The sequence below is a fragment of the Pseudomonas kielensis genome (genome assembly GCF_014236655.1).
GTDB classification, from domain to species: domain Bacteria; phylum Pseudomonadota; class Gammaproteobacteria; order Pseudomonadales; family Pseudomonadaceae; genus Aquipseudomonas; species Aquipseudomonas kielensis.
The window spans coordinates 1-56,452 of sequence record NZ_JACMYG010000032.1 but is presented as its reverse complement, the minus strand read 5'-3'; the positions used below and the strand labels follow the sequence as shown (position 1 = coordinate 56,452).

Sequence of the window (56,452 nt, the reverse complement as noted above, 5' to 3'; positions counted from 1 at the left end):
GGGTCCCGTAGCGGGCCTCGGTCTGGGAGAAACGCACCTTGCCGGTCAGGCCCAGTCGGCTCCAATCGTCCACGGCGCTGCCATCGCTCTCATCCGGAATCATCGAGCTGCCACGGTGATTGCCTTTGCCGCCGTCCAGGCGTACCCCCTGCAGACCCAGAGCGTCGACGCCAAAGCCGACAGTGCCATCGGTGAAGCCGGACTTGTAATCGAGAAAGAAGCCCTGCGCCCATTCGGCGGTCTTGCTTTGCCCGGCGGGACCGGCGCGATCGCGGTAGTCGTTGTTGAAGTAGTAGTTGCGAAAACCCAGGGTGGCCTTGCCGTCCTTGATGAAGTCAGCGTGGGCCAGGGGTGTCAGGAGCACCCCGCTGGTGGCGAGCAAAGACAGGCGAACGAAAGGATTTATTGTCATTGTTGTTTCTCCTAATGGGTGCGGTCGACAATCCGGGGGCGCGGGGCATCAAAGGGCCCGTTGCACCTGGCTTCGACGTTGTTGTTATGGCGATGGCGGGTGAACGTGTCAGTCGGGCAGCCACTCTTGCAGCGTCAGCTCAACCGTGATGAAGGTGAGGTTTTTGCCGCGCTCCAGGCGGCCGGCGAACAGCTTGCCGTCGGCATCGGCCACCACCGCCTGCAGACGACTTGCCCCGCTGAGGATTTCGCCGCTGACGCTGAGGATTTCCACCCCCGGGCCAGGCACATGGATCTGGATCAAGCCTTCGCGCCCCAGGTAGCTCAGTTGCCCGTCAATCAGGCTGCCCAAGCCACCGCGAACCACCGCCAAATCAATACCGTGCTCTTTGCACAGGGCCTCGGCGCTGTCGATGAGGTCTTCGTTGGGTTTGAGGCGGGCGATCACCAGGCGGCCCAGGCGGCCGTCCTGGACCAGGGAATCTTCGGTTACGGCAACGCTCATGACAGCTCCTTGAGGACGGGATGCAGCAGGTTGAAATGGGTTTCCGCGTCAGGCTGCACCTGGTAGGCCACCTGGTCGAACAGGCACAGGCGAATCGTCAGCGGCTCGCTGCCGACAATCAGTTTGTCGAGCACCAGATGCCCGCCGTGCTGCTCGCCATTGCGGTCCAGAAACCCGGCATGGCAATGCAACAACGGCGCGCCCCGGGCATCGCGGCCCACGGTGATGGCGCCACTGATAAAGGTGATGTAGCCGTCCAGGACCACCGGCTGGCCGTAGTCATACGGACGCTCGGGCTGGTTGGTGACAATCATCCGGTGATAGCTCAGGTGCGCGGCGCCGCCACACAGGATGCGGCCCACGGCGCTGCCGTAGCGTCGACCTTCGAGCGCCTTGAGTAGCCCTGCCGCGACGTTGCTCGCCAGGGGCAGGACGATGCGCAGCTCTTCGCAGCGCGGCACCTCCAGGTCCAGCAGTCGCGGTGCCAGGGACGGTCCCTCGTGAATGAAGGTGCGCACCCCGGCACGCTCAGCAAAATGCGGCGTCATCAGGCCACCTCCTGGCGTTCTTCGAGCAACGCGCGGATCTGTTTCTTGACGATCTTGCCGTAGCCCGACTTGGGCATTTCGTCCCAGCGCACAAAACGCTTGGGCCATTTGTAGCGGGCGATACGCGGCTCCAGATGGGCCAGCAGTTGTTCATCGCTGACCTCGCCGGTGGTGACGATCACGGCATAGCCGGACTCGCCCCACTTGATGTCGGGCATGCCCAGTACAGCGGCTTCGGTGACGGCCGGATGGCTGAGCAGGGCCTCTTCGATCTCCCGCGGGTACACGTTGGAGCCGCCGGAAATGTACATATCCGAAGCCCGCCCGGTGATGAACAGATAGCCGTGTTCATCCACATGACCGAGGTCGCCAGTGTGGAACCAGCCGAACTTGAAACAGGCTTCGTTGGCCTGGGGATTGTTGTAGTAGCCGCTGAACACCGCCGGTCCGCGCACGCAGATTTCACCGTCGATACCGGTGTCCAGTTCGTTGCCGGCGTCATCGAGAATCGCCACCTGCATGCCGGTGCGCGGGTAACCGCAGCTACCGACCTTGGCAGTGGGTGAGTCTTCGCTGTCGTGGCAATCGGCGGGCAGCACGGTGATGTTGCCCGTCACTTCACCCAGGCCGTAGTACTGCACCAGGACCTTGCCCAGCTTGCCCAGGGCATGGCGCTGGTCGGCGCGATACATCGGCGCGCCCGCGTAGATCAGGTGGCGCAGGCTGCTGCGGTCATAGCGGTCGACGGCCTCGCTTTCGGTGAGCATCTTGACGATGGTCGGCACGGTGAACAGGTTGTCCACGCGGTATTCCTGCACCAGGCGCCAGGCCTCGTCGCAGTCCAGTTTGTCGCTGGCCGGCAGGATGCAGGCAGCGCCCCGGGCGACGTTGACCAACGCATGGATGCCGGCACCGTGGGACAGCGGAGCCAGGACCAGCGAGCGCGAATGCTGATTCAGGCCCGGCATCAGGTCGGCGATATGGTTGGTGATGACAAACGCCATCTGGCCGTGGGTCAGCACCCCGGCCTTGGGATGGCCCGTGGTGCCCGAGGTGTAGAAAAACCACAGCGGGTCGTGGTACGTCACTTCGGCCGGACGGAAGCTGGCCTGCAGCGCGCTGCCCTCCTCCAGCAATTGCTCGTAGCCCAGTTCGCCGGCGCGGGGCTGACCGATGGCGATGACCTGTTGCAGGCTCGGCGATGCCGCACGCACGGCGTCGACATAATGCTCCAGGCCTTCGTCATACAGCATCGCAACCGCGCCACTGGAACTGCCCAGGTAGGCCGCTTCCGCCGGGGTGATCCGCACGTTGGTCGGCACCCACACGACGCCCAGGCGGAACGCGACCCAGGCACTTTCGAACAGCGGCAGATTGTTGCGTGAATGCACCAGCAGCTTGTCGCCTTTACCCAGGCCGCGCGCGCGCAAGGCGGCAGCGACGCTGTCGACCCGCCGGGAGATGTCTTTCCAGGAGTGCTCACGACCGTTGCGAATGAAGCCCGGCGCATCCGGGTAGCGACGGGCGACCTGGTTGAGCATTTCCCCCAGGTTCATGACGTTGTCGATGCCCATCATTGCGCGCGCTCCAGAATGCTCACGTAGTTGGTCACTGCCGCACCGCCCATGTTGAAGACCCCGGCGCGATCGGCCTTGGGCAACTGCATGTCGCCGGCCTGGCCGCAGAGCTGCATGGCGGCCATCACGTGCATCGACACGCCGGTGGCGCCGATGGGATGGCCCTTGGATTTGAGGCCGCCGGAGGGGTTGATCGGCAGGCGCCCGTCCTTGCGGCTGATGCCTTCGGCGATGACCCGCGCCCCTTGCCCCCGCTCGGCCAGGCCCATGGCTTCGTACTCCAGCAATTCGGCGATGGTGAAGCAGTCGTGGGTCTCGACCAGGGACAGGTCGGCCAGGCTCAGCTCGGCCCGCTGCAGGGCCTGTTGCCAGGCGCGGGCGGCGCCTTCGAAGTAGGTGGGGTCGCGCCTGGACAGCGGCATGTAGTCGTTGACCTGCACCGCGGCCCGGAAGCGCACGGCGTGGCGGCGCTCGCCTAACAGATCCTCGCGGCTGATCACCAACGCGGCTGCGCCATCGGTGATCAGCGAGCAGTCGGTGCGTTTCAGTGGCCCGGCCACGAACGGGTTTTTGGCCGATGGCTGACGGCAGAACTCATAACCGAAATCCCGACGCATGTGGGCGTACGGGTTCAACACGCCGTTGGCGTGGTTCTTGGCCGCGATCATCGCCAGCGCATCGGACTGGTCGCCGTAACGGTCGAAGTAGCTTTGTGCAATGTTGCCGAACACCCCGGCAAAACCGCCCTCGATGTCGGCTTCTTCCTTGGCGTAGCAGCACTTGAGCAGGATCTTGCCCACCTCGGCGGTGGGCAGGGTATTCATCTTCTCGAAACCCACCACCAGCGCATGCTGGCTTTGGCCACTGAGGACCGCTTGCAGCGCCGAATGGATCGCGGCAGAGCCGGTGGCACAGGCATTTTCCAGGCGAACCGAAGGCGTGAAGCGCAGTGCCTCGATGTGGTTGGCCAACAGGGACGAGGGAAAGTCCTGATACACAAAGCCGGCATTGAAATGGCCAATGTGGATGGAGTCGATCTGCTGCGGCGCGATGTCGGCATGCGCCAAAGCGCCAACGGCGGCCTCGGCCATCATCAGCTCGGGATCGAGGTGGTCGAACTTACCGAATGGGGAGTGATACCAGCCTGTGATAACGGGCGATCGCATAAGGGGTTCCTTGCATGAATGATGTTTGCAAGGGCGATAGCAAGAGCGGTGCCAAGGCTTGGCAAGGCCTGCGCAGGCCTTATGGAACGGGGCTTTGCGCGATTCAGATCAGGCCCGGAGCGCTGTCGCCTGGGCAGGAGCGGGAGACACTCCGGGAGACAGGTGTCGCTTCAGGTGTATCGTCTGGGCGAGCGGATTGACCCGCCCGTCACCCTGCTTCAGCCTCGCGCGTCACTTGCAGGCACGCGTGCTGTGCGCTGTCGATGAAAGTGGCGATGCAGGGGTTGTGGTTGTCGGCCTTCCACACCGCCACCACCTCGATGACCGGGGCATCGCGCAACGGTTTGAAGGTGGTGGTGGCCAGGCGCATGTTGCACATCGAGCGCGGCACGATCGCAATCCCCAAGCCTTCGCCCACCAGGTTGACGATGGTTTGCTGCATGTTGATTTCCAGCCCGATGTTCGGGGTGACACCGTGCTGCAGGCAGTAGTTGAAGATCATGTCGTGCAAGGCGGGAGCGATCCGTCGGGGCACGATGATGAAGGTTTCTCCGGCCAGCTCCCGGGGGTCGATCAGTGCCTGTTCAAGGAGCCGATGGCCGGGTGGCAGGACCACGGTCATTTCTTCGCGAAACAGGGTCACGGTTTCCAGGCCGGAGCAGTCCTGCGGACGGTACATGATCGCCACGTCCTTGTTGCCGCTGCTGATGTCCTGGGCCAGGTCCAGGGGCAAGGTCTCGGTCAGCTTCAGGCTGACCTGGGGAAACTGCGCAGCGTAGCGCCGGGTAATCGCCGGCGTAACGCTGTAGGCCGTCGACATCATGAACCCCACCGACAGCTCGCCCGCCGCCCCCCGCGCGGCGGCCAAGGCATTGCGCTTGGCCTGCTCGAACGCGGCAAACACCGTGCCGGTGTCCAGGTAAAAACGCTGGCCGGCTTCGGTGAGCTCCACCCGGCGCCGGGACCGATCAAACAGCCTGACCCCCAGTTCATCTTCCAATAGGGCGATCTGCCGCGAGAGCGGCGGCTGCGAGATATGCAGGCGTTCAGCGGCACGACCGAAGTGCAGTGTTTCAGCCAGGGTGCGGAAATATTGCAGATGGCGGAGCTCGATCATGATGCTCTCAAAGGTATCAATAGATGATTTATTATGGATTGGAAAATATAAGTGTGCCTCGTTATTGTCATTCAACGCCATATCGACGGCTGCATCACAAGTGCGGTGAGTCGACATAGTCACGAGCTATACAATAATAAAAGGTGACGCTGATGCCTTCTGTACACGAAAACCCTTCGTTTACCCGAGCCCACACAACCTCCGCCTACCCTGAATGCGATATTGCCCACGACTCTGACCCCTACGTGCGCCAGGCCTTTCGCCGTGCACTGCGGCTCATGGAGCGCGGCATCGCGGTGCTGATCCAGGGTGAGACCGGGACTGGCAAAGAGGTCCTGGCCCGTGCGCTGCACGAGCACAGCCAGCGCCACGCCGCGCAACTGGTCGCCCTCAACTGCGCGTCCATCCCCGAAACCCTGATTGAAAGCGAACTGTTCGGCTATGCCCGCGGTGCGTTTTCCGGCGCCCTGCCCGGTGGCAAGAAAGGCAAAGTGGCCCAGGCCGACGGCGGCACCCTGTTTCTCGATGAAATCGGCGACATGCCCTTCGAGCAGCAAACCCGCCTGCTGCGGGTCATCGCTGAACGCGAGATCACCCCACTGGGGGCCGAACGCAGCGTGCCGGTGAACTTCGCCTTGATATGCGCCACCCACCAATCCCTGACCCACCTGGTGGAAAACGGCCGCTTTCGCGAAGACCTGTTCTATCGCATTGCCACCGGCGTGGTGCAATTGCCGCCCCTGCGTGAACGCACTGACCGGGCCGAACTGGTGTGCAGCATGGTCGCCCACGAATTGCCCGGGTGCGACCCACGCCAGGTGATCAGTGCCGATGTCTGGCCCCTGCTGCTCGGCCATGCGTGGCCCGGCAACCTGCGGCAGATGCGGGCGGTTATCCGCTACGCCTGCGCGGTAAAGGAAGGCGCGCGCATCCAGCGGTGCGACCTGCCCGGCGATTTCCTCGCCCAAGCCGGCGGTCAGCCTGGGTTGCCGGCCCGCAGCCAGGTGCAGAACGTCACGCCGATTCGCCCGAGCAGGCCCACCGCCGCTCCCGTGGGTGAGCGCGAGGACGTACTCGGCGTGCTCATCGACTGCCGCTGGAACATGACCGCGGCGGCCCGTGCGCTGGGCATCTGCCGGCCTTCGCTGTATCGCGTCCTGCGGCGGCTGGACATCGCGCCGCTGAAGAACCAGTTGGCGCTGGGCAGCTTCGCCCCTTCCTGACGGTTTACCCCCTGCTGTTCATCGAAAAGCCGGCCACTTCCCGTGACTCGGGAAGGCCGACCTGCGCCCAGATCAAGGAATAACAACAATGAATGCCTCAGCCAATTTTGCGCCGATCAGTTTTTCTCTCAAGGGCCGTAACGCACTGGTGACCGGCGCCGCGCGCGGCATCGGCTATGCCATCGCCGTGGCCTTGGGCCAATGCGGCGCCCGGGTCGCCATCTGCGACCTCGACCACGACGCCGCAGAACGGGCCGCCGCCCAGCTGGGTGAGTTGGGCATCGATGCCATCGGCCTGGGCGTGGACGTTGCCGACGAGCAACAAGTGCAGGCCATGGTCAGCCAGGTGGGCCTGGCGTTGGGCAGCATCGATATCCTTGTCAACAACGCCGGCATCGTCTCGACCTTGCCCCTGCTTGAAGTGAGCGCCGCGGAATGGAAGCGCGTCATGGCCATTGACCTCAACAGCGTTTTCTACTGCGCCAAAGCCGTACTGCCCGGCATGATGGCCCGACGCTCTGGACGGATCATCAACATTGCCTCCGTCGCCGGCAAACGCGGCGGCGGCCTGCTGGGCAACAGTTGTTATGCCGCCGCCAAAGGCGGCGTGATCGCCCTGACCAAGGGCCTGGCCCGCGAGGCCGGCCCCTTCAACATCACCGCCAACGCCGTCTCCCCCGCCCTGACCGAAACCGACATGACCAGCACCCTGAGCACCGAAGCACGGGCCAAAGTGCTGGCAGACATGCCACTGGGACGCGCCGGAACCCCCCGCGACATCGCCGCTGCCGTGTGCTTCCTGGCATCGGATGCGGCGGGTTTTGTCACTGGGGAAATTATGGATGTGGATGGGGGGTATATGCGGGATTAGGGGGTGGGGGATGTTCATTTTTAGTTTGCCGACTCTCGCCTACCAGGAACTGCAGCAACATACTGAATGGCGTCACGCTAGCAACAATCACGTTGGCGCGCCCCCTGCACGACAGTTCCTAGGGCACGGAGATGACTCAATCACCCTGCCCGGTATTCTCATTCCTGAGCTAGCGGGCAGCACTCTGAGCCTCGATGCCCTGTGTCTGATGGCGAACATGGGAAAGGCATGGCTCATGGTTGAGGGCAGTTGAAAGATCTATGGCCTTTGGGTGATCAAGAGTTTGAGCGAAACCAATACCCTTTTTTCCAGGATGGAGCGCGCGGTGACTTGGGTTCACCTTGAACCTTGAACCTTGAACCTTGAACCTTGAACCTTGAACCTTAAACGAATCGAAGATGACCGAATTGACCTATACACTGCAGGGCGTAAAGCCTGAGATCGACGAGATAATCTGGTATGACGGCAACGTGCAGCACTCACTCGGCGCTGACAACGGCTACACCGCCAGCCTGGAACTGGAAAGCAAACTGCCCGAGGAAACAGTGGATGGATTGGCGGAAGAGTTCACGGGGGATTACACGGGGATCATCACGTACTACACAGACCAAAAGACTGCAAAGGAAAAAACTGTTACGACTGGGGATAAAAGGAAGCCGAGGCGGTTACGGTGGTTGCATGCAAGTGAAAAAACTACAAAACACGCGGTCGATAGAGAGCATTTCAGACTGGAAAAAGTTATCCGAATAACGACGATCATCCTCAATCAGTAGAATCACTAATAAAAACAGCCAATTACAACAACGCCTTCGTTAGCATTGGCAAAATGCCGCTACACAGGCACACTATCCCTTCATTCATTTTACCAAGGGATTAGAAGATGGCTGAACCACGTGCATTCATCAGCTTCGACGTTGATAACAACAGCACTCACAAATTACTGTTTGCGGGTCAAGCATCGAACTCAAAAACCCCTTTCAAACATGAAGATTGGTCTGCAAAAAGCCCCATGCCGCAAGCCAAGTGGGAAGCCATCGTAAGAGAAAAAATCAACAAGACACATCTATTAATTGTATTAGTTGGCCGCCACATGGCAACAGCAACTGGCGTTGTCAAAGAGATAGAGATGGCACGATCTCAGAACGTCCCAGTTTTCGGCGTGTATGTTGACGGCGCAGACTCCAATAGCACACTCCCTGCTGGACTCAATAGAAATCGAGTAATTCCTTGGACATGGTCAGGTATAGCTGGAGCAGTTACCCAGGTAATGGGAGAAGGGAAAAACCGGGTTGAACCGTCATGAAGAAGGCATTAGTAATCGGAATTAACTACTATGAAAATCTCAACCCGCTGTTTGGCTGCGTAAATGACGCATATGCGGTAAACCAAGTTCTTGAACGGCACATGAACGGTGAACTGAACTTCGACGTAAAACATGTAACCTCAGTGGACGCAGCAACCTCCATCACGCGTAAGGAACTGAAAGAATACATAAGAAAGCTATTTGAAGACGAATGCCAAATAGCACTTTTTTATTTTGCCGGACATGGTCACATTGAGGAAACAGGTGGTTATTTACTGACATCAGAGTGCGCAGATGGAGATGACGGACTAGCACTTCAAGAAATCCTTGAACTGGCGAATTCATCAAAAGCGATTAATAAAATAATAGTACTGGATAGCTGCTACTCCGGCGCCGCCGGCACTCAAAAATCGCTCGGTGAGAAAGCCCTATTAGCTGAGGGCATGACCATTCTTACTGCTTCGACAAAGGATCAGTATGCGGAGGAAGCGAACGGCTCTGGGATCTTTACGTCCTTGTTTGTAGACGCACTAAATGGAGGGGCAGCCAACCTACTCGGGGATATCACGCCGGGCAGCATTTATGCCCATATTGATCAATCTTTGAGCCTCTGGGAGCAGCGACCCGTATTCAAGACCAATGTCAGAGCGTTCACATCATTAAGAAAGGTTTCGCCACCTATTCAACTCTCAGACCTTCGTCAAATCATTGATTTATTTGAAACACCAAATACGGAAATTAAGTTAGATCCCAGCTTTGAACCTCAGCCTCCAGCACCTAACCACGGTATTGCACCGGACCCAGAGAACAACCGAAAATTTGCGATACTACAACAATTGAACCGCCTAAATTTGGTCAAGCCAGTTGATGAAGACCACATGTATTTCGCTGCAATGAATTCAAAATCATGCAAATTAACAGTGCTCGGCGAGCACTATTGGAAACTAATAAACAACAAAAGAATTTAACCAGAAGCAAGGAATACATACTTGACTAACGAACAACTTTTCCAGCATTATGAAAAAATATATTTTCACGAACTATCGAGAAAAGAACAAATTTTTTCTAGACTTAGCATCCCGCTGGCTACTATTATTGCAATCGCGGGCTTTTACTCTGTAATCATTACAGGTGATAGAGCCGCGCTAACACTGGGCGCTAAAATATGGTTCCTAACAATCATAGCAATATCGATATTCGCATTGGGCATAGGGATTTATTTTTTTATTGATGCACTCCTGGGTAAGACCGATGAAAACCTGCCCGCGCCTAACACCATTGAAAAGTACCGCCTAGACTTAATCGCATACTACAGCGATGAAAAAGACCCAGATACAGTAGTAACCGAACAACTGCACAAATACTATTACGAAAACTACATGAACTGTGCAACAATATGCACAATAAATAACGACAGAAAAAGTTCAAGCTTGTACTACTGCAATGTATTCCTCATACTCGCAGCAGGAATTGCCGTTATTGCATACGCTGTGATTACAATACCAAAACTTTAGGAGTAAATAAAATGGCGCAAAAACCACCACCGCCACCGCCTCCACCAACTCGAAACGTAAGAGGCGATGTTCGTCCGCCCCCTCCTCCACCGCGCCCGACAACGCCACCAGTTAGACAGAAATAAAAATTCAACCCGGCATTGACAGGTTGAATTTATTTTATCCTTGTGTTTTACCGCCGACACTTTCCAGAGTCGAGCAAATTGATCGAAAGCACATTCTGGCATTACTTGGACCTCTGGCTGACGATCAAGAGCAACAGCGTCGCGGCAACGTCTTTTCGAGGATACAAGAACAAGGCCAAGGTCCATGTGCGGGCGCGCTGGGGTGACATTCAGATAGAGCGGATCGACCACCTGGACCTGCAAGAGTGGATCCAGGGGTCGCTTTCGAAAAGACTCAAGAACAAAACCATTCGCGACATCATCAGCAATGTCCGTCAGTTGTTTAGGCTCTACCGCACCCGTAAAAAGGTTGCACACGATCTTACTGAGGGGTTGTTCGTCCGTCTTCCCGATCCCGAAGCCCCTGTCCCGTTTACCCGGGCGGAAATAAAGCAGACTCTCGAAACGCCAACATCGCACTCAGGAGCTGCTGATGGTGCAGCTCATGATTTGGGCAGGGCCGCGAGTTTCGGAGACCACTGCGTTGGCCTGGGAGGATGTCGACTTGAACCTTGGCACGGTGACATTTCGCCGATCCAACGTGCGCGGTGCTTAACGGGTGACGAAAAACCCACGCTCGATACGTAAGGTGCGGCTGCTGGAGCCTACATGGGATGCGCTGCGCAGGATCGATGCGATGAGCCCGGCCAAAAAGGCGCAGACGGTCGATATCGTTGCGCGGAACAACAAGACCGTTCGGCAGCACAAGCTGCACTTTGTGTTTCTGAACACCAAAAGCGGTCTTCCGCATGTGAGCGATTTCGTTGTGCGTGATCGGTTCTTCAAGGCGCACTTTTGCGCGGCCGGCGTTCGGTATCGCGGACCTGGCCAATGCCGGCATACCTATGCCAGTCAGTTGCTAACCACTGGCGTCGCTTCGATCGATTGGATTGCCGAACAGATGGGGCATACCAACGGAAACATGATCCGTCAGCACTATGGTACATGGATCAATGAGGACGGACCGGATGTGGTGGGGATATTACAGTTGGCATTAAAGCTATAACCGGCTGATTCAACGACTGCAATACTAAACAGGGCGCAATTTATTGCGCCCATCGCGAGTTACGCTTCCGATAAAGCCTTCGCTGCTGCGCGCAACATTAAGTCTCTAGGGACGGATATACCAAAGTCGAACCAATGAATCACATTGTAATAAAACTGATCGGCGGCCATATAATCATTCAGAAACGATGTTGACCGGTTTCGCGGAAAGGCGCGAATAAACTTCAGCGAAGTCATCTTCCTCACACTTTCAATTTCCGACCGAATGAGAGAATCTATTACTTCATCGGCGAGTCCTCTGAAAGACTTGTCCGGAATCAATGGAATAATTTGTGCCAGAAGAGCTCCAGGCATTTCGGTGACCAATAGGTCATTCAATCTATGTTTACCGAGTGTATACAAGGTACGCGCCGCGCACTCATACTTGGTGCTATTCACGCTTGAAAGTAGCGATGCGAATCGTCGACCGGAGTCTGGTCGTTCGAGCGATGCGATTACTAGAGGAATGTCGCACCATTGACCAAATTTCGCGAGGTACAGAAGGTCTAGAGCTGCATAATCGACGCCACCACTCGCCAGCATCAATCGAACAAGCGGCAAGTCAGCCACATCGAGCTTACTGCAGATGATGTTCAAGCCTTCACGAGTGAAATTGTTACGCAAGTATTTATCAATCTTATTTGTCTGCTCAAAAAAATTAGCCGGCATAACATGTCGATTGACCTGTTCCTCTACTAAAGTCTCGAAACGCTCCTCGAATCGATTGGCCACCACCTTGCGCAAGTCGTCGCCACGTGACTTAAAGTCACGACGGACCAACGCGAAGTAGGCGTTCTGATCGAAAATTGCCAGTCGTTCTTCTTCCTCGAGTTGCGCGACGGTCAAACTGTCGAAGTACCCCTTGGTATAGCGCTCGAAAACGGCCTCCCCTTCCGCATCGGAATGCATAGCAAGAAGGCCCCCTGAGGCTTGGTTCTTGCGCACTAGAACCGATTTCGCCTGCTCTGTGGAATAGCTCCGTCCACTTGCAATAAGCGCTTGCAGAGCTTCATAGCGCACATTTGCATCACTGTCGTTTAACAATGGCTCAGCGACAATCGCGCTGAGGGCCCGTCGCTTTTGCAGTAACTTGACGACCGTGGACCGAACCAGTGCATTGCGATGACTGAGGCCACGCAACAAGATTTCATCGTCAAACTCACTTTCGTGACTGAATAGAGCGTCGAGCAGGTTCTGCGTCACATTACTTGGTTGCAAGCTGTAGAGCACCTCCAAAGCTGCGCGACGATCATCTCGCAATGTGATGCGGATCACGGCGTTCGCTGCCGCGCTAGCCGTCTGTGTCTCGTTCAGAGCAAACTCTTCATTTATTGTGGGCAGATCTGACGGTTCGCCACACTCGCTTAGATACTCCAAAGCAGCGATTCGCACAGCTATTTCGGAAGGCTTAGCAAACCATAGCGGTACGATTTGCTTGCGCCCCAACTCATCTTCCTCTGCGATCTTTTTCGCGATCAAGCGCATAGCCTTCAATGCACCAACACGCTGCTCGGTGGTGCCGACGACAGAGGTAATGGGCAGTATGTTGCTTTTGAAACCGTCAACTGCTGCAATCCAATACCAGAGTGGTACATTCTCATGTTTAAGGTGCACTAGCCCGCCATCAATCAGTTCGATTAATTCGCGTCGGCCGAATTCGAACTTTTTTCGCTTTCCGAAGAGTAGGTTAGCATCGTGCGATCCTAACGACTGTTGGTCGTTGCCGTGGACTGCCGTGACGAGGGAAAGCAATCTGACACGCGCCACGTCGGCAGCAGCCAGAGGGTGCTCATCATTCGCTTTTTCGACCGCACTCATGAAATCACGCAGAAATCTAATGCCCTCTACTGACAATGGAGCTTTAGGTCCGGGTTCGCTCGCAGACGTTGTATGCGTATCTGCTGAAGGGGCTTGATCCTTTTCGGTCTCTGATGCCGTATCTTGACTGGCGAGTGAAATGACGTATCCCTGTATGCACTTGCGAAACTTACTTTCGAAGTCACGTACATCTGCGAAGGTGCCAGCTAAGAGTTTTTTCTCGGCAAAAACTTGCTCTTTGAAGGCAACAACCTTCTTGAGGTGATCCCCAGGATCGGCGAGCAACGAGGGGTCGAGATCTTTCAGTAAAAGATTGATTTCAGGACGGCCATGCTCCGCGTTTCTCGCCATCGCCCGATGAAACTCCTCTTCAAAGCCAGAGGTGTAGGTTTCCGTTCCCGGCGGCGTTCCCCATCTCTTCCAAAGCATGCCAATGAAGAGATCACACCCGTCAAGATCTCGATTGATGATCGCTTGCGGCCGACCAACACCGAGAAGTGTGTCCTCCCAACCCACCAATTCGACTTGGCATCCGAGCGCGTCCGCTAACTGACTATTGAAATCTTCAACAATGACTTTGGCGATCTTACGTTCTTCGGACAGATCGCCTGGTGAGGCAAGAAATACCTTGATGAACCGTCTTGTTCCCGCCATTGCCTATTCCACCTATTCCATGTCCGTGTTGAGTCTTAACCAATCTTACAGATGCAAGTGGCCTCCTGCAGCTGACCGGAGATATCCTCTATGCGCCTCGCTGCCCGCGTTCAAATGAGCACGGCCACAACGCTAACCAAGCCTTGCAATACTGCGCACCAGAATAGCGCACCAGTCATATCAGTCCCACGGGCCTTTTTCCAGACGCCAGAAACCACAAACCCCCGACTTTCTCTAGGAAAATCGGGGGTTTGTGTTTGCAGAATGTGGCGGTGAAGGAGAGATTCGAATTTAACACCCCTTCCGACCAATAAGACCGTAAAGCGGGGCTTTCAGCGTGATTAGTAGTACAATCGAGTAGTACAATCCGTTGTACCACTCCACTACTTCACGGCGCACCAATGGCAGACAATCTGATTCAGAAGAAAGGCGAATCCACGTGGTATGTCCGGTTAGCAGTTCCTACTGACGTACAGAAAATCATTGGCTGCAAGGTGCGGGTTCAGTCATTGAAGACGGGACTCCGCAAGGAAGCAATGGATGCACGTCTCCCCTACCTCACCCAGTGGAAGGCAGAAATAGAAGCAGCCAGAGCACAGGCACAGGCGCTCAAGGAGAACTGGCGCCCCGAACTGGCAACGCTGGCTGGTGAACTCGACTCCCGTATCAGTGCGAATCTGATTTCAGCGTCCAAAAGAACCCTGACCTTTGGGGAGCTTGAGCCAGAGGAGAGAGAGGCTCGCAAACAGATGGTTCTCAATGAACTTCGTCTCGCCATAAGTGACCCGGGGGCAGTGCCGGACATTTTCGCCCTTCTCGAAAAAGGAACTAAAGCCGGTAGCACGTTAGATAAGGTGCAAGGTATGGCAGATTTTATGCGAGCAGTAACGGCACACATAGCCACATCAGAGTATGACCTGAGCCCAACCGAGGCAGCCGAAGCGAAGGCGATAGTCCAAGATCCAACCGTGTACAAACCGAAGTCTCCAATCACCACAACCCGTCTGAAGACCTACCGAGAGTTCCGGGAGAGTCGTGGTGGCGATCAAAAACACGTCGATCAGCAAGTGGGCAAAATGGAGCGGCTATCGGCCTTCCTCAAGCAGGAGGGGCTGTCACTCAACTTCGACACAGTAGATGCATGGCTGAAATCGTTGGATCGTGCACCAGCTACGTTAGGTCAATACCTCATGGCTGGTACTGCGTTCTGGAAGTGGGCAACGAGGTACGACCCTGCTTGGCGTGAAGAATATAAAGACAAGGTAAACCCGTTCATAGGCCACGAACTGCCACAGGGTGGAGGCTCCGAGATAGCAGGCCAAGACAGGGAAATCTACACGCGGGACGATACCCTCAAGCTGCATCAAGCCGCACTGAACAACAAAGATAAACCACTTGCAGACCTCATCTCACTGGGCTGGTACACCGGGGCCAGGATCGAGGAACTTTGCCAACTCAGCAAAGACAGCGTGATCACTGTTGACGACATTCAGTGCTTCGACTTCCCGCAGAGCAAAAGCAAAGCAAGCAAGCGTGTGGTGCCAATTCATCCCAGCTTGCTGCCTACAATAGATCGCCTGTGTGAAGACACCACCGATACCTTCCTGATCCCTACTGAATCCGCTGACAAGTATGGCAAGCGCTCTCATGCAATTTCCAAGGCGTTTGGCAGGCTACGTAAAGCAGCAGGGTTCAGCCCTCTCCACGTCTTCCACAGTTTCCGTCACACCGTAGTTACTGAGCTGATCAGGGCGGACGTACCAGATGCCTTGGCAAAAGAACTGGTCGGGCATGAGACGGGCTCAGTGACGCACGACGTGTATTCGAAAGGTGCAAGCACAGCACAGAAGCTAGCAGCGATCTCCAAACTACGTACTCTGCCTACCTGATTCAGGCGGATCAACCGAGTGCGCGGCCTAAAAACTACCCAACTCTTTGTGCATCCGGTACGCATATGCGTAAGGCCCAAGGTCTCGTTTGAGACCTACAAGCTTCGGCTTCGCAGAGACCGCGAATTGACTCGCGACTCCCGCTGCGAGAGCGATCACTTGACTAGCTCCCGGGAGCATTGTGTCAATGCCTGATAACCATGTTGTTCCACTGGCCGCTAGTGAAGTCTTCATCATCTTCTCGACATCGAATGAGAACTCAAAACTCTTGTCAGCCAGGACTATTGGGAACTGCCATTCAGTGCTGACTTTCAACACATCGCTGCACGCCTTGTCGATGTCGCCTTTAGAAAGCTCGATAAATTCAGCAGGATCGTTTGATAGCTTCGCTTTCGACTCCAACCTCTCTAATTCAACCCGCAAGAGCAACAGTTCGTCCTTACGCTTTTCCTTGAACTCCAAAATTTCTGGTAACGGGACGTCCCCCTGAGGGATGGGAATACACCGCAACAGCTCGATGCTGAGTGCTTGTGACGGCGAACTTTCGTCACGCTGATAAGAGAGTGAGTTTTCCCCCTCCAGCAACGCCCAAGCTCGCGGCTGTTTTTCGCTTAACTCTTGATGCGCCTTGAGTACACCGGCCAGCAATCCCTGAGCAGCATCCCCCATCACAGTGTAGTTAGGTCGCTCCAACACTCCGACAGAAGCCAGATAGCTTTCGTCTGGACCGTTTGAAAAATGTATAGTCCTAGACGACGGCCAAACTAACTTGTCCCAGTAAAGCAGCCCGTATCGCAACTCCTCATGATGAAGTCTGCTTTGCTTGACGAAAAGTTTGGAGCCAGAAATCTCCATGGGACAGGTCATGACTAGTCCACGAAACTTCTGTTCATCTCGGACCATCCCCCAGAGAGGGTCGGTCGACTTTCTTTGCTTGGCTTGGCCCATGAACTAATCCCCGACTCCAATGGTGACAGACACCGCGAGTCAAAATGATATCACGCCCGCACTGCACGAATTCCTTGAGCATGTACGCAAAAACTGAGCAGCCTGAAAAAACACTGCGAGGCCCATCGCTTCCAATGGCACCCAACTTTCTGGTACCTACGACTGACGTAGCCGCATTATGGCGTCTGTGATGCCTTGAGCATTCGCGTCCAGCGTAGCCATGGCTGCTGTTGCGTTTGCGACAACACTCCCCACTCCATTCTCGGCTAGCCACTTGGTCACCTCTTCAATGGCCGCACAGATGGCGTGCTGGTTGTGTAGGAGCAGTGTCAGTGCGTCCGCTGTGGCGATGTTGGCTTCTGAGTTATTTGGCATGACAATCGTCCTTGAGTGATGGTTCTGGAATCCTAGTTCATCTCGCCGCTGGCCGGGTCAGGCGACATTTCGACTTCCAGCGATACCGATGGCATAGTGTCATCATCTCGCCACATCACGGATGTCACATCAATGCGAAAGCCCCTCCTGTTACTTAGCGCCTTACTGTTGACTGCCTGCAGTAATCTGTCGATTGATGAGATGCGAGAACAGCTTCCAGCAAAGACCTATACCAGTGAGCGTACACCTGATGACTTCACTGAGTGCGTGGTGGGAGTGTTCAACAGCAATGCGCGTGGATTTGAAATGATTCGATTCGACGGTGCTAAAAGTTATCGTCAAGGCGGTCGAACGACCATAACTGCGGAAACAGGCTTTCCGATGTACATCCTAGACATCACGCCCAGCGGTGGGGGTGGGACTGGCTCTCTTATCCAGGAACGAACTTTGGAGAGAATGCCTATTGGCTACCTCAAGCGGTTCCAAGGGCTGACCACGAGTTGCTTGAGTTAAAGCAGCCACTCGGACTTAACAGGCGACACTCTCCACAGCCGGCGATACCTGAAATTTCCTAAACGGTGTGCTGCGTTCCACCAGGATCACTCGCGAGCTTTGGCCTTGAATATCAGAGGGGGTATCTGGAGGATTGCTGAAACCCCACTCAGGCTAGGTCGGCGCTTAACCCCTTATAGATCCCACAGGCAGTCCTCCACCGCTGACTTTAGAATATCGTGGACATGAAAAGCCCCGCACTTGGCAGGGCTGTGGTATTCGCTGAAAGAGGGTCAGGCCTTGTTCCAGTGCCGTTTGACGGTAGCAATACCGATCTTGAGGTCACCAGCCACTTGAGCCTGCGTCATATCCTTTGCCTTGAGCCGCTGCACTGCCTCTGTGGTATCTGTCGCCTCTGGTCGCCCTAGCTTCTTACCTTCGCTCTTGGCACGTTGCAAGCCTGCCTGTGTGCGTTCGATCAGTAGGTCACGCTCAAACTCAGCCACAGCCCCCAGCACCTGCATGGTCATCTTGCCTGCGGCACTGGTGAGGTCTACACCGCCTAGGGCGAGGCAGTGAACACGGATGTCACGGCCTGCCAACATCTCAACAGTCTGGCGTACGTCCATTGCATTACGGCCTAGGCGGTCAAGCTTGGTCACGATCAGCACGTCTCCCGCTTCCATGCGATCTAGCAGCTTCTGGAAGCCTGCACGCTCACTAGTAGGGATGCTGCCTGAGATAGTCTCCTCCACTACCCGGCTGGCCTGTACGTCGAAGCCAGCAGACTTCACTTCCTGCACTTGGTTTTCTGTGAACTGGGTTGAGGTGCTGACGCGGCAGTAAAGAAAGGTGCGAGACATGATGGGTGACTCCACTGGTATCACTTAAGGTGGCATCAGCGTATCAAGGGATCAACAAATAATAAAGCCTATTTATATGATCCCGCATACCGCCTGTCTGGAAGGTATCGTTTAACGGTCGTTTGTTGGTACTAACCGCAGTGTCACTGGGAGAGGACGCCTCTAGCGGTAGGTGCCACATCCTGAGCGGTTTGCTCATATTTACTGCATTAGGAGCCAGCAACTCTGCTGCTTCCGCTGGGAAGCTGTACAAAAAAGGTATTTGGCTTGACCCTGTAGCGACATCGCCCCGTAGATAGGGGACTTGGCGGGGATATGGGGTGTGAGGGTGACCAGAAAGGCGGGATTGGGTGATGCGGGAGATTGGATGTGGGATTAGATACTTGATAGTTATTTGAGCTGGCCCCACTTTTGGGGAGTGCTCACTTCTGAGCGCTCCTCATGCTGCTAGTGGATATGGCTCTTCTGGCACTACTGGTGGGAACTCCAGATAGGCCGGGTAACGCTGGAACGGCTTGTTGTAGTGTGTGAAGCAGCGTTGGTTCATGTACTGCTCACGCCCCTGCTCTATCGCTGCCTGCAAGCTCCGCAGAACGCCATCCTGAGCGGCAAACAGTTGCGACTCAGTGCAGATACCTACGTCTAGCAGCGCCTGCCATGTACTCTCAAGCGAGCTGTATAGGCTATCGATATAGTTCAGCCAGTTTGACCCACAGGCTTCCCAGCTCGATTCATCGGGGGCACGCACCACTGGCACCAGAGTTTGCAAGTGAATGCGCTCTTCTAGCTGGGCCTCTAGTGCTTCCCCGTCGATGCTCAGGCCCTGTAGTGCGTTATGGGCTGCCTCTGTAATCGCCTTAATCAACGACTCCCGGTCAGCCTCCAGCAGGCTAGCGGGTGTTCTCCATGGTCGCTGGGGGTGGCAGTACTGTAGTGGCGTCCATGCCGCATTCGCCAGCGAGAGGAAACGGTTACGGGCCTTGCCTTGTGCATCGTTGATTTGAGCAAGGTAGATACCCAGCAGTCGCACCAGCGACAACATGAACCGGCAGTTCTCCCTGTGTTTGCCCTCAGGCAAATCCGCAGAGAACCGCTTCAGTTCGTCGTGCATCACGCCCAACTCTGAATCTGGTGGGCAGTTGCTGAAGAGGAAGTCTTTGTTCTTCTCCCGGCCTTCCTGAATAGTTTCCAGTGCCTGCAACTTGTCCATCTTCAACGACTCAAGCTCCGTCAAGGTGTAGTGACGGTCTAGCGGTTCGTACAACTCGCTACCCTGACGCTTGTGAATTGCCCGGGCCAACCGGAGTCGTGCAGTCCGCTGGGGCATCTTGTCCAGTTCATCGAGGAAGGTATCCAGCTCATCACCAAGGAAGTCGCCAAGCTTCTGTAGCCGCTGATCTAGTGTCATGTCGGGGGTGATGTTCCACTTCCGCTTCCGTGCAGACTTTGGCAATGATTGTCCGGCCCAGGAATTGACGGGCTTATCACTGTGCTGCTGGTTCAGGTAGTCGAGGCCAGCGAACAAGTTCAGTGAAGTTGTCAGGCCCGTGGAGCCATCACGCCCCTTGAGGCCCTGCACATGACAGAGGTGATATGAATCTTTGCCGTGGCCTTTCTCGACCCAGCCGTACCGCTTCTTACGGTAGTTGTGTAGGGCTAATAGCTGGTGAAGGCCAGCAGCATCGATGCCCTGATAGGTCTGGACGGTGCCTGCTCGCTCAGCCTGCTCAATGAACCAAAAGCCGAAGGCATTCTCTAGAAGGCGTGCTTTCCGACGCGCAATCTTTGCGTCTCTGGCTGTGACCTTGGGTGCAGCTGCTGCCCGCTGACTCCTCTTCTTGCACGAGGCTCTACAGGTGGTGCGGCCACCGGGCCGACGATTGAACATTGCTCCGCAGTTGGTGCAGGGAAACTCAAGCTGCTTGCTGGTGGTTACGGCTGTTGTGTGCATCTTTGTCCACGCTTCTTGGGATCAGGTTCAGTGTTGCAGCCTCTGTGATGAGCACGTTCAGGCCATGTGTCGGGTTTGTGATGTCGCGCGCCTGCATGAATGCCAGCAGCCGCTCTGTGGATGAATCGTTGAGGGAAATCCTCATGGTTGTTACTCCTCAAAAGGTGATTTGTGCAAAGTCGCTTCCGGCTGGAAGGCTCTATCTCGATGGTTGTAGCCTGAAACGGGGACATTCCCCAGCCTACCTGCTGCCCCCAAACGCCTTTCGCCGGACAGCAGCAAACCGACGTAGTCAGTTAGGCCATTGGCTTGACTATCGGCTGAGTGGTGTCAGAGGGAAGGCGGGGAGTATACAGAAGTTACTTGGCGGGCGTTGCTTTCATCGCATCAAGGTACGACTCAACAATGTAAGCCATGAAGTTGCGAACTGACATGCCGTGCTGATTCGCATAGAGGTTCATGGTGCGGAACTGCTCGGCAGGAAGGCTGAAGCCAAGAGTTCGCGTTCCAACTAGTTGTGTGTCTCTCATGCTGCTACGTCCTGTTTCTCTTTTGTCTTAGACTTTGACGTGTAAGCCTTGAGTAGGTCAGCAAGAGCAAATGCTTCCTCATCGGCCTTATGCTTGGCTTCGGCTGCCGCTTTAGCTTCGGCCTGCTCACGAGCTCTACGGGCAATAGTAAATTCCATCTGCTTCTGCATTTCTGAAATGTTAGAGGCGTATCGAAGCTCATCATATTCCGCCGACGCCATCTCAGTCAGCTTAGGAAGTTCTGCTGCAATCATTTCATCTGTCTTCCGGAGGGTGCAGGTAAAGAACAATGGCTTATAGTCGGCCCGATGAACCGTGTATCCCTTCTGGATGAGTACTTGTAGTTCGACCAGGGACTCCTTTAGGGGTTTTTCGAAAGTCACATCGATGTAGGCTGCAAGCCCCCGCCAATGCAATCCCTCTGAGCGTGAGTAGTACCGCCCCTCCGCCTTATCAATAAGCTTTTGAAGTTCATCAGCATCATGCTTGAAGAACTCCACTACCTTGTTGCCGTACTCGTATCTATTGGTTGTCATGTGTGTTTGTTCCTTGTGGATTGTTTGTGGTTACTTACTGCGGCCGCGTTTGGAGTCGCGGTGCATTCGTTGTAGCATCTTTGCAGTTTCGGAACGTGTCTTGCCGTTCTTGTACACAGGGTCTTCGGTACGACTCTCTGTGCGTGCCTTGAAGGCCGCCAGGGCTGATTCCAGAGCTGGAACAGTTAGGCCCCGATCAGAGGCTGCCTTGGCCATGAAGGCGTCCATGCTGGCTCTGGCTGCCTTCACTGCTGCACGGGCCTGAGCTTGCTGTAGCGTGGTCTGGGCGAGCTTGGCTTTCAGTTGAGCAACCTTAGCTTCGCCTTGAGCGATTGCCTTGACCTTCGCTCTGTAGGTCTGAAGGTCTGAAAGAGTGGCTACCATGCCTGCTGGAAATACATTGTCCTCCAGGAGGTTAAGGTAGTTGAGTTCCGCTTCTGTTGCTTCTACGAAGTCTGACGTTGAGGACTTTAGTTGCTCATTGCTATATGAGAGGATCGCTCCGTTACTTCTATCAACTTCCAGATATAGAGTGCCGGTCATTGCTGCAACTCCGCTCGATCGCAAATTGCCTTAAAGCGGCGACCAGCGTTAATGTACCGACGGAACACTTTCAAATCAGAAAGTAAGGGCAGAGTGTTAGGCCAGGATTTCCGCCAACTATGCAGAAACATCCAGTCATTCGCTTGTTCGATCACGTAGCAAAAGTTTTGAGGGTCGATTACTCCATCAGTGAGCTGGATAATCTGGTCAGTCGATGCATCTACTTCATGGTAAAGCTTCATTGTGTGGCTTCCTTGTTAACTTTCTCTGCTTCTTGAGCAACGAATTCTTGTTCTAGTTCTGCCTGTGTTTGCTTCTTGGCTGCTCGAAAGTTCTGGCTTTGGCAGACCGCTGAGCACCAACGGGCTCTGTGACTGCGGGCGTAGTAAGTTGCACCACAGTGGTCGCACACTTTACGCTTCAGGGGGTAACGCTTCTTCATGTTGTATATCTCTTGATTTGCATAGGTGAAAAGCAGCAGTCAAATAAACCCCCGAAACTCTAGGTGTAGAGTGCGGGGAGTTTGACTGTTAGGTTGTTCGCACTGAGTAGTGCTTAGACGCTTCTGAGATTTCAGGGGCGTAGAATTAGTGACCGTCTGTGTTGCACTCTGACGGTCAAGAGCGGGCATTGTGCCTATAGAGAATGCCTGTACTCCATAGCCAACATGACAACAATCCATCCTCAGGAAAGTCGATCTTTCTGTACTTGGATCGACAACAAGTGTTGAACAACACAGCTCGGCTAGGATGGGCCAGAACTATGTCGATACAGGAGGGGAACTTGGGAGGGGGTGCGGGTTAGTTCTTTAATGTAGGGCCTAACTATACACCCAAACATGCATTTTGTCAAGTTAAAACTCACACTCAAAGCGATATTGCAACACTTATTTTGCGTTGATGACGGGCGGTTGATAAACCAGATGTGGGGCCATGCGATCGGAACTGATCCATCGCAGATGCCCTGCGACCGTAAGGCATGCTCAGAGTGACACCATGGAAAATGTTAGGGGTGTCGCCCTGCCGGGCTGGCAGATTTGGCGTAGAAACGCCTTTTTGATGCTAGACGGGTGAACATTGGTACAGGTACTGGGATTGGGGCTGCGTGCCGGACGGCGGGAGAGGATCACGAGTAGTACAATTGAGTAGTACAACCGGAAATGAAAAAGCCCCGCAAACCATTGATTTGCGGGGCTTTTCAGAATGTGGCGGTGAAGGAGAGATTCGAACTCTCGATACAGTTTCCTGTATACACACTTTCCAGGCGTGCTCCTTAAGCCACTCGGACACTTCACCGTATCTCTTCAAACAAGTTCTGTCTGTCGAGGCGCGCTAATGTAGTCGAAAGCTTTTCTGATGGCAAACATTTTTTTCAGAATTTTCATGCGCTTAAGACATTTGTTCGGGCACGCGGTTTTGTGGGCAGGGCAAACCGGCCATTCTCCGGCCCGGGCCGTGCCTCTATATAGAGGGGAATGCCGGGTGGCCGTGGCTGGCCATGCCGGGTGCAGCCGGTTTGGCTGACTGGCCGGTCAGTCACGGCGCTTTACCTGGCCGACGGCCATGGGTAACGTCTGCTGCACTTCAATACAAGGAATAGCGTCATGAGTGAGTTGATTTCCTACCACCTCGAAGACGGTATCGCGACCCTGACCTTGAGCAATGGCAAGGTCAATGCCATCTCCCCGGACGTGATCGCCGCGTTTAATACTGCGCTGGATCAGGCCGTGACGGATCGGGCGGTGGTGATCATCACCGGCCAGCCGGGCATTCTCTCCGGTGGTTATGACCTGAAGGTGATGACGGCCGGTCCCAAGGAAGCCGTGAGCCTGGTGACTGCCGGCTCGACCCTCGCCCGCCGTCTGCTGGCCCACCCGTTCCCGGTAATCGTTGCGTGCCCTGGGCATGCGGTGGCCAAGGGTGCGTTCATTCTGTTGTCGGCCGACTACCGGATCGGGGTCGAGGGGCCGTTCAGCATTGGCCTGAATGAAGTGCAGATCGGCATGACCATGCACCACGCCGGCATCGAGCTGGCCCGTGATCGCCTGCGCAAGTCGGCGTTCCACCGTTCGGTGATCAATGGCGAGATGTTCGACCCGCAAGGCGCAGTGGATGCCGGCTTCCTCGACAAGGTGGTCGCGGCCGACGAGCTGCAAGGCGCGGCACTGGCCGCAGCCCGCCAGTTGAAGAAGATCAACATGACCGCCCACAAGAACACCAAGCTCAAAGTTCGCAAGGGCTTGCTGGACGCACTGGACAGCGCCATCGCCCAGGATCAGGCCCACCTGGTTTAACGTCAGGCGCTGCGCTTGCTTGCGATGAACTTAAACACAACGCGTTTATTCAGGTTTCACGCGTCATCGTTTACGTCCATCGCGAGCAAGCCGCAAGCGGGCACCCGCTCCTACAAAGTGCAGCGTTGCCGCCCGGCATCGGGTTTTTTCCTACATTGACCGTTGAAAAGCACTCAAACGCTCTAGTCCGCATCCGTCAGCAGATGTCGGAAACATGCGCTTAAACATCGGCCATCTCCTACCTATATAGCGGCAATTGCCGAAAACAGTGCACATCCGTACACTGCGCCACCTTTTGCTCCGGTGGGCCTGTAGATGCTGTATCTGTTTCGTATGTTGTTGATGGGCCTGCATTTTGTTTTGGCGGGTGTGCTGGGTGTGTTGCTCGGGCTGTGCCGACCGTTCAATCCGGATAACAGCCGATTGTGCGCCCGCCTCTATGCCTGGCCGGCGATGTGCATCCTGCGCCTGCGGGTCAAGACCGACGTCGACTCGCTGACCCACAAAAAGCAAAGCTGCGTGGTGATTGCCAACCACCAGTCCAACTACGACTTGTTTGTGCTGGGTAACGTGGTGCCCCACCGCACCGTGTGCATCGGCAAGAAGAGCCTGAAATGGGTGCCGTTGTTCGGGCAATTGTTCTGGCTGGCCGGCAATGTGCTGATCGACCGCGGCAACGCCCACAAGGCGCGCCAGTCGATGCTCACCACCACCCACACCTTGAAGCACAAGGACACCTCGATCTGGGTATTCCCCGAGGGCACGCGCAACCTGGGCAAGGAACTGCTGCCGTTCAAGAAGGGCGCGTTCCAGATGGCGATTGCCGCCGGTGTGCCGATCGTGCAGGTGTGCGTCAGCAACTACATCAACCACATGCGCCTCAACCGCTGGAACAGCGGCCAGATCCTGATCCGCTCGCTGCCGCCAATCCCTACCGCAGGCCTGACCCTGGACGACATGCCGCAACTGATGGCCCAGTGCCGTGAGCAGATGCGTGAATGCATCGAGGCCATGGACCGCCAACTGCAAGCCGCCTGATTCCCCAGCCCGCGCTGCGGGTTAGCCTCGCTCCGACCTCCCCAAGCAGGCTAAGCTGCACCCTGTTTGTCACTGCCATTGGTCAAGAAGAAGTGAATCGCAATCATGGGTAGAGTCGTTGCGGCCGCGGTCTACAGCGCCGGCAAGAAAGTCACCAATATCACCCTGGATGAAGGCGCGGCCTGGGCGGCAAAGCCCGGGCACTTCGTCTGGATCGGCCTTGAAGAGCCGAGTGCCCTGGAGCTGGCCAACCTGCAACGCCAGTTCAACCTGCACGAACTGGCCATTGAAGACGCCCTGGAAAAACACAGCCGGCCCAAGCTCGAGACCTTCGGTGACGCGCTGTTCATCGTGACCTACTCGCCGGTGCGCCAGAACGGCGTGCTGGAGTTCATCGAGACCCACATCTTCGCCGGCTCGGGCTACATCATCACCTGCCGCAACGGCCACTCGGCCTCTTATGCCCATGTGCGCCAGCGCTGCGAGGCGCGCCCGCTGCTGCTGGAGCATGGCGAAGACTTCGTGCTCTACGCCCTGCTCGACTTCGTGATCGAGAACTACCAGCCGGTGGGTGAAGCGATCCATGGCGAAATCGACGCCCTGGAACACAACGTGCTGAACAGCGCCCTGAACGAGCGGGATATCCAGAACCTGCACGGCCTGCGTCGCGACGTGTTGCGCCTGCGCCGCTACGCCGCGCCCATGGTGGAGATCAGCGAGGAGCTGCAGAAGCTCAAATTCCCGTTTATCGACAAGAACATGCGCCCCTACTTTCGGGACGTGCAGATCCATGTCACGCGGCAGATGGAAGACCTCACCACCCTGCGCGACATTGCCAGCCAGACCATCGAGATCGGGGTGCTGCTGGAGGCGTCACGGCAAAGCGTGGTGCAACGCAAGTTCGCCGCCTGGGCGGCGATCCTGGCGTTTCCGACGGCGGTGGCGGGAATCTACGGGATGAACTTTCAGAACATGCCGGAGCTGAGCTGGCACTACGGCTACTTCGGGGTGCTGGGGTTTATCGGCGTGGGTTGCGCCGCGCTGTGGGGCAGCTTCAAGCGCTCGGGCTGGTTGTAGACGGCAGCGAGCGACACCCGCTCAAGCGGCTTCCCCTTGGCGCATGCGCACGCGGCAATGTTTCTCTCATATAGATTTGAAGCACTGCTTCGATTGCGCCGTAAACAATCCCGACGGGCAGCTGTAACCCTTTGTGTCAGCGCCTAAATTTGCCCGTCAGCCCATCGTATTAAGGACAGTTCCCCGTCACTGCCACTGTTTCTGGCAGGGCCTGGCTGTGGTCGCGCTGTTTGCGCCAGCGGGCACGGGACGATTTCCATTGACCGGAACCCTGCATGAAACACCCGCGAAAGACCCGCCGCGCCCTGCTTGCAGGCCTTTGCCTGATCCCGGTTATGGCCCTGGCTGCCTGGCAGTTCAACGCCCCCGGCCGGGATCAGTTCGCCACGGTGCAGGTCAGCCGCGGCGATATCGAGAGCAGCGTCACCGCCCTCGGCACCTTGCAGCCACGGCGCTATGTCGACGTCGGTGCCCAGGCCTCGGGGCAGATCAAGCAGCTCCACGTCGAGGTCGGGGATGTGGTCAAGGAAGGTCAGCTGCTGGTGGAAATCGACCCCGCGACCCAGAACGCCAAGCTCGATGCCGGGCGTTTTTCCATCGACAACCTCAAGGCCCAGTTGCAGGAGCAACGGGCCCTGCACGACCTGGCCCGGCAGAAATACCAGCGCCAGCAGACCCTCGCCGCCGGTGGCGCCACCCGTGAAGAGGACGTACAGACCGCCCACGCCGAACGGCGCGCCACCGAGGCGCGTATCCAGATGTTCCAGGCCCAGATCCGCCAGGCCGAAGCCAGTCTGCGCAGCGATCAGGCGGAGCTGGGCTACACGCGCATCTACGCGCCAATGGCCGGCACCGTGGTGGCGCTGGACGCCCGCACCGGCCAGACCCTCAACGCCCAGCAGCAGACCCCGCTGATCCTGCGCATCGCCAAACTGTCGCCGATGACCGTCTGGGCCGAAGTCTCGGAGGCCGATATCGGCCACGTCAAACCCGGCATGCAGGCTTACTTCACCACCCTGGCCGGCGGTGCGCGGCGCTGGCAGAGCACGGTGCGCCAGATTCTCCCGGTGCCGCCCAAGCCCTTGGACCCGAGTGGCCAGGGCGGCGGTGGCGGGAGCCCTTCCAGCAGCGGTAAAAGCGGCAGCGCCCGGGTGGTGCTGTACACCGTGCTGCTGGATGTCGAAAACGCCGACAACGCGTTGATGGCGGAAATGACCACCCAGGTATTTTTTGTCGCCGGGGCGGCGAAAGACGTGCTCACCGCCCCGGTTTCGGCCCTGCAAAACAGCGCCAGGGCCGGCCGCCAGCAGGTGCGGGTGGTCGCCAGAAACGGCAGCATCGAAACCCGTGAAGTCAGCACCGGCCTCAGCGACCGCTTGCAGGTGCAGATCCTCGACGGCGTGAATGAGGGCGATCACCTGCTGATCGGTCCGGTCGACGGCAACGAGGGTTGAATGCAGACGCCGCTGATCGACCTCAAAGACATCCGCAAATCCTACGGCGGCGGTGACGCCCCCCACGTGCATGTGCTGCGCGGCATTGACCTGTCGATCCATGCCGGCGAGTTCGTGGCGATTGTCGGCGCTTCCGGCTCCGGCAAGTCGACACTGATGAACATCCTCGGCTGCCTCGACCGCCCGAGCGCCGGGGAGTATCGGTTTGCCGGGGAAAACGTCGCGCAACTGGACAGCGACGCACTGGCGTGGCTGCGCCGTGAGGCCTTCGGTTTTGTGTTCCAGGGTTACCACCTGATTGCTTCGGGCTCGGCCCAGGAAAACGTCGAGATGCCGGCGATCTACGCCGGCATCCCGGCCGCCGAACGGCATGCCCGCGCGGCCGCCCTGCTCGCCCGGCTGGGGCTGGCGGAGCGCACCGGCAACCGTCCCCATCAGCTCTCCGGCGGCCAGCAACAACGGGTGTCGATTGCCCGCGCACTGATGAACGGTGGCCATATCATCCTCGCCGACGAACCCACCGGCGCCCTCGACAGCCAGAGTGGCGCCGAGGTCATGACCCTGCTCGATGAACTGGCGAGCCAGGGTCACGTGGTGATCCTGATCACCCACGACCGCGAAGTCGCGGCCCGGGCCAAGCGCGTCATTGAAATCCGCGACGGGCTGATTATCAGCGACAGTGCCGCCGACAACCCGCAGGTCCAGCGGTCGGCCAACCCCGGCGCCCTGCAGGCTGTCGACCTGCGCCAACGCCTGAGCCAGGGCAGCGCAGCCAGCGGCGCCTGGAAAGGCGAACTGCTGGATGCCGTACAGGCGGCCTGGCGGGTGATGTGGATCAACCGCTTTCGCACCGCCCTGACCCTGCTCGGGATCATCATCGGCGTGGCCTCGGTGGTGGTGATGCTGGCGGTGGGCGAAGGCAGCAAGCGCCAGGTGATGGCGCAGATGGGCGCCTTTGGCTCGAACATCATTTACCTCAGCGGCTCGGCGCCAAACCCGCGCACGCCACCCGGCGTAGTCACCCTCAGCGACGTCGCGGCCCTGGCCCGCCTGCCGCAGGTCAAGCGCATCATGCCGGTCAACGGCGCGGAGGCCGGGGTGCGTTTTGGCAACGCCGACCACCTGAGCTACGTCGGCGGCAACGACACCAACTTCCCGGCGATCTTCAACTGGCCGGTGGTCGAGGGCAGCTACTTCACCGAGGCTGACGAGCGCAATGCCGCGGCGGTGGCGGTGATCGGCAAGAAGGTCCGCGACAAGCTGCTCAAGGACGTCGCCGACCCCATCGGCCAGTACATCCTGATCGAAAACGTGCCCTTCCAGGTGGTCGGCGTGCTGGCGGAAAAAGGCGCCAGCTCGGGCGATCAGGACAGCGACGACCGCATCGCCATCCCCTACTCGGCCGCCAGCGTGCGCCTGTTCGGCACGTATGAGCCGGAATACATCGCCATTGCCGCCGCCGATGCGCGCAAGGTCAAGGAAGCCGAACAGGCCATCGACCAGTTGATGCTCAAGTTGCACAACGGCAAGAAGGACTACGAGCTGACCAACAACGCCGCGATGATCCAGGCCGAGGCGCGCACGCAAAATACCCTGTCGCTGATGCTCGGTTCGATTGCCGCGATTTCCCTACTGGTGGGCGGCATCGGGGTGATGAACATCATGCTCATGACCGTGCGCGAACGCACCCGCGAGATCGGCATCCGCATGGCCACTGGCGCCCGGCAACGGGACATCCTGCGCCAGTTCCTGACGGAAGCGGTGATGCTCTCGGTGGTCGGCGGCATAACCGGGATCGCCCTGGCCCTGCTGGTGGGCGGCGCGCTGATCCTCAGTGAAGTGGCCGTGGCGTTTTCCCTGTTCGCGGTCCTCGGCGCCTTCGGCTGCGCCCTGGTCACCGGCGTTATCTTCGGCTTCATGCCGGCCCGTCAAGCTGCCCGGCTCGACCCGGTCACGGCCCTTACCAGTGAATGATCGAACGATGAAGTCGCCTTTGAGCCTGCTCTGCGCGTGCCTGCTGCTCGGCGCCTGCGCAACCCCCGCCGAGCACCCGGACAGCGGCATCAGCGCGCCGCCCGCCTGGCAATCGCCCGTCAGCGCCAGCACCGACGAAAAGCGCCAGCAATGGTGGGCCACGTTCGGCAGCCCGGAGCTGGAGGGCCTGATCGCCCAGGCGCAGCTCGGCAGCCATGACCTGGCGGCCGCCGTGGCACGGGTACGCCAGGCCCAGGCCACGGCGGTGATCGCCGCTGGCCCGTTGCTGCCGCAGGTCCAGGGCGGATTGAATGCCAACCGCCAGAAGTTGCTGCGCGGCAATGGCTACAGCCAACTGGATGCCGACAGCAGCAACCAGGCCGTGGACTACTTTGACGCCAGCCTCAGCGCCAGTTACGAAATCGACTTCTGGGGCGCCCGGCACGCGGCCCGCGACAGCGCGCTGCAAGGGGTGCGCGCCAGCGAGTTCGACCAGGCGACAGTGGAACTGACCCTGCTCAGCAGCGTGGCCAACCGTTACAGCCAGAGCCTGTCGCTGGCCGAGCAAAGCCGCATCGCCGAGCTGAACCTGGGCAACGCGCAAAGCGTGCTGAAACTGGTGCAGACCCGCTACGATTCGGGGTCGGCCACGGCCCTGGAACTGGCCCAGCAAAAGAGCCTGGTGGCGGCCCAGCAGCGGCAATTACCGCTGGTGCAACAGCAGGCCGCAGAAGCATGGATCAGCCTCGCGGCCCTGCTCGGTCGTCCGGTGCAAGCGCTGCCACGCAGCCACCTGACGTTCGCCCACATGAGCTGGCCGAGTATCGCCAGCGGGGTGCCCAGCGACCTGCTCAGCCGCCGCCCGGACATCGCCCGCGCCGAAGCGCAACTGGCGGCCGCCCAGGCCGACGTTACCGTGGCCCGTGCGGCGATGCTGCCCAGCGTCACCCTGAGTGCCAACATTGGCTCGGGGGCCGACACCGTCGGCGACCTGTTGCGCAGTCCGTTCTACAACCTCACGGCCGGGCTGGTGGCGCCGATCTTCAACAACGGCCGCCTGAGCGCCGAACGCGACCGCGCCACCGCGCGCCAGAAAGAGCTGCTGGAGCATTATCGCGGGGCAATCATCAATGGCTTCGCCGACGTCGAAAAAGCCCTCACCAGCATTCGCGGCCTCGACCAGCAGCGCCAATGGCAAACCGAGGAACTGGCCCAGGCCCAGACCGCCTTCGACATCGCCCAGAGCCGCTACCAGGCCGGCGCCGAGGATCTGCTCAGCGTGCTGGAAACCCAACGCACCCTGTTTGCCGCCCAGGACTTGAACGTGCAACTGCGCCTGGCGCGGTTGCAGGCCAGCATTGGCTTATACAAAGCGTTGGGGGGCAATTGGTGAGCTGACGATGCAGGGCACTGGCACGCCCCACGGTCGCTACCGGCCAGCGTCAGAAGCTGAACTCGAGTCCCACCTCTTAACGTCTAAACATACAAGCGAGCCGGGCGGCGCCGCGTGTGCTCGCGATAAGGCCAACAGCCGGAGTGCTACCGCGAGCAAGCCGCTGCCACAGGCAATGTGACGGCCCGTACATTTTGCGTATGGCCAGCATGGCGAGGCTTGCCTGGGATGGCGGTGGGTCAGGGGCCATAATTGCTGGCTGTGCCGGCCCTATCGCGAGCAAGCTCGCTCCCACAAAGGCATCCCACAGAAATAACCCACCCAGAAAAAGCAGGCCGGCCGGTAGCAGCAACGCCCTGGACTGCTGCTACCTCGAAGGTCGCACCGTCACGGCGAACATGACCTACAACTTCTAAACCCCCACCGTCAAACGCCGCGGCCTCAGGAATGGGGCCGCGGCGTTTTGTCAGAGGAGCCAGGCAGTCCCGATCAGGCCGGCAAGCGACGATAGCTCTGTACCGCCGCCACCAGCACCACCGCCCCCCCGCCAATCGCCAGCCAGAACCCACTGCGCGCGCCAAAGGCGTCCACCAGCCAGCCGGAGCCGGCGGCGCCAATGGCCACGCCGATGCTCAGGCCGGTCACGAGCCAAGTCAGGCCTTCGGTGAGCTTGGCCGGCGGCACGATGCGTTCGACCAGGGCCATGGCGACAATCAGGGTCGGGGCAAAAAACAACCCGGCGATGAACACCGTCAGCGCCAGCCCGACAATATTGCTCGCCAGCAGCAACGGCAGCGTGGTCAGCGCCGTCGCGACCCCGCCATAGAGAAACAGGCGCGGCAGCGGTACCTCGGTTTTCAGCGCACCAAACGCCAGGCCTGCCAGGCAGGAACCAATGGCATACACCGAGAGCACGATGCTCGCCGCCGCCGGCTGCCCTTGCTGTTGGGCGAAGGCCACGCTGACCACGTCCACCACGCCGACAATGGTGCCCAGGGCGACCATCAGCAGGATCAACCAGCGCACGTGAACCGAGGCGATGGCCGAACCGGGTTGCGCATGGTCATGGGGGTGCACGCCAGGCTCGGTGCTGCGCTGCATGACAAACGCGCTGACCCCAATGGCCAGCGCCAGCAGCGCCGCCAGCGGCCCGGCTTCGGGAAAGACCACCACGCACAGCCCTACCGAGAGTGGCGGGCCGACAATAAAACAGACCTCGTCCAGCACCGACTCCAGGGCGTAGGCGGTTTGCAATTGTGGCTGACCGCGATAGATCTCGGTCCAGCGCGCCCGCACCATCGCCGACATGCTCGGCATGCAACCGGCCAACGCGGCGAACACAAACAGTGTCCAGTGCGGTGCCTGCAAGCGCGTACAGAGCAACAGCAGCAACAGCGCACCACCGCCCACCAGAGCCGCGATGGGCAGCACCCGGCCCTGGCCGTAGCGGTCGACCAGGCGCGACACCTGGGGTGCACACACCGCCGTGGCCAAGGCGAAGGTCGCGGCCACGGCTCCGGCCAATGCATACCCGCCGTGGAGCTGCGAAAGCATGGTGATCAGGCCGATGCCGGTCATGGATATCGGCATGCGCGCAATCATCCCGGCCAGCACAAAGGCCCGGCTGCCGGGTGCCTTGAACAAGGCCGAATAGGGGTTTGCCATCAGGTTCCATCCTCTTATGGGGCATGTAACTTGCCATAAAGCGTCAGCGTGGTAAAAATACATACGCTGCGTATGTACAAAATCATGCAAACATACGCGTCGTATGTCAAACCGAAAAACCGTGAGGGACACCATGGGCCAGCGACCACGCGCCGAAATGATCGAGCAGACCCGCGCCAAACTGATCAGCAGCGCCCGCCACGCCTTCGCCACCCAAGGCTATGGCCACACCTCGATGGACGACTTGACCGCTCACGTCGGCCTGACGCGTGGCGCGTTGTATCACCATTTCGGTGACAAGAAAGGCCTGCTGGCGGCGGTGGTCGCCCAGATCGACGGCGAAATGGACGCCCGGCTCGACGCGATCTCAGCCAATGCCAGCGACCCCTGGAGCGGCTTCTGCCAGCGCTGCACCGCGTACCTGCAGATGGCCCAGGAAACCGAGATCCAGCGCATCATGCTGCTGGACGCCCCGGCCGTACTCGGCGACCTGACACTGTCGCTGCAAATGGACTGCATCGCCACCCTGACCCGCCTGCTCGAACAGTTGATGGACCGGCAGACCATTGCCGTCGCCCCACCCCAAGCCCTGGCACGCTTGATCAACGGCAGCCTGGTGCACGCCGCGCTGTGGATCGCCCGCGATCCAGCCCCCGCCGAACGCCTGGAGGAAGCGTTGGCGGGCCTGGCGCTGATGTTGCGCGGCTTGCGCATCGACGGCGCAAGTCAACCGACCTGAACCTGAACTCCCCGGCCGGCGCGCCAGTCTGCCATCGAGAGGAGGTGCAGCGAAGCAAACCGGAGACGATGCCCCGGATGGATACCGTAGCGAAGGAACCATTAGCCGCCATCACCCCAGCAACGGATAAACCCACAAAACCCAAGATCAAGAACACCACAGCCTCACCGCAAATCCTCCCGCGAAAACCGCTCGCGATAAACCTGCGGCACCACCCCCATGGCCCGCAAAAAACTCCGACGCAAGGTCTCCTCACTGCCAAACCCACACTGCACCGCGATGCGCTTGATCGGCAGACCGGTATCGCTCAACAGACGGCGCGCAGTTTCCACGCGGATCCGCTCGATGGCGCGTGCCGGGGTCTGGCCGGTGTCGGCGCGGTAGTGGCGGATGAAGCTGCGTTCGCTCATGCCCGCTTGCAGCGCCAACGCCGGGATACCGAGGTCCAGGCTGAGGTTGTCGGCGATCCAGGCGTGCAGGTCGTCGAAGCGCTTGCCCTGCTGCTGCAGGTCCAGGGTCACGCTGAACTGTGCCTGACCACCTGGGCGCTTGAGGAACACCACCAGTTGCCGGGCGACTTCCAGGGCCATCGCACGCCCCAGGTCGGCCTCCACCAACGCCAATGACAGGTCGATGCCCGCCGTGACCCCGGCCGAGGTCCAGACCGGGCCGTCGTTGATGAAGATGGGGTCGGGTTCGACCTGCAGGCGCGGGTGTTGCCGGGCCAGTTGCTCGCAACGGGTCCAGTGGGTCGCCACTCGCCGCCCATCGAGCCAGCCGCTGGCCGCCAGCAGGAAAGCCCCGGTGCAGACCGAAGCCACCCGTCGCGAAACCGTCGCCTGCTGGCGCACCCAATCCACCAGCGCCGGGTCTTGGGCCGCCGCATACACCCCCCAGCCACCGGCGATGATCAGGGTGTCGGAGGCCGTCTCCGGCAAGGGTTCGGCGAGCAGGGCCAGGCCAGCAGAAGACAGCACCGCGCCACCACCCGGGCTGATCACCTGGGGCGCATAGGGCGTCGGCATCCCGCGCTGGGCGGCAACATCATTGGCCGAGGCAAATACCTGCAGCGGCCCGGTGACGTCCAGCAACTGCACCTTGGCGAAGGCGAGCACATGAATGGGTTTCGGCGGGGTCGTAGACATTGGCGTAATTCGAGGGTTGATTGGCATGTACGCCAAAGACTAGAAGCCTAGAGTCAAGTCGTCCACCCCCTGGCGGGGGTGAATTTACCCACCCAGGAGAGAGCGTCATGCCATTGCAGATTGGTTTTCTGTTGTTCCCACAGGTGCAGCAATTGGACCTGACCGGGCCCTACGATGTGCTGGCGTCGCTGCCGGACGTGCAAGTACACCTGATCTGGAAAGACCTGGCGCCGGTGACGGCCAGCACCGGCCTGGTGCTGCAGCCAACCTGCCGTTTCGCCGACTGCCCTGACCTGGATGTGTTGTGCATCCCCGGTGGCAGCGGTGTCGGGCCGTTGATGGAAGATGCGCAGGTGCTGGCGTTTATCCAGGCCCAGGCGACCAAGGTGCGGTACCTGACCTCAGTGTGCACCGGCGCCCTGGTACTGGGTGCCGCCGGCCTGCTCAAGGGCAAGCGTGCGACGACCCACTGGGCCTATCACTCATTGCTGGGCCTGCAGGGGGCGATCCCGGTGCAGGAGCGGGTGGTGCGCGACGGAAACCTGTTGACCGGTGGCGGGATCACGGCCGGGATCGACTTTGCCCTGACCCTGGCGGCGGAACTGTATGGCGATGACGTCGCCCAACTGGTGCAACTGCAACTCGAGTACGCGCCCGCCCCGCCCTTTGCCTCGGGTGAGCCGCAAACCGCGCCCGAGGCCGTGCTGCAACGGGCCAGGCAACTGGCCGCCGACTCGCTCACCCAGCGCAGGCTGATCACCCAACGGGCCGCCGCCAGGCTGCAGGACCCGCTCGGCTAATGGGGACCGGCCTGGCGGTCATTCACCACGAATGAACTGACGCCGCCGTCGCCATAGGCTCGCTCGACCTTGGCGATCACCACCTGGTAACCGGCGTACCACTTGCGGTACTGCCGTTTGGCTTCCAGGTGACGCGGGTGCGTGGCGAAGGCGCGAATCGAGGCTTGGTCCTGCCAGTAATAACTGGCGTTGACGAGCTCGCCATCGGCCGAACGCCAGGATTGGCTGCCGACAAATCCTGGCAGGCTACTGGCGACTTCGTCGATCAAGGCACTCAAGCGCTGGAATTCCTGGTCCTGCTGTCCCGGCTTGTAGATGAATGCGGCAATGTACATGACAACTCCTTGTGGTCTCAGGGGGTGCGCGTCAGCAGTGCCAGCCGGACGGCCAACAGTATCAGCACCGCGGCCAGGCCCAGGGCTTGCAGACGAGCATAGGGGGAACGGCTTGCCAGGCGCCGGCGCAGGACACCGCCAAAGACCCCCAGCAGGATATGGAACACCACGCTGACCGAGGTCAGTACCAGGCCCAGCACCACCAGTTGCAGGGCAATCGGCCCTTGCTCCGGGTGCACGAATTGCGGCAGGAACACCATGAAAAACAGCAGCGCCTTGGGGTTGAGCAGGCTGTTGAGCATGGCCCGCAGTAGCAGGGTTGGCAGTGCTTCCAGCGGGGCCGATGCTGCTCTGGTGGCCGAGCTTTGTAGCAGGGTCTTGAATGCCAGCCACAGCAGGTACAACACACCGGCATAACGAATCAGCTCGAAAGACGGCGGCCAACTGGCGACGAGGGTGGTGATCCCGGTGGCGGTCAGCGCCGTCAGCAGCAGGTCCGCCAGGCCGATACCCAGCCCCGCGGCCACCCCGCCGCGCCACCCATAGCTGACGCCATGGCTGATCACAAACGCCATGTTCGGGCCCGGAGACAGCAGCAACAACACTACCGCGCCGACAAATATCCATAAGCTCGTCAGATCAATCATGGCGCCCGCGCTCGGTCAGCAAAGGCTGTAGAGTAGAGCTAACATCTGATACAAACAAAAAATTGATCTAGATACACGGCAGCGAAAAATCATGTCCCGGATTCGCTACAAACGCCTCGTCGATGAGTTCGCCCAACAGATCCGCAGCGGTGCATTGTCACCCGGCACCCAACTGCCCACCCTTCGCGCGCTGATGACCAGCCAGCGTATCGCCCTGGCCACCGCGTTGCGGGTCTACAACGAGCTGGAGGCCAGTGGACTGGTGGTTGGCGAAACCGGACGCGGCACCTTCGTGCGAGATGCATCAGTGCCGCGCGGCCTGGGCCTGGAACAACAGCCCCTGAGTGCGGGCAGCGTGGACCTGACATTCAATTACCCTGCGGTGCCTGGCCAGGCGGAACTGCTGCGCGAAGGCCTGCGGGCACTGGCCGCCTCGGGCGATCTCGATGCCCTGCTGCATTCGCCCCCCCAAGGTGGCCGCCCCCATGAGCGGCAGACCGCCGCCCGGCATTTGCGCAATCGAGAGATTCGGGTGGCCGGGGATCAGGTACTGATCGTCAACGGTGCCCAGCAAGGCCTGGCCGTAACGCTGATGGCCTTGCTCAAGCCCGGGGATGTGCTGGCTCTGGACGCACTGACCTACCCCGGACTGAAAACCCTGGCCCAGGCGCATCGCCTGGACCTGGAGGCGCTGCCGCAAATCGCCGGGCACACCGACCTTGATGCGCTGGAGGCCCTGTGCCAGCGACGTCCGGTGCGCGCCCTGTATTGCATGCCGACCCTGCATAATCCGCTGGGAACGGTGATGTCCGCCCCCGACCGGCTGCGCCTGGCACAACTGGCCGAGCGTTATGGATTTGTGCTGATCGAGGACGGGGCCTATGCCTTTCTTGCGGAGCCATCGCCCAAACCGCTGTTTACCCTGGCACCCGAGCGCACCGTGTACATCGGTGGCTTGTCGAAAAGTGTCGCTTCCGGCCTGAGGGTAGGATTTGTGGTCGCACCCAAGGCGATCATTCCAGCGTTGGAGCATGCCATCCGCATTTCCACCTGGAGCACACCGTCGCTCAACGTCGCCCTGGCCTGTCGCTGGATCGACAGCGGCGTGGTCGATGACCTCGAGGAACAAAAGCGCCAGGATGCGCACTGCCGACAAACGCTGGCCCGCCAGGTCCTGCGCCACAGCACCTTGATCGGTCATCCGTCGTCCTACTATTTCTGGCTACCATTGCCGGAGGGCCTGCGCGCCGACCGGGTGGTGGCAGACCTGGCACGCCAAGGGGTCATGGTGACCAGCGCCGAACCTTTTGCCACCACCGCCCATGTGCCCCATGCCTTGCGAGTAGCCATGGGTTCAGTGGCCATGGACCGCCTCAAGCAGGCACTGGAGCGCGTGCGTGAAGCCGTCGCAGGGTGAACCGGCATTTTATCGCGCCCATAAAAAAACCCGCCGAAGCGGGTTTTCAAGACCATGACGACATCCTGTCGCTGCGTTCCTTGCATATGGCCGATCATCCATGATCCTGAGTACATCCTGTGCTCAGTTGATGGGTGAAGATTACGCTTCGGATCCAATGCGCAATAGACGACATAGCAAGTAACTCATGTAAGACATTCGCTATAAGCGTGCAGGTCAAGCACCCTCGGGGTGTCCGACTTCCAGGGCCAACAGCGCGAGATTGGCCACCTGCAGTTGCTTGTCGGCCGCAGGCGCGTCGTCATCTTCCAGGAACCAGGCGGCGGACAGGCCGGCAAACGCCAGGACCCATTGCAGTAACCGCCGCGGCTCCAGCCCTGCCTGCGCCGCGACCAGCGCCACTTGCCGGTTGAACCGTGCCGGGTCGGTGGCGCTGGGCAGGTCCGGGTTGCAGATCAGGTTGGCGTAGTCGTAGGTCCGTTCGCCGGTCACCCGCTTCGGGTCGATCGCCAACCAGCCCCGCGGGCCGAAATCGAGGATGTTGTTGTGGTGCACATCACCGTGCAGCACAACAACCTCCTGGGGGGTGGCCAGCAGGTACTCGGCACTGGCCAGGCACTGTCGCAACCGCCCGCCATGGCGGCGTGCCGCCGGTGCCAGAGATCGAAACCAGTGCGCCATGTCGACCAAGGGCGGCAGCGGTGCCGAGCGCGGGGCATGCAGGCGCGCCACGGCGTCACAGATGATCCGGCTGGCCGGGTCGTCCGCCCCGTGCATGGCCATGTGCAGCAGTGAGCGCCGGCCTTCGGCGCGCTCCAGCAAAAGCGCCGCACCATCATGGGCGTAGACCCGCGCGGCGCCCTCTCCCGCCCACCAGGTCATCAGCAGGTTGCCGAACTTTTCTTCGTCATCGAGGGCGATTTTCAACATCGCCGGCAACCCCTGGTAACGCACCGGGAGCAGGCGGCTGCCCAGGGTAATGATCGGCTCCCCTTCGGGGTGCAACTGCCATTGGGTGAGGTAGGGTTCAAACATGCGGGGGCGATTCAAGGCTCAGTGGGAATTTCAAGGGATGGCGAGGTAGGTCTCGATGTTGTTCATCTGCTCGTCCCAGCCGCGACTGTTCATGCGAAAGGCCTTGAGACGACGCTCTGCCGGGATCCTGTCAAACCCCGACTCGACCACGTGCAGCAAGGTGCCCCCGTCCATGTCCTCGAGCTCGAACTGTACCAAGGTCGTGGGTTCGCCAGAATAGTCGACGCCAGGGTCTACGGCATAGGGGTGCCAGCGGAAAGCGAACACCCGCTCCGGTTCGACCCGCATGACTTCGACATCCCAGACCATGTGCTCATAACCCGGGTAGGTGATCTGCCCCTGGGTCCGCGCACCGGCGACGAAACGCTTGCCCTCCAGGGCCACGCCAAACCACTGGCCAAAGGCTTCGGCATTGGCGACCACCCGCCATACCGTCGAGCGCGGCGCCTTGAGCAGGATCTTTCTTTCGATGCGATCTGATGTGTGCATTGGGCACCTCCTGTGATGAACACTAGGCGCGGACGACCGAACGAGCAATCTTGCCGTTGCATTCAACCGATACGACTCGCGGTAACGCCCATCGTTCCGAGCCCCGACAGGCCCCGGCCAACAGTGCTAATGTCGGCTTTTTACCACTCGTCAGTCCCGGGAAGGAATACCCATGCCCACACTACACGGCAGTTGCCTGTGCCAGGCCATCGCCTATGAAGTCGACAGCCTCGATATGCCGATCAGCCATTGTCATTGCCATACCTGCCGCAAGGCCCATGCGGCGCCATTCGCCTCGACGGCCGGGGTCAATCGTGAGCATTTTCGCTGGATCCGGGGCCTTGAGCTGCTGTCCAGTTTCGAGTCCTCGCCCGGCAAGCTGCGGCATTTCTGCTCGCGCTGTGGCAGCCACCTGGTGGCTGAGCGCCCGGCCCAGCCCCATGTGATCGTGCGGGTCGCGACCCTTGATGACGATCCGGGCCACAGACCCCAGGCCCATATCTGGACCTCCCACGATGTGCCGTGGGTGGCCCACCAGGGACTGGTCGAATGCGCACAATGGCAGCCACCGGCTGACACCGAGCGCTGAAGAGTTTGCCGCTGCTCTACACTCACTCAACTTTTTAGCGCCAGCGAGTTTTCCCATGCGTATCGTTTTTCTACTAAGCCTCCTGCCTTTGCTGGCCGCCACTGGCGTCCAGGCCGATGACTGCGCCAATGCCAGCAACCAAGGTACGCTGAATGCGTGCGCGGCCACGCAATACAAACAGGCCGACGCCCAACTCAACACGCTGTACCAACAGATCAATGGTCAGTTGAAGGACAATCCCCAAGGCAAAAAACGCCTGCTGAGCGCGCAACGCGCCTGGCTGGCGTTTCGTGATGCCGAGTGCACCTTTGCGGCGTCCGGGGTCGAAGGTGGCAGCGTGTACCCGATGATCCACAACCAGTGCCTGGCGGACCTGACGCAAAAACGGGTCGAGACCTTCAAAAGCTACCTCGACTGCCAGGAAGGCGACCTGAGTTGCCCGGTGCGTTCCTGATCGCAGGATTGGCCGACGTCACCAGGCCCCTGCGCCGGCATGCCGGTGCTTAAAGGGCCATGGTGTTTTCACGTCAGGGGTTTGCCGCCCATTACCGGGTAAAGACCTGCGCCGTGGTGATCGCCATGTCGCCACCCGGCAGCTTGATGCTGCCGATCTGCTGCATGGTCTCGGGGTCGAAGATCGCCACGTCGTTGAAGGTCCCGGCCAGGTAGATCTTGCTGCCGGCCTTGTTGAAGGAAATGCAGTAGTAGGAATGGTCCAGGGTCGCCGCCTGAATCAGCTTCTTCTGCTTGATGTCGTACTTGGCCAGGCGATTGAGCACGCCGAAAATCAGGTTGGGGTCCTTGGGCGAGCGCATGCCACTGAAGTAGATTTCGGTCAGCGGGCCGAAGTCGGTGGTCTCGGTCTTGCCGGTTTTCAGGTCGACGCTGAACAGGCCATACAGGTACTCGGCGGTGGCAGGGTCCTGTTTCTTATCCTTGAATTTCGCCGCGGTGTAGAGCAGCGAGAAGTCATGGCGATAGGTCTGCTGGTTCCACACGTAAAGCACGTCCGGCGCACTGTAGTTGGGGCGTTTCCAGTGTCGACTGGGGATCAGCACGTCGAACTTGCCGGTCTTGACGTTGACCTTGTAGACATCCGCACCGGCCACGTACAGGGTGCCGTCGTCGCCACTCTGCATGATGGTCAGCTGGCGTGGCGCCGGGAAGCTGCGCACCGGCTTGGCGCTGGCACCGGCGTCGGTGGCGTAGACATCCAGGCGGGGCGCCTGCACCTCGTAACGGTCGTTGAGCATCCGGGTCGGGTTGGCGATGGTGTAGAGCTCCTTGCCGTCATGGCTGACGGTAAAGGCAAACATCGAACGGGCCTTCTCCCCCGGTTGCTGGGTGATGCTGGCGTGGAACACTTGCTTGCAGCTGTCCAGCTCGATGCCATACACATCCGCGTAGTGGTTGTTGAGCACGTAGGCCGTCTTGCGATCCGGCGACAGCTGAATGGTGCCGGGCCCAAAGGCATCGGGCAGCTTGCAGGACTTGTACAGGGTGTCGGTCTGCAGGTCGATGACGTGCAGGTTGTTGGGGTAGTTGGTGGTCACCATGTATTCGTGACCGGCGTTGAGCGCCAGGTTTTCATCGGCCAGAACACTGAGCGAAACACTGCCCAGGAAGGCGAAAGCGGCCAGGCCGCAGGCTTTGGTACGAAGCATGCTGGAATCCTTCTTCTTGTCCGATTACTTGTCTTTGGGGAAGACAGTGCCGAGGTTGCGCCAGTTGTCGTTGGAGGCCTGGGCATCCTTGTTCCAGTCCGGGTAGGTGCTCATCATGTCCGGCACCTGGGCCGGCCACCAGCACGGGTCCGAGCAGCCATAGAGGTCGGCCTCCATGGGTTGGCACAACGACGACACGCCGCCAAAGGCATCGATTTCCCAACCCGGGTCGGTGGTCGAGGCACACCCGGCGACAGAACTCATGGCCACCACTTCTTCGATGCGGTTCTCGTCCGCGGCCTGATCCAGCTTCAACGCTTTGTTATTGATGGGCTTGAGATGTTTCATATCAGTGAGCCTTGCGCGGAGTGATGTAACTGCTGATGAACGCAGGGTTATGAGCCATGATCCGGGTGTAGACCTCGATGCCGAAGTCGACCCAGTCACGCATCAGTTCGCAGTAGTGATAGGTCGGGTGCGTCGGATCGCCGTATCGGGCGTAGCTTTCGTGGTAGCAGCCGCCGGAGCACAGGTTGCGGATCTGGCAGTCTTCGCAACCGGTGTTGCTGCGGTCCAGGCGCTGGGACAGGAAGTCGTTCAACTCCACCTGCTTGACCCCGCTGTGGACGTTGCCAAACGTCGGCAATGACGAACCGGTGAAGCGGTGGCACAGGTTGAGTTCGCCCTTGTGGTCGACCGCCAGCATCTTCAGCCCGGCGCCGCACGGCAGGGCTTTCTTGTGGCCCTCGTGGATGTCGGTGATCAATTGGTGCAGGTTGGAGAAGCCGATGTTGCGGTGTTCCAGCGCGGCCTCCAGGTAGCGCCGGCCGAGCCGCTTCATGCTGGCGAAGACTTCGATCAACTCCTCGCTGGACAGATTGAAGGTGCTGATGTCACCGGAGGTCACCGGGGCAAAGCCGACTTCGGCAAAACCCAGTTCGTTGAACAGGTGGTCCCAGATGGTTTCGACGTCGGTGACGCCGGTGGTCAGGGTGACGCGGGCGCCGACCGGACGGCTGTTGTAGCGCGACAGCAGCATTTCGGCCTTGCGCCGCACCACGTCATAGGTGCCCTGCCCGCCCACGGTGATGCGGTTGCGGTCGTGCACGGTCTTCGGTCCGTCGATGCTCACCGACAAGCCAAAGCGGTGGGCGTTGAGGTAGTCCACCGTCTCCTCGGTGAGCAGCGTGGCGTTGGTGGTCATGACAAATTCGACGAACTTGCCCGCCTCGGCAAAGCGTTTTTCACAATAGTCGACCATGTACTCGATCAGCTTGCGGTTGCTCAGTGGCTCGCCGCCGAAGAACACCACGGTAAACCGCTCTTCATCGGGGGATTCGCGCAGGAGCATTTCCACCGAGGCGATGGCGGTCTCGACCTCCATTTTCTTGCCGGCCGAGGGCTTGTCGAGGTCTTCCTTGTAGCAGTAGGTGCAGCTCAGGTTGCAGCCGGTGTTGACGTTGAGCACCACGGTGTTGATGGCGGTGCGCTCGACCCGTTTGGCGGCGATGTCCGGGGTCAGCGGCGAGCCGTCGCTGACCACTTCCAGGGCCATCAGCTCGCGCAGGGTTTCGTGGATTTCCTCGCCTGCGAACTGGCTGGCCAGGCGCTGGATCAACTCAGCGCTGGAGCAGCCGTGACCGCGCAGGGCATCGATGATGCTGCCGGTCAGGGCATCGCTGGCGAACAGCGAACTGCTGGGGATGTGAAACAACATGCGGTCGGCATCCACCTGCACTTCGTGCAGGTTGCGTTCGACCAGATTCAAGATAGCGCCCATGGCAAACCTCCTGTGCAAGCCCCTTTGGCGGGGCCTGCGTTCACTCCGAAAAAGTCTCTGAAAACTGCCGGTTCAGCGGCCTCACGGAATGGGTGGGTTGTTCCAGCGTTGCACGGTGACGATCAGGTGGCCTTCACCGGTCAGGGATTTTCCGGCGTCGTCGACGGCGGCGATCACCTTGAGGTTGCCGGCATTGTTGGTGGACATCTTGCGTGCTGGGTTCGGCCCGGCATCGCCCGGGGTGAATACACCACTGTCCGCCTGCATGGTGCCGGCAAACTTGACGTCTTCGTCTTCCCTGGCGCGGTCGTCGAAGGCCTCGACCTTCCACTGCGCCGGGAACACGCCAATGCGATAGGGCTTGCCGTCCGCGCCTTTACCCCAGGCTTCGGCGTCGAAACGCCCCTGGACCTTGGGCGTCGAACCCCCGCCATCACCGATACGCGCCACCGAGAACTCAGGCACTACCTTGACCTCGGCAATCTGCTGGTAGACCGACAGGCTCGGGCCTTTCAGGCTGCCAAGGGTCACGGCACGCACGCCCGGCTGGGCATCGGCCGCGGCCTTGAGGCGGACTTTGATCTGCTCCGGGCTCTGGCTGATGACTTCCAGCACTTGCACGCCTTTGCCGAAGTCCGGCTGGCCTTGCAGGCCGCTGCCGATCAGGGTCACTTCGGTTTCGCTGCCGGCCTTGAGGTAGCCCGGCTGCACTGCCAGCAAACGGCTGCTGCCCTGTTTGGCGGCAAGGAAGTCGAGGCCACGCTCATCATGCTCGGCTTCGAACATCCGGCCTTGCAGCTCGCTGCCTTTGGCGGCGAACACCTGGCGCATCACGACCCCGTCGACGGTCACGTTGCCGCGCCATTCATAGCCGCTGTAGAGGATCGCGCTGCCATCGCCGTTGAACGCTGTGCCGTCGGCGTATTGGCCCTTGACGCTGACCTTGAAGGTATCGTCGCCGTCGGCGCTGACGCTCATGATCCCGGCCAGCTCACCCTTGCCCGGCAGGTGACCGCTGAAGCTCCAGTCGCCCACCAGGGTCTGGGCCTTGGGCGCGGTTTGCTGCCAGGTTTTCCAGGCCGGGTTGTCCAGCGGATAGCGCTTGGCCAACAGTGGCACCATCTCTTTGCGGGCCAGGTCGAACCAGTCGCGGTCGCGAGACAGCGCCTGGTATTCCAGCGACGGCCATTGACCGAGGTGGAAGTTCACCAGGCGCTCCCACTCCTGGGCCGGGCGACGCTGCAGGGCCACCCGCGCACCGGAGTGGCAGCGGCCGCACATCTGGCTGGTCTGCTCGTCGAACTGCTCGACGGTATTGAGCCGCCGTTCCAGGGCGTAGCGCACGCCATCGGTTTCGCTGGGCGCCAGGCCCTGGGTGTCGGCCAGGTATTTGACCAGCGTGCGGCGGTCGTCATCGCTGATCTGCAGGCCATGCATGACCTGCATCCGCGCGATGCTCATCAGCCAGCCCTCCGGGGTCTTGCGCTGGTGACTGATACGGCTCAAGGCGTTATCGGCTTCAGGGGTGTGACAGCCCTGGCAGGTTTCCTTGAGGATGGTCTGGGCGTCACGCGCGGCCATGCTTTGCGGAGCATGCAGGGCGGCACATGCGGCAAGCGCCAGCAGACTGGCGCTCATGCCTGATCGGAGTTTTCTCTTCATCAACGTCGAACCTCGCACGGTGCTTTCTTATTTTTTTGAACAGTCGTTTTTATGGTTTCTACCGCCAGCGGACACGCCGCTGACGAAGGCAAGAGAAACGTCTGCCAAGGACCAATACACGGAGCGTGCCAGCTTATGAATTGCTCAATGAATCAATGGTTTGCTGGTAAACACTTGGGGAATTCCGGTCACCACCGCGGTACCTGGCGTTTAATTTCGCGACAACTGTTGCAGGCTGAGACGAGCATAGGCGAGTGTTCCTCGTATAGGATGACCCGCTATCCGCTTAACCGCTTCAGCTACGGGAACTGCGCCATGCTCAACGCTTTGCTCTTCGACCTCGACGGCACCCTCACCGACACCGACGCGCTGCACGTGCAGGCGATGCAACAGTTGTTGCTGGAGGAAGACAACCGGGTGTTTACCAAGGCTGAATTCGAGGCCCATGTCAGCGGCCAGGCCAATGCCGCCATGTGTCGCTACCTGTTCCCGGAACGCTCGGTGGCCGAGCATGAAGCCTTTGCCGATCGCAAGGAGCAGCGTTTTCGCCAGTTGTCAGTGCACCTTACGCCGATTGCCGGGCTGGGGCGGTTGCTGGATTTTGCCCAGGCTCAGGAGATCGGCGTGGCGGTGGTGACCAATGCCCCCCGGGCCAATGCCGAGCACATGTTGCAGGCATTGGGCCTGAGCGAGCGCTTTGAGCACGTCGTGGTCGCGGAAGAACTGCCCCGCGCCAAGCCCGATCCCCTGCCCTATCTCACCGGCCTGGAGCGCTTGCAGGCCAGCGCCGAGGTGAGCCTGGCGTTCGAGGATTCGATCCCCGGCCTGACGGCAGCGGTGAAGGCCGGGATCTTTACCGTGGGCCTGGTGACCAGCCAGCGCCGTGAAACGCTGCTGGCTGCAGGGGCGCACTTGGTGATCGACGACTTCAATGATCCGCAGTTGTGGGCAGTGATTGATCGGATGGCGGGGCGATAAAACGGACTACCGGTGTAGGAGCAAGACTTGCCCGCGATGAACCTGGGACGATGAGTTGAGTCAGGCAGAGCGCCGCACGACTCGAGGTCGCCGTGCTTGGGCTTTTGATCTTGATCCACCTGCGCCGTCGGCACATTGAGCAAAGGGCGGCGAGGACTGCGTCCTCGAGCGCGGCCTCGCGGGCTCGACAGCTGCTACGGGGGATTGGGGTGTTGCCGGTAACGGGTGGTGTGGCGGGTATCGCCATCGCGGGCGAGCCCGCTCCCACAAGGGAAATTCGTACACCAGGGAAACGCAGGCCGGACGGTAGACCGAGCCTTAGGCAGCCCCCACAGATCCTCATCGACCGGAAGGCCTCAAGCAGAATTACTGTTATCGGAAGCTGCACGTTTCTTGGCATCGCAGTGGCTGAAGTAGCCCAGGATCACCCATACCGAGGCGGTGCTGCTGACGACTGCGGCATGCTCGGCGCCGGTCAACAGCATCACGCCCCACACACCGAACAATACGGCCCCGGCCAGCATCAAGTGCTTGCCCTTGATCCTTGAGCGCCATTTCATGATCTCTTCCTTGAAATTTGTAAGCTCGCAAGTCTAACGAATAGCTCATCGCCACTCGATAACCCGTCTCAGTGGTGCGTCTCAAAAATTGTCGCAATCTGCGACATCTGCACGCGCGAAAGCCCAGCCCTTTCGCCGTAAGGGCCTCTGGATACGGGCCCCGGGCAAACTGGCACAAGGGTTGCGATCAGCCTCGGCACACGAACCAGACGAGGCACCATCATGTCGCTCCCCACTCCGCTTCCCGCCGTTTCGGCGTTCATCCAGCGCGCCCCGCGCATGTTGATCGGCGCCGAATGGGTCGAGGCCGCCGACGGCCAGACCATGCCCCTGCACAACCCGGCCACGGGCGAGGTGCTGTGCGTCGTGCCCAGGGCCACCCCGGACGATGTCGACCGGGCGGTACTCGCCGCCCGCCAGGCGTTTGATGATTCGGCCTGGACCCGCACCCGCCCGCGCGAACGGCAGAACCTGCTGTGGAAGCTCGCCGATCTGATGGAGCGCGACGCCCAGGTGCTGGCGCAACTGGAATGCCTGAACAACGGCAAGAGTGCCGCGGTGGCCCAGGTCATGGACGTGCAGTTGTCCATCGACTTCCTGCGCTACATGGCCGGCTGGGCGACCAAGATCGAGGGTTCCAGCGTGGAAGTCTCGCTGCCCTTGATGCCCGATGATCAGTTCCACAGTTTCATCCGACGTGAAGCGGTGGGCGTGGTGGGCGCCATCGTCGCCTGGAACTTCCCGCTGCTGCTGGCCTGCTGGAAACTCGGCCCGGCCCTGGCCACCGGCTGCACCGTGGTGCTGAAACCCGCCGACGAAACCCCGCTGAGCGCACTCAAACTCGCCGAACTGGTACTCGAAGCCGGTTACCCCAGCGGGGTGTTCAACGTGGTCACCGGCACCGGCATCACCGCCGGTTCCGCCCTGACCCACAACCCACGGGTGGATAAGCTGACCTTCACCGGCTCCACCGCGGTGGGCAAGCAGATCGGCAAGATCGCCATGGATTCCATGACCCGGGTGACCCTGGAGCTGGGCGGCAAATCACCGACCATTGTCATGGCCGACGCCGATCTGTCGAGTGCCGCTGCGGGCGCCGCCAGCGCGATTTTCTTCAACCAGGGCCAGGTCTGCTGCGCCGGTTCCAGGCTCTATGTGCAGCGCAAGCATTTCGACAATGTGGTGGCCGACATCGCCGGGATTGCCAATGCGATGAAGCTGGGCAATGGCCTGGACCCGAGTGTCGAGATGGGCCCGCTGATTTCCGCGCGGCAACAGCAGCGCGTCAGCAACTACATCGAGATGGGCCGGGAAAGCGGAGCGACCATTGCCTGTGGCGGCGAGCAGTTCGGACCCGGTTTTTTCGTCAAGCCGACGGTGATTGTCGACGTCGACCAGCAACACTCGCTGGTCCAGGAGGAGATCTTCGGGCCGGTGCTGGTGGCCATTCCGTTCGATGACGAAGCCGAGGTGTTGCGCATGGCCAATGACAGTCCTTATGGCCTGGGGGCGAGCATCTGGTCCAACGACCTGGCGGCGGTGCATCGGATGATTCCGCGGATCAAGTCCGGCTCGGTCTGGGTCAATTGCCACAGCGCCCTCGACCCGGCGCTGCCTTTTGGTGGCTACAAGATGTCCGGTGTGGGTCGGGAGATGGGGTATGCGGCGATCGAGCATTACACCGAGTTGAAGTCGGTGTTGATCAAGCTGTAGCGCTATCGCGAGCAGGCTCCCACAGGGGGGTGTGATCGATCCCCCTTGTGGGAGCCTGCCTGCTGGCGAAAAGGCTCGTCCAGTCAGCACCAATCTCAGGGCTGGTAGCCTTGCGCCAATAACCAGCGCCTGACCATCGTCCCCTGCTCTGCCGTCAGCTCCGCCAACGCCTGTGCCGCCGGCTGACTCGCCAATCGCCGCAGCAACGGCGCCAGTTCCACGCCGTGCACGTGCCAGATCCCCAATGGCTGGTCCGCTGTGATCACCACTTCGGCCTCATCGACAAAACCGTCCTTGAGCACCGGTGCCCGTTCAATCCGCAGCGCGGAAAAATCTGCTTCGGCGTGTGCCACGAAGGTGTCCGGCCACTGCCGGCGAGCCTGCCAGAATGGCTGCTGGGGCCAGCGCTGTTCGTCGGCATAAAAGTCCCGGCCGATGCGTGCAAACCTGAGGAACAATTGTTCCACCCGCCTCTGGTGAAAACCCTGGGCCAGGGCCGCCCGCTCGGGTTTGCGCAGCAGGGTGTTGATCACTACCGGGGCCTGCAGGGCCGATGACAGGGACTGGAAAATACCGTTACCAGACAACGGGTCGACGGCCATCGCCGCATCACCGACCCGGATCCAGTTGTCGCCACACACCTGCGAGGACAATATCGCGGTGCTGCTGCGAGCATGCAGTTGCAGGTCGAGTTGCACTGTGTCGGCAAAAAACGCCCGGGCCAGGGCCGAAGCCGCGCGCTGCTGGCGACAGTAGTCGAGCAACAGGGCCTTGGCCGGCAAGGTGGCACTGGCCACGTCCACGGTCCATTGCCAGTAACACTGACCGTCGGCCCGCCGGGCCATCCATGCCCAGCCTTGCTCCAGGCTTTCCACCGCGCTGGCGGTGCTGCCCGGGGCCCCCTGCCAGCGATTGAGGAGGCTGACCGTCGCTGGTCCGCGCAAGCCTTTACCGAGAGCCGGGGCCTGGCGCCCGCGAGCCTCGATGAGGAAGTCCGCCTGTAGCGGTTCGCACCCCTGGATCTCGATCCTATGTCCCGTTGCGCTCGACCGAACGTTCAGCACCCGGCCTTCGATCACCTCGACGCCCGCCCGGCGCAGGTCCTCGCGCAAGCCGCGGTCAAAGCTCGGGCGATCCAGCAGGTACTCGATGTTCTGCGCATGCTGCTGACCGTTCCAGGACACCTGTCGCTGGGACGCCAAGGCCCCCTGCGCCAGCGCCTGTTCCAGCCCGGCGCCACGCAAGGCTTCCAGCACCCGCAGGGAAACGCCTTCCAGTGCTGCAAATCGCCGCCACTCGCTGACTAGCGTCACCGGATAACCCAGCCGGCGCAGGCCCAGCGCAGTGGCCGCGCCGGCCGGTCCGGCCCCGAGGATCACGAGTGTTTTCATGGGCCGCTACGCCGTTCAGGGCCACGGTAGTGGGCGTTGTCCCGCAACCACTGGATGACCTGCCCATTGCTGGCCTGGGGGTGGGCCAGCAGGAACGCGGTTATGTGCCCGCTCAACGCCGCACAGCCGAGGCTGGCGCCGGACTGGCCCGGGGAGGTGCCCTGCACGCAGGCGGCGAAATCCGCCTGGGCACTGTTGAGCCACGACCACTGCGGTTCGGCGCAACGGGCATCGCCGGTCACCCGCAGCACCTGTGGATAATTGGCTGGAAACACCCCCGCGCCCTGCGCCGGACTGGAAGCACACAGCAATACGCCGCGGGCCACCGCCGCCGCGCAGGCTTGGCGCAGCAGGCTGCGGTCCTGGCGCAGGCCGAGGCTCAGGTTGATCAGGCGAACGTCCTGCGCCACCAGCCAGTCGATCGCGGTGGCGATCTGCAAGGCGCTGGTGACCCCGCGCCGATCAAACACCTGGGCCACGCAAAAGCGCGCGGTGGGCGCGCGCCGGCTGATGGCCTCGAGCACCGCGCTGCCATGGCCCAGCGGATCGTCGCACAGCGCGCCTTCGGCCAGCCCATCGTCCAGCAGGGAGAAGCGTCGCCCCACGACCACTTGCTGGCGTTGCGCCGTCGAGTGGCCGCTGTCGACCACGCCGATCAATAGCTCAGGCTTCATGCAGCACCGTTTTTGCAATGAGCAGGCCGTCGAGCAGTTCAAAGCGCAAATCGGCATCGGCCAGGGTCGAGGGACGGTGGCTGATCAGGATCCGCGTGCGCCCGGCAAACAGTCGGTCGATGGCTTCGATGACGTCGCGCTCGGTGGTTTCATCCACCGCCGAGGTGGCTTCGTCCAGCACCAGGATCAAGGGGTCCTGCAACAATGCCCGCGCTATGGCGATCCGCTGTTTCTGCCCCCCCGAGAGCTGCTGGCCGCGCTCGCCCAGAGGGCTGTCGAGGCCTTCGGGCAACGACTCGATCAGGCTTTCGAGTTGCGCCAGGCGCGCCACTTCGGCAATCGCCTCGCGGCTGGCGTCTGGCATCGCGTAGGCCAGGTTGTCAGCCAGGCTGCCGCGAAACAGCACGATGTCCTGGCTGACCACGGCAATCCGCCGGCGCAATTGGAACAAGTCCAGCTCCCGCAGATCGACCTCCCCCAGCAATACTCGACCGGACTGCGGATCGTGATGGCGTTGCAGCAGGTCGATCAGGGTCGACTTGCCGACACCGGAGCCGCCGCTCAAGGCGACCTTCAGGCCGTAGGGAATGCGCGCCTCGATGCCGCGCAAGGTGCTCGGGCGTCCGGGGTGGCTGAAGTGCACGTTGTCGAAACGCAGCTCACCGCAGGTGGGCATCGGTTGTGGTGTGAGCGGGGTCAGCACGCTCGGTGTTTCGCCCCGCAGCTCCATCACCCGGCCGAGGCTGACGGTCATGCGCTGGATCGCCACGTACAGGCCCAGCAGGCTTTGGACTGGCCCCACGGCCATGCCCAGGTAGGTGGAAAAGGCGATGAGTGCACCCAACTGCCAAGTGCCCTGCACCACCCAGTAACCACCGATCAGGAACGCACAGGCTCGCGACAGAGAGGTCAAGGTGCCTGGTACCGCCTGGGTGAAGAACTCGGTGACCTGCAGGCGCAGCAACTGGCTCATGTAGCCCTGGCCCAGGGATTCCAGGCGTCGCGCTTCGCGTTGTTGCTGGCCGGCGGACTGGATGAATTTCATCACCGGCAGGGTCTCGACCATGAACGAGGACATGTCCGCCGAGCGCTCGCGCAACTGCCGCACATCCCGTTCGACCTTGCGCCGCATCCAGCGCAACCAGAGCACATCGAGGGGAATCAGGATCAACGCGAGCAACGACAGTTTCCACGACAGGGTCAGCAGCATGGCCACCGCGCAGACCAGGCCGATCACGCTGGATACCGCCGAGAACAGCGAGTCCACGGCAAAGCGCTGGATCTCCGCCACGTCGCCATCCAGGCGCGACATCAGGTCGCCGATCCGCCGTTGTCCGTAGAATCCCGGCGACAGGGTTTGCAGGTGGCGGTACAGGTCGTCACGCAGGGCGAACAGGATCCGCCCCGAGAGCCGGGTGTGCAGGTAACGGTTGATCCCCGACAGCGCCGTGCCAAGCAACCCCGCGCCAATCATCAGCACGGCGATCAATACCAGCATGGAGAAGTCGCGGGCCAGCAAGCCGTCGTCGATCAGCAGTTTGGTCAGCCACGGCTGCACCAGGACCAACAGCGAGGCGCACACTGACAAGCCCAGCAACCCAGCGATCGCCAACCGGTGCGGACGCACGAAGCTGTACAGCCAGGCCAGCGCGGCCTCCAGCGCCTGGGGGTTGGGGCTGTCGACCAGCCTGACCATCAAGCGCCGCATCAACTGCGCAACTGTTTGAGCTTGCGGTACAGGGTCGCGCGACTGATGCCCAGGGCGTCGGCGGCGGCCGAGACGTTGCCTTGGTGGCTGTCCAGGGACTGGCGAATCAGCTCCAGTTCGTTCTCGCGGATGCTGCCGGCCTGCGGGCGTTCGCAGGCGTTCAATTCGTCGAGCATGCTGTCGGGCAGGTGATCCAGGGTCAGTACGTTGTCCCCGGACTCGCGCATGGCCAACGCGGTGCGCAGGACCATTTCCAGTTGGCGGATGTTGCCCGGCCAGTGGTAACCACCGAGCAGGCGGTTCAAGTCGTCATGCAGGACTACGGCCGGGGCGTCCAGCTTGACCAGCAGACGCGCGACCAGAGCGCTGAAATCCTCGCGCTCACGCAAGGCCGGAAGCATCACGCTGATGCCGTTGACCCGGTAAAACAGGTCTTCGCGAAACAGTTTGTCTTCCACCAGGCGCTTGAGGTCGCGGTGGGTGGCGCAGATCAGCGCGACGTCGATGTCCTGTTCTTCACCGGCCCCCAGCGGCGCCACCTTGCGATCCTGCAGTACTCGCAACAGGCGAGCCTGCAGGGCCAGGGGCATGTCGCCGATTTCATCGAGAAACAGGGTGCCGCCGTGGGCCTGCTGCAAGCGCCCGATCATGCCGCCGCGCCGCGAGCCGGTGAACGCGCCTTCGCGGTAGCCGAACAGTTCCGACTCGATCAGGCCTTCGGGGATCGCGGCGCAGTTCACTGCTACGAACGGTTTGTCACAACGGGCGCCGGCCAGGTGCAGGGCACGGGCGATGACTTCTTTGCCGGTGCCGGTTTCCCCCAGCAGCAACACCGGCAGTTCATTGGCCAGGCCCTGACGGGCCATGCGCAAAGCGCGGGCATAACGCGCATTGTTGCCGGCCAGGGCTTCGAGGTCCACAGGCGCCTTGAGCGGTTTTGCGCTGCTGCGCGGCGGTGTGCTGAGGTTGATGGAGCGCTGGGGCGCGCGCAGGGTTTTGTAGAAGAACTCGCCCTTGGCCGTTTGCAGGCTGCCGACCCCGCCTTGCTGCAGACGCGCCAGCAGTTGCAGGCCGTCGACTCCGAGAAACTCTTCGCAGCGGCGTCCGACCAGGGCCGAACGCTCAGCGTGCAGCAACTGGCAGGCCTGGCCGCTGACCGCGAGGATCTGCCCGCCCAGACTCACGGCCAGCAGGCCTTGCCAGGGGGATTCGAGGTATTGCCGGCGATTGTGGAACGCCAGGACGATTTCATCCGGATAACTGGCGTTGAACACCCGGCTTTCGATCTGGCTGACGGCCATGGCCAGTAACGCGCTGCTGTCGTGGGCGCGGCCCAGCGGGCCTTCGCGGGTGAGGTCGAGCACCCCGAGGATGTCGCCGTGGGGGCATCGGATGGGGACGGAGGTGCAAGAGAAATCGCTCAGGCGATCGAGGTAGTGTTCGCCGCAATCGATCAGCGTCGGTCGCGCTTCCACCAGGGCGGTGCCCAGCGCGTTGGTGCCGCGAACGGCTTCGCTCCAGCAGGCGCCGAGGGTGATGTCCTGCAGTCCGCTGCCTTTGAGGCGATCGGCACGGCCTTCGACCGCCAGGATGGTGGCGTCGGCGTTGGCGAGGATGATCAGCCCTTCCTTGCCCTGGCGTTCGGCCAGGTAGTCGATGGCGGGCAGGGCGGCGTCGATCAGCAGTCGATTGCTGGCCAACAGCACGTCCAGGCTCGCGCTCGATTCCAGCGCCAGTTCATGCTTGCCGTTGAAGTGCACGCCGTGGCTGAGGCTGCGTCGCCATGAAGCATCGATTTCCGCGCGCAACACGCCGTCGGGGACTTCGCCTTCAAGGTGCAGTTTTTCCCGGGCGAGCCGGGCTTCGTGTGGCAGCTTTGGGGTTGTTGTTTTTATAAGGCTCATCAAGCGCTCCGGATCGGTCCGCCCAGTACCTCGCCGGGCCATGTCCATACTCGCGACGAAGCACGCGAGTCATGGCCAAATGTCTACACCCGGTTCAGATGGCAGTAAAGGGAAGTTTGCCCGATGACTCGGACAGCACTTTCCTCAAGCAAAACCTGCGCCATGGACAATCGGCGTCGCCTTCTATGTTTACGTTAACGTCAAGCACCTGGCAAGCCCCAAGCAGGCGAACTTCATACCTGAGGATCGCCGTGAGCCTTGCTCGGGCTGGCGTACTGTGGCTTCAGGTGGCCGTCGTTGTCCAGCAGCCAGGCATCCATGATCTGCCGCACCACGGGACCGGCGACACGACCGCCGGCCTCGCCGTTTTCGATCATCACCGAGATCACGATTTTCGGGTGTTCGGCTGGGGCAAAACCGACGAACAAGGCGTTGTCGCGGTTACGCTCCAGGGTTTTCGCCCGGTTGTAACGTTCGCCTTGCTTGATCGCCACCACTTGGGCGGTACCACTCTTGCCGGCGATGCGGTACTGGGCACCCGCCGCTGCAGCGCGGGCAATGCCGCGCGCATCGTGCATGACCATCTGCATGCCGTGGTTGACCTGCTCCCAGTCGCGTGGGTCTTTCAACAGGATGTTGGGCATTGGGTGCTCATCCACTGGCGCGATGCCGTCGACGCTCCTGGCCAGATGCGGACGGTTCCACACGCCCTTGTTGGCAATCAGTGCCGTGGCCTGGGCGAGCTGCAAGGGGGTGACTTGCATGTATCCCTGGCCGATGCCGAGGATCACGGTCTCTCCCGGGAACCAGGCCTGGCGGCGCGTGGCGCGTTTCCAAGCGGGCGATGGCATCAGGCCGGCGGACTCTTCGAACATGTCCAATGAGACTTTTTCGCCGAGGCCGAACATGGCCATGTAGTCGTGCAGGCGGTCGATGCCCAGCTTGTGCGCCAGGTCGTAGAAGTAGGTGTCGTTGGAGCGCATGATCGCCGCGTCCATGTCGACCCAGCCGTCACCACTGTGGTTCCAGTTGCGGTACTTGTGGTCGAAGTCGGGCAATTGGTAGTAACCCGGATCGAAGACCCGGGTCTGTGGCGTCACGACCCCGGTGTCCAGGCCGGCGATCGCCACCTCTGGCTTGATGGTCGAGCCCGGCGCATACAGGCCGCGCAGCACGCGGTTGAACAGCGGGCGGTCGATGGAATCGTGCAGTGCGGCGTATTGTTTGAAGCTGATGCCGGTGACAAACAGGTTGGGGTCGAAACTCGGTTTGCTGACCATGGCCAGCACCTCGCCGCTGGCCGGGTCGAGGGCGACCACCGAACCGCGCCGATCCCCCAGTGCGGCTTCGGCCGCCTCTTGCAGTTTGACGTCGAGGCTGAGGATGATGTTTTTCCCGGGAATCGGGTCGGTGTGCTTGAGCACCCGTAGCACACGGCCCTGGGCGTTGGTCTCGACCTCTTCGTAACCGACGTGACCGTGCAGCTCGGACTCGTAGAACTTCTCGATGCCGGTCTTGCCGACCGACTGGGTGCCGCGATACTCCACCGAGTCCAGGGTCTTGGATTCTTTCTCGTTGATCCGCCCGACATAACCGATGGAGTGGGCAAAGTGCGCGCCCAGCGGATAGTTGCGCACGAACTGCGGCTCGACATCGATGCCAGGCAAACGGAACTCATTGACGGCGAGGATTGCGATTTGCTCTTCGCTCAACTCGTAGAACAATGTCACGGGGACAAAAGGATGGCGTATCTGTTTCAGTGCCTTGTCAAACAGCGCGCGGTCTTCATCAGGCAGGTGCAGCAGGCTGATGAGGGTATCCAACTCGCCCTTCACATCGGTGGCGCGCTCACGGGTAAGGATGAGGTTGTAGCTGGGGCGGTTATCGGCCAGCAGCACGCCGTTGCGGTCGTAGATCAGGCCACGCGTCGGGGTGATGGGGAGCACGTGCACCCGGTTGTTTTCGGAGATGGTCGAGTGGTAGTCAAATTCGACGACTTGCAGGATGTACAAGCGCACCACCAAGGCACAGGTGATGGCCGCCACGAGCAGCGCGCAGGCCATTAGTCGCTTGTTGACCAAGCGATTTTCTTTCTCGTGGTCCTTGATGGGGATGGGCTCAGGCATTTCTACGGCAACTCTTTGACTGGATTAACCGCCGGTCCCTGGGCGTGTCCTCAGTCCCTTGAAAAATGAGCTGCACCTTACCAAAACCCTGGGTCCCCTTCAGGGTTAATCCACCCAATGGCGGCCCTGGAGCATGAAAGTTATGTCAGGTTGGCGCCGG

General features: G+C 60.2%; 52 protein-coding genes, 1 tRNA gene and 3 pseudogenes (1 of these 56 cut by a window edge). 22 read left to right on the top strand and 34 right to left on the bottom strand.

Annotation, left to right across the window (positions count from 1 at the left end):
• From H7995_RS23545 to H7995_RS23520, 6 genes are all read right to left on the bottom strand, one after another.
• On the bottom strand, positions 1–412 hold the beginning of the coding sequence (locus H7995_RS23545) for an OprD family porin (RefSeq protein WP_166593140.1). The gene continues 917 nt to the left of window position 1, outside the view; the window shows 412 of its 1,329 coding nt (coding positions 1–412); its start codon is at positions 410–412; the stop codon falls past the left edge of the window.
• Between the two features lie 108 nt (positions 413–520).
• Entirely contained in the window at positions 521–916 is a 396-nt protein-coding gene (locus tag H7995_RS23540; RefSeq protein ID WP_166593139.1) for a PPC domain-containing DNA-binding protein, read from the bottom strand.
• Positions 913–1,464: a PPC domain-containing DNA-binding protein gene (locus H7995_RS23535; protein ID WP_166593138.1), complete on the bottom strand. Its 552-nt coding sequence runs from the start codon at positions 1,462–1,464 to the stop codon at positions 913–915. The genes H7995_RS23540 and H7995_RS23535 overlap by 4 nt, the downstream gene beginning before the upstream one ends.
• Positions 1,464–3,041, bottom strand: a complete 1,578-nt coding sequence (locus H7995_RS23530) for an acyl-CoA synthetase (protein WP_206684722.1) — start codon at positions 3,039–3,041, stop codon at positions 1,464–1,466. The genes H7995_RS23535 and H7995_RS23530 overlap by 1 nt, the downstream gene beginning before the upstream one ends.
• Positions 3,038–4,207: an acetyl-CoA acetyltransferase gene (locus H7995_RS23525; protein WP_182341456.1), complete on the bottom strand. Its 1,170-nt coding sequence runs from the start codon at positions 4,205–4,207 to the stop codon at positions 3,038–3,040. The genes H7995_RS23530 and H7995_RS23525 overlap by 4 nt, the downstream gene beginning before the upstream one ends.
• Positions 4,208–4,415: 208 nt before the next feature.
• Positions 4,416–5,324, bottom strand: a complete 909-nt coding sequence (locus H7995_RS23520; RefSeq protein WP_166593135.1) for a LysR family transcriptional regulator — start codon at positions 5,322–5,324, stop codon at positions 4,416–4,418.
• Positions 5,325–5,476: 152 nt separating this feature from the next.
• On the opposite strand from H7995_RS23520, the gene H7995_RS23515 reads away from it, so the two are divergent.
• From H7995_RS23515 to H7995_RS23480, 8 genes and pseudogenes are all read left to right on the top strand, one after another.
• Positions 5,477–6,547, top strand: coding sequence for a sigma-54-dependent Fis family transcriptional regulator (locus tag H7995_RS23515; RefSeq protein ID WP_166593134.1), 1,071 nt, complete (start codon positions 5,477–5,479; stop codon positions 6,545–6,547).
• 88 nt (positions 6,548–6,635) lie between these two features.
• Positions 6,636–7,418: an SDR family NAD(P)-dependent oxidoreductase gene (locus H7995_RS23510; RefSeq protein ID WP_185819015.1), complete on the top strand. Its 783-nt coding sequence runs from the start codon at positions 6,636–6,638 to the stop codon at positions 7,416–7,418.
• Positions 7,396–7,731: pseudogene (locus H7995_RS23505) on the top strand (phage tail protein); the annotation flags it as partial. The gene H7995_RS23510 and the pseudogene H7995_RS23505, both read left to right, overlap by 23 nt.
• A 91-nt stretch (positions 7,732–7,822) precedes the next feature.
• Positions 7,823–8,191: pseudogene (locus H7995_RS23500) on the top strand (phage late control D family protein); the annotation flags it as partial.
• 107 nt (positions 8,192–8,298) lie between these two features.
• Positions 8,299–8,721 carry a TIR domain-containing protein gene (locus H7995_RS23495; RefSeq protein ID WP_185819014.1) on the top strand — a complete coding sequence of 141 codons (423 nt, stop codon included), beginning with the start codon at positions 8,299–8,301 and terminating at the stop codon, positions 8,719–8,721.
• On the top strand, positions 8,718–9,689 hold the full coding sequence (locus H7995_RS23490) for a caspase family protein (RefSeq protein ID WP_185819013.1): 972 nt from the start codon (positions 8,718–8,720) through the stop codon (positions 9,687–9,689). The genes H7995_RS23495 and H7995_RS23490 overlap by 4 nt, the downstream gene beginning before the upstream one ends.
• Before the next feature lie 21 nt (positions 9,690–9,710).
• On the top strand, positions 9,711–10,235 hold the full coding sequence (locus H7995_RS23485; protein ID WP_185819012.1) for a hypothetical protein: 525 nt from the start codon (positions 9,711–9,713) through the stop codon (positions 10,233–10,235).
• Between the two features lie 173 nt (positions 10,236–10,408).
• Positions 10,409–11,405, top strand: a pseudogene (locus tag H7995_RS23480) (tyrosine-type recombinase/integrase); the annotation flags it as partial.
• Positions 11,406–11,464: 59 nt separating this feature from the next.
• Here the strand turns inward: H7995_RS23480 and H7995_RS23475 are convergent.
• On the bottom strand, positions 11,465–13,915 hold the full coding sequence (locus H7995_RS23475; protein WP_185819011.1) for a DUF4062 domain-containing protein: 2,451 nt from the start codon (positions 13,913–13,915) through the stop codon (positions 11,465–11,467).
• A gap of 401 nt (positions 13,916–14,316) precedes the next feature.
• On the opposite strand from H7995_RS23475, the gene H7995_RS23470 reads away from it, so the two are divergent.
• Positions 14,317–15,804: a site-specific integrase gene (locus H7995_RS23470; RefSeq protein WP_185819010.1), complete on the top strand. Its 1,488-nt coding sequence runs from the start codon at positions 14,317–14,319 to the stop codon at positions 15,802–15,804.
• A 27-nt stretch (positions 15,805–15,831) separates the two neighbouring features.
• Here the strand turns inward: H7995_RS23470 and H7995_RS23465 are convergent, their stop codons facing one another.
• The 11 genes from H7995_RS23465 to H7995_RS23420 form a co-directional block, all read right to left on the bottom strand.
• Positions 15,832–16,752 carry a DUF6236 family protein gene (locus tag H7995_RS23465; protein ID WP_185819009.1) on the bottom strand — a complete coding sequence of 307 codons (921 nt, stop codon included), beginning with the start codon at positions 16,750–16,752 and terminating at the stop codon, positions 15,832–15,834.
• Positions 16,753–16,908: 156 nt separating this feature from the next.
• Complete coding sequence (locus H7995_RS28560; RefSeq protein ID WP_244647812.1) at positions 16,909–17,127, bottom strand: hypothetical protein; 219 nt, start codon at positions 17,125–17,127, stop codon at positions 16,909–16,911.
• 785 nt (positions 17,128–17,912) lie between these two features.
• Entirely contained in the window at positions 17,913–18,482 is a 570-nt protein-coding gene (locus H7995_RS23460) for a recombinase family protein (RefSeq protein ID WP_185819008.1), read from the bottom strand.
• Between the two features lie 439 nt (positions 18,483–18,921).
• Positions 18,922–20,433, bottom strand: coding sequence for a hypothetical protein (locus tag H7995_RS23455; protein WP_185819007.1), 1,512 nt, complete (start codon positions 20,431–20,433; stop codon positions 18,922–18,924).
• The gene (locus H7995_RS23450; RefSeq protein ID WP_185819006.1) at positions 20,396–20,578 is read right to left on the bottom strand and encodes a hypothetical protein; all 183 of its coding nucleotides are present in this window, start codon (positions 20,576–20,578) and stop codon (positions 20,396–20,398) included. The genes H7995_RS23455 and H7995_RS23450 overlap by 38 nt, the downstream gene beginning before the upstream one ends.
• Before the next feature lie 214 nt (positions 20,579–20,792).
• Complete coding sequence (locus tag H7995_RS23445) at positions 20,793–20,963, bottom strand: hypothetical protein (RefSeq protein ID WP_185819005.1); 171 nt, start codon at positions 20,961–20,963, stop codon at positions 20,793–20,795.
• Positions 20,960–21,499 (bottom strand): hypothetical protein, encoded by a 540-nt coding sequence (locus tag H7995_RS23440; protein WP_185819004.1) that lies wholly within the window; start codon positions 21,497–21,499, stop codon positions 20,960–20,962. Before H7995_RS23440 ends, H7995_RS23445 begins: the two co-directional genes overlap by 4 nt.
• 30 nt (positions 21,500–21,529) lie before the next feature.
• A complete protein-coding gene (locus tag H7995_RS23435; RefSeq protein WP_185819003.1) occupies positions 21,530–22,042 on the bottom strand; it encodes a hypothetical protein in 513 nt (170 codons plus the stop codon).
• Positions 22,039–22,284: a hypothetical protein gene (locus H7995_RS23430; RefSeq protein ID WP_185819002.1), complete on the bottom strand. Its 246-nt coding sequence runs from the start codon at positions 22,282–22,284 to the stop codon at positions 22,039–22,041. Before H7995_RS23430 ends, H7995_RS23435 begins: the two co-directional genes overlap by 4 nt.
• Positions 22,281–22,484, bottom strand: coding sequence for a hypothetical protein (locus H7995_RS23425; protein WP_185819001.1), 204 nt, complete (start codon positions 22,482–22,484; stop codon positions 22,281–22,283). The genes H7995_RS23430 and H7995_RS23425 overlap by 4 nt, the downstream gene beginning before the upstream one ends.
• A 763-nt stretch (positions 22,485–23,247) precedes the next feature.
• Positions 23,248–23,337, bottom strand: a tRNA-Ser gene (locus tag H7995_RS23420).
• 308 nt (positions 23,338–23,645) lie between these two features.
• Here H7995_RS23420 and H7995_RS23415 point away from each other — a divergent pair.
• From H7995_RS23415 to H7995_RS23390, 6 genes are all read left to right on the top strand, one after another.
• Complete coding sequence (locus tag H7995_RS23415; RefSeq protein ID WP_166592490.1) at positions 23,646–24,335, top strand: crotonase/enoyl-CoA hydratase family protein; 690 nt, start codon at positions 23,646–23,648, stop codon at positions 24,333–24,335.
• Positions 24,336–24,650: 315 nt separating this feature from the next.
• Positions 24,651–25,373 carry a 1-acylglycerol-3-phosphate O-acyltransferase gene (locus tag H7995_RS23410; RefSeq protein WP_166592491.1) on the top strand — a complete coding sequence of 241 codons (723 nt, stop codon included), beginning with the start codon at positions 24,651–24,653 and terminating at the stop codon, positions 25,371–25,373.
• Positions 25,374–25,478: 105 nt separating this feature from the next.
• Entirely contained in the window at positions 25,479–26,450 is a 972-nt protein-coding gene (locus H7995_RS23405) for a magnesium and cobalt transport protein CorA (protein WP_166592492.1), read from the top strand.
• Between the two features lie 275 nt (positions 26,451–26,725).
• Positions 26,726–27,904 (top strand): efflux RND transporter periplasmic adaptor subunit, encoded by a 1,179-nt coding sequence (locus H7995_RS23400; RefSeq protein WP_185819000.1) that lies wholly within the window; start codon positions 26,726–26,728, stop codon positions 27,902–27,904.
• Positions 27,905–29,878, top strand: coding sequence for a MacB family efflux pump subunit (locus tag H7995_RS23395; protein ID WP_166592494.1), 1,974 nt, complete (start codon positions 27,905–27,907; stop codon positions 29,876–29,878).
• 7 nt (positions 29,879–29,885) lie between these two features.
• The gene (locus H7995_RS23390; protein ID WP_185818999.1) at positions 29,886–31,271 is read left to right on the top strand and encodes an efflux transporter outer membrane subunit; all 1,386 of its coding nucleotides are present in this window, start codon (positions 29,886–29,888) and stop codon (positions 31,269–31,271) included.
• 489 nt (positions 31,272–31,760) lie between these two features.
• Here H7995_RS23390 and H7995_RS23385 read toward each other — a convergent pair whose 3' ends face one another.
• A complete protein-coding gene (locus H7995_RS23385) occupies positions 31,761–32,936 on the bottom strand; it encodes an MFS transporter (RefSeq protein ID WP_166592496.1) in 1,176 nt (391 codons plus the stop codon).
• Positions 32,937–33,069: 133 nt separating this feature from the next.
• On the opposite strand from H7995_RS23385, the gene H7995_RS23380 reads away from it, so the two are divergent.
• Positions 33,070–33,675 carry a TetR/AcrR family transcriptional regulator gene (locus H7995_RS23380; protein WP_166592497.1) on the top strand — a complete coding sequence of 202 codons (606 nt, stop codon included), beginning with the start codon at positions 33,070–33,072 and terminating at the stop codon, positions 33,673–33,675.
• A 164-nt stretch (positions 33,676–33,839) separates the two neighbouring features.
• Here H7995_RS23380 and H7995_RS23375 read toward each other — a convergent pair whose 3' ends face one another.
• Positions 33,840–34,820, bottom strand: a complete 981-nt coding sequence (locus tag H7995_RS23375; RefSeq protein WP_182341476.1) for a GlxA family transcriptional regulator — start codon at positions 34,818–34,820, stop codon at positions 33,840–33,842.
• A gap of 107 nt (positions 34,821–34,927) precedes the next feature.
• Here H7995_RS23375 and inhA point away from each other — a divergent pair, with 107 nt between their 5' ends.
• Positions 34,928–35,620: an isonitrile hydratase gene (inhA, locus tag H7995_RS23370; protein ID WP_166592499.1), complete on the top strand. Its 693-nt coding sequence runs from the start codon at positions 34,928–34,930 to the stop codon at positions 35,618–35,620.
• Here inhA and H7995_RS23365 read toward each other — a convergent pair.
• Complete coding sequence (locus H7995_RS23365) at positions 35,617–35,955, bottom strand: antibiotic biosynthesis monooxygenase family protein (protein ID WP_166592500.1); 339 nt, start codon at positions 35,953–35,955, stop codon at positions 35,617–35,619. The genes inhA and H7995_RS23365 overlap by 4 nt on opposite strands.
• 17 nt (positions 35,956–35,972) lie before the next feature.
• Complete coding sequence (locus tag H7995_RS23360; RefSeq protein ID WP_166592501.1) at positions 35,973–36,602, bottom strand: LysE family translocator; 630 nt, start codon at positions 36,600–36,602, stop codon at positions 35,973–35,975.
• Between the two features lie 91 nt (positions 36,603–36,693).
• Here H7995_RS23360 and H7995_RS23355 point away from each other — a divergent pair, with 91 nt between their 5' ends.
• Positions 36,694–38,019 (top strand): aminotransferase-like domain-containing protein, encoded by a 1,326-nt coding sequence (locus H7995_RS23355; protein ID WP_182341481.1) that lies wholly within the window; start codon positions 36,694–36,696, stop codon positions 38,017–38,019.
• A 216-nt stretch (positions 38,020–38,235) separates the two neighbouring features.
• Here the strand turns inward: H7995_RS23355 and H7995_RS23350 are convergent, their stop codons facing one another.
• Together H7995_RS23350 and H7995_RS23345 are read right to left on the bottom strand one after the other, a co-directional pair.
• Positions 38,236–39,054 (bottom strand): aminoglycoside phosphotransferase family protein, encoded by an 819-nt coding sequence (locus tag H7995_RS23350; protein ID WP_185818998.1) that lies wholly within the window; start codon positions 39,052–39,054, stop codon positions 38,236–38,238.
• A 30-nt stretch (positions 39,055–39,084) separates the two neighbouring features.
• Entirely contained in the window at positions 39,085–39,543 is a 459-nt protein-coding gene (locus H7995_RS23345; RefSeq protein WP_166592504.1) for an SRPBCC family protein, read from the bottom strand.
• Between the two features lie 172 nt (positions 39,544–39,715).
• Between H7995_RS23345 and H7995_RS23340 the strand changes: the two genes are divergently transcribed.
• Together H7995_RS23340 and H7995_RS23335 are read left to right on the top strand one after the other, a co-directional pair.
• Positions 39,716–40,132, top strand: a complete 417-nt coding sequence (locus H7995_RS23340; protein WP_166592505.1) for a GFA family protein — start codon at positions 39,716–39,718, stop codon at positions 40,130–40,132.
• Positions 40,133–40,187: 55 nt separating this feature from the next.
• Complete coding sequence (locus H7995_RS23335) at positions 40,188–40,586, top strand: lysozyme inhibitor LprI family protein (RefSeq protein WP_166592506.1); 399 nt, start codon at positions 40,188–40,190, stop codon at positions 40,584–40,586.
• Positions 40,587–40,677: 91 nt separating this feature from the next.
• Here the strand turns inward: H7995_RS23335 and peaD are convergent, their stop codons facing one another.
• The 4 genes from peaD to peaA form a co-directional block, all read right to left on the bottom strand.
• A complete protein-coding gene (gene peaD / locus H7995_RS23330; RefSeq protein ID WP_185818997.1) occupies positions 40,678–41,796 on the bottom strand; it encodes a quinohemoprotein amine dehydrogenase subunit beta in 1,119 nt (372 codons plus the stop codon).
• Between the two features lie 24 nt (positions 41,797–41,820).
• Positions 41,821–42,144, bottom strand: coding sequence for a quinohemoprotein amine dehydrogenase subunit gamma (qhpC, locus tag H7995_RS23325; protein ID WP_095165620.1), 324 nt, complete (start codon positions 42,142–42,144; stop codon positions 41,821–41,823).
• 1 nt (position 42,145) lies between these two features.
• Complete coding sequence (gene peaB, locus H7995_RS23320; RefSeq protein ID WP_166592508.1) at positions 42,146–43,576, bottom strand: quinohemoprotein amine dehydrogenase maturation protein; 1,431 nt, start codon at positions 43,574–43,576, stop codon at positions 42,146–42,148.
• Positions 43,577–43,657: 81 nt separating this feature from the next.
• Complete coding sequence (gene peaA, locus H7995_RS23315; protein WP_166592509.1) at positions 43,658–45,238, bottom strand: quinohemoprotein amine dehydrogenase subunit alpha; 1,581 nt, start codon at positions 45,236–45,238, stop codon at positions 43,658–43,660.
• Positions 45,239–45,553: 315 nt separating this feature from the next.
• On the opposite strand from peaA, the gene H7995_RS23310 reads away from it, so the two are divergent.
• Entirely contained in the window at positions 45,554–46,216 is a 663-nt protein-coding gene (locus H7995_RS23310) for an HAD family hydrolase (protein ID WP_182341487.1), read from the top strand.
• A gap of 356 nt (positions 46,217–46,572) precedes the next feature.
• Here H7995_RS23310 and H7995_RS23305 read toward each other — a convergent pair whose 3' ends face one another.
• Positions 46,573–46,776 (bottom strand): hypothetical protein, encoded by a 204-nt coding sequence (locus tag H7995_RS23305; protein ID WP_166592510.1) that lies wholly within the window; start codon positions 46,774–46,776, stop codon positions 46,573–46,575.
• Between the two features lie 222 nt (positions 46,777–46,998).
• On the opposite strand from H7995_RS23305, the gene H7995_RS23300 reads away from it, so the two are divergent.
• Positions 46,999–48,489 (top strand): aldehyde dehydrogenase family protein, encoded by a 1,491-nt coding sequence (locus H7995_RS23300; protein WP_166592511.1) that lies wholly within the window; start codon positions 46,999–47,001, stop codon positions 48,487–48,489.
• A gap of 95 nt (positions 48,490–48,584) precedes the next feature.
• Here H7995_RS23300 and qhpG read toward each other — a convergent pair whose 3' ends face one another.
• From qhpG to mrdA, 5 genes are all read right to left on the bottom strand, one after another.
• The gene (qhpG, locus tag H7995_RS23295) at positions 48,585–49,880 is read right to left on the bottom strand and encodes a flavin-dependent monooxygenase QhpG (protein ID WP_185818996.1); all 1,296 of its coding nucleotides are present in this window, start codon (positions 49,878–49,880) and stop codon (positions 48,585–48,587) included.
• Entirely contained in the window at positions 49,877–50,554 is a 678-nt protein-coding gene (gene qhpE / locus H7995_RS23290; RefSeq protein WP_185818995.1) for a subtilisin-like serine protease QhpE, read from the bottom strand. Before qhpE ends, qhpG begins: the two co-directional genes overlap by 4 nt.
• Entirely contained in the window at positions 50,544–52,262 is a 1,719-nt protein-coding gene (locus H7995_RS23285; protein WP_185818994.1) for an ABC transporter ATP-binding protein, read from the bottom strand. The genes qhpE and H7995_RS23285 overlap by 11 nt, the downstream gene beginning before the upstream one ends.
• Positions 52,262–54,166, bottom strand: coding sequence for a sigma-54-dependent Fis family transcriptional regulator (locus tag H7995_RS23280; protein ID WP_182341500.1), 1,905 nt, complete (start codon positions 54,164–54,166; stop codon positions 52,262–52,264). Before H7995_RS23280 ends, H7995_RS23285 begins: the two co-directional genes overlap by 1 nt.
• 233 nt (positions 54,167–54,399) lie before the next feature.
• Positions 54,400–56,292 (bottom strand): penicillin-binding protein 2, encoded by a 1,893-nt coding sequence (mrdA, locus tag H7995_RS23275; protein ID WP_185818993.1) that lies wholly within the window; start codon positions 56,290–56,292, stop codon positions 54,400–54,402.
• Positions 56,293–56,452: the final 160 nt, after the last annotated feature.

Excerpts from the sequence above, each read along its gene's own strand:
- H7995_RS23540 (WP_166593139.1), bottom strand. The coding sequence starts at position 916 with ATGAGCGTTGCCGTAACCGAAGATTCCCTGGTCCAGGACGGCCGCCTG.
- H7995_RS23535 (WP_166593138.1), bottom strand. The coding sequence starts at position 1,464 with ATGACGCCGCATTTTGCTGAGCGTGCCGGGGTGCGCACCTTCATTCAC.
- H7995_RS23530 (WP_206684722.1), bottom strand. The coding sequence starts at position 3,041 with ATGATGGGCATCGACAACGTCATGAACCTGGGGGAAATGCTCAACCAG.
- H7995_RS23525 (WP_182341456.1), bottom strand. The coding sequence starts at position 4,207 with ATGCGATCGCCCGTTATCACAGGCTGGTATCACTCCCCATTCGGTAAG.
- H7995_RS23520 (WP_166593135.1), bottom strand. The coding sequence starts at position 5,324 with ATGATCGAGCTCCGCCATCTGCAATATTTCCGCACCCTGGCTGAAACA.
- H7995_RS23515 (WP_166593134.1), top strand. The coding sequence starts at position 5,477 with ATGCCTTCTGTACACGAAAACCCTTCGTTTACCCGAGCCCACACAACC.
- H7995_RS23510 (WP_185819015.1), top strand. The coding sequence starts at position 6,636 with ATGAATGCCTCAGCCAATTTTGCGCCGATCAGTTTTTCTCTCAAGGGC.
- H7995_RS23495 (WP_185819014.1), top strand. The coding sequence starts at position 8,299 with ATGGCTGAACCACGTGCATTCATCAGCTTCGACGTTGATAACAACAGC.
- H7995_RS23490 (WP_185819013.1), top strand. The coding sequence starts at position 8,718 with ATGAAGAAGGCATTAGTAATCGGAATTAACTACTATGAAAATCTCAAC.
- H7995_RS23475 (WP_185819011.1), bottom strand. The coding sequence starts at position 13,915 with ATGGCGGGAACAAGACGGTTCATCAAGGTATTTCTTGCCTCACCAGGC.
- H7995_RS23470 (WP_185819010.1), top strand. The coding sequence starts at position 14,317 with ATGGCAGACAATCTGATTCAGAAGAAAGGCGAATCCACGTGGTATGTC.
- H7995_RS23465 (WP_185819009.1), bottom strand. The coding sequence starts at position 16,752 with ATGGGCCAAGCCAAGCAAAGAAAGTCGACCGACCCTCTCTGGGGGATG.
- H7995_RS28560 (WP_244647812.1), bottom strand. The coding sequence starts at position 17,127 with ATGCCAAATAACTCAGAAGCCAACATCGCCACAGCGGACGCACTGACA.
- H7995_RS23460 (WP_185819008.1), bottom strand. The coding sequence starts at position 18,482 with ATGTCTCGCACCTTTCTTTACTGCCGCGTCAGCACCTCAACCCAGTTC.
- H7995_RS23455 (WP_185819007.1), bottom strand. The coding sequence starts at position 20,433 with ATGCACACAACAGCCGTAACCACCAGCAAGCAGCTTGAGTTTCCCTGC.
- H7995_RS23450 (WP_185819006.1), bottom strand. The coding sequence starts at position 20,578 with ATGAGGATTTCCCTCAACGATTCATCCACAGAGCGGCTGCTGGCATTC.
- H7995_RS23445 (WP_185819005.1), bottom strand. The coding sequence starts at position 20,963 with ATGAGAGACACACAACTAGTTGGAACGCGAACTCTTGGCTTCAGCCTT.
- H7995_RS23440 (WP_185819004.1), bottom strand. The coding sequence starts at position 21,499 with ATGACAACCAATAGATACGAGTACGGCAACAAGGTAGTGGAGTTCTTC.
- H7995_RS23435 (WP_185819003.1), bottom strand. The coding sequence starts at position 22,042 with ATGACCGGCACTCTATATCTGGAAGTTGATAGAAGTAACGGAGCGATC.
- H7995_RS23430 (WP_185819002.1), bottom strand. The coding sequence starts at position 22,284 with ATGAAGCTTTACCATGAAGTAGATGCATCGACTGACCAGATTATCCAG.
- H7995_RS23425 (WP_185819001.1), bottom strand. The coding sequence starts at position 22,484 with ATGAAGAAGCGTTACCCCCTGAAGCGTAAAGTGTGCGACCACTGTGGT.
- H7995_RS23415 (WP_166592490.1), top strand. The coding sequence starts at position 23,646 with ATGAGTGAGTTGATTTCCTACCACCTCGAAGACGGTATCGCGACCCTG.
- H7995_RS23410 (WP_166592491.1), top strand. The coding sequence starts at position 24,651 with ATGCTGTATCTGTTTCGTATGTTGTTGATGGGCCTGCATTTTGTTTTG.
- H7995_RS23405 (WP_166592492.1), top strand. The coding sequence starts at position 25,479 with ATGGGTAGAGTCGTTGCGGCCGCGGTCTACAGCGCCGGCAAGAAAGTC.
- H7995_RS23400 (WP_185819000.1), top strand. The coding sequence starts at position 26,726 with ATGAAACACCCGCGAAAGACCCGCCGCGCCCTGCTTGCAGGCCTTTGC.
- H7995_RS23395 (WP_166592494.1), top strand. The coding sequence starts at position 27,905 with ATGCAGACGCCGCTGATCGACCTCAAAGACATCCGCAAATCCTACGGC.
- H7995_RS23390 (WP_185818999.1), top strand. The coding sequence starts at position 29,886 with ATGAAGTCGCCTTTGAGCCTGCTCTGCGCGTGCCTGCTGCTCGGCGCC.
- H7995_RS23385 (WP_166592496.1), bottom strand. The coding sequence starts at position 32,936 with ATGGCAAACCCCTATTCGGCCTTGTTCAAGGCACCCGGCAGCCGGGCC.
- H7995_RS23380 (WP_166592497.1), top strand. The coding sequence starts at position 33,070 with ATGGGCCAGCGACCACGCGCCGAAATGATCGAGCAGACCCGCGCCAAA.
- H7995_RS23375 (WP_182341476.1), bottom strand. The coding sequence starts at position 34,820 with ATGTCTACGACCCCGCCGAAACCCATTCATGTGCTCGCCTTCGCCAAG.
- inhA (WP_166592499.1), top strand. The coding sequence starts at position 34,928 with ATGCCATTGCAGATTGGTTTTCTGTTGTTCCCACAGGTGCAGCAATTG.
- H7995_RS23365 (WP_166592500.1), bottom strand. The coding sequence starts at position 35,955 with ATGTACATTGCCGCATTCATCTACAAGCCGGGACAGCAGGACCAGGAA.
- H7995_RS23360 (WP_166592501.1), bottom strand. The coding sequence starts at position 36,602 with ATGATTGATCTGACGAGCTTATGGATATTTGTCGGCGCGGTAGTGTTG.
- H7995_RS23355 (WP_182341481.1), top strand. The coding sequence starts at position 36,694 with ATGTCCCGGATTCGCTACAAACGCCTCGTCGATGAGTTCGCCCAACAG.
- H7995_RS23350 (WP_185818998.1), bottom strand. The coding sequence starts at position 39,054 with ATGTTTGAACCCTACCTCACCCAATGGCAGTTGCACCCCGAAGGGGAG.
- H7995_RS23345 (WP_166592504.1), bottom strand. The coding sequence starts at position 39,543 with ATGCACACATCAGATCGCATCGAAAGAAAGATCCTGCTCAAGGCGCCG.
- H7995_RS23340 (WP_166592505.1), top strand. The coding sequence starts at position 39,716 with ATGCCCACACTACACGGCAGTTGCCTGTGCCAGGCCATCGCCTATGAA.
- H7995_RS23335 (WP_166592506.1), top strand. The coding sequence starts at position 40,188 with ATGCGTATCGTTTTTCTACTAAGCCTCCTGCCTTTGCTGGCCGCCACT.
- peaD (WP_185818997.1), bottom strand. The coding sequence starts at position 41,796 with ATGCTTCGTACCAAAGCCTGCGGCCTGGCCGCTTTCGCCTTCCTGGGC.
- qhpC (WP_095165620.1), bottom strand. The coding sequence starts at position 42,144 with ATGAAACATCTCAAGCCCATCAATAACAAAGCGTTGAAGCTGGATCAG.
- peaB (WP_166592508.1), bottom strand. The coding sequence starts at position 43,576 with ATGGGCGCTATCTTGAATCTGGTCGAACGCAACCTGCACGAAGTGCAG.
- peaA (WP_166592509.1), bottom strand. The coding sequence starts at position 45,238 with ATGAAGAGAAAACTCCGATCAGGCATGAGCGCCAGTCTGCTGGCGCTT.
- H7995_RS23310 (WP_182341487.1), top strand. The coding sequence starts at position 45,554 with ATGCTCAACGCTTTGCTCTTCGACCTCGACGGCACCCTCACCGACACC.
- H7995_RS23305 (WP_166592510.1), bottom strand. The coding sequence starts at position 46,776 with ATGAAATGGCGCTCAAGGATCAAGGGCAAGCACTTGATGCTGGCCGGG.
- H7995_RS23300 (WP_166592511.1), top strand. The coding sequence starts at position 46,999 with ATGTCGCTCCCCACTCCGCTTCCCGCCGTTTCGGCGTTCATCCAGCGC.
- qhpG (WP_185818996.1), bottom strand. The coding sequence starts at position 49,880 with ATGAAAACACTCGTGATCCTCGGGGCCGGACCGGCCGGCGCGGCCACT.
- qhpE (WP_185818995.1), bottom strand. The coding sequence starts at position 50,554 with ATGAAGCCTGAGCTATTGATCGGCGTGGTCGACAGCGGCCACTCGACG.
- H7995_RS23285 (WP_185818994.1), bottom strand. The coding sequence starts at position 52,262 with ATGCGGCGCTTGATGGTCAGGCTGGTCGACAGCCCCAACCCCCAGGCG.
- H7995_RS23280 (WP_182341500.1), bottom strand. The coding sequence starts at position 54,166 with ATGAGCCTTATAAAAACAACAACCCCAAAGCTGCCACACGAAGCCCGG.
- mrdA (WP_185818993.1), bottom strand. The coding sequence starts at position 56,292 with ATGCCTGAGCCCATCCCCATCAAGGACCACGAGAAAGAAAATCGCTTG.